We start from the raw sequence: 57,671 nt of genomic DNA on the forward strand, positions 1-57,671 counted from the left end.
CCGCTCTGTGATTCTCGTTCCCTCTCGTAGTGACCTAGAGATCGCTTCCCATCCTCTTCGCCCTGATCTTTCGCCCGATCTTTTTTTTCCCCCCCCCCCCCCCCCTCCTCTTTCTCCCTGTCTTCCCCCGCGCTGGTAGCATGGTGGGGCCGTATGAACGGCCGCGGATCCAGAGCGCCCCGGTGAACGAGTCCCGGAGCACCGCGCAACGACACCGAAGGAGAGCCATGCCGCTCGACGCTGCCACCAAGCAGTCCATCATCACCGAGTACGCCACTCACGAGGGCGACACCGGCTCGCCCGAGGTGCAGATCGCGCTGCTGACCCAGCGCATCAACGACCTGAACGAGCACCTCAAGGAGCACAAGCACGACCACCACTCGCGTCGTGGCCTGCTCCTCCTCGTCGGCCAGCGCCGCCGCCTGCAGGGCTACCTGCAGAAGGTCGACATCGAGCGCTACCGCGCGCTGATCCAGCGCCTCGGCCTGCGCCGCTGACTCCGCCTGCCAGCCCGGTCACCTCTCGCAGGGGCCGGGCTGGTCTGGTGTGATGTCCCTGTCGGTGCGACCGTGACGGTCGCGCCGGCACACCCAGACCGCACGATGGCGGGCGACGCCCGCCACGCCACCACCGCGCCGCCGGATTCTCGTCCGGTCCTCGGTAGTGGCCCCCCGAACCGTCCGGCCCCGGCCGGGCCCGGCTCCGTGGGCCTCGATCGAAGACCGCCGAGCCGTGGCGGCGCCCTCGAGATCAAGGAGGGCACCCGTGGAGGGTCCCGAGATCCAGTTCGCCGAGGCCGTCATCGACAACGGCCGCTTCGGCACCCGCACCGTCCGCTTCGAGACGGGCCGCCTCGCCCGCCAGGCCGCCGGCTCCGTCGCCGCGTACCTGGACGGCGAGACGATGCTGCTGTCGGCCACGACGGCCGGCAAGCACCCCAAGGACCAGTTCGACTTCTTCCCCCTGACGGTGGACGTCGAGGAGCGGCAGTACGCCGCCGGCAAGATCCCCGGCTCGTTCTTCCGCCGCGAGGGTCGTCCCTCGACCGAGGCGATCCTGGCCTGCCGCCTCATCGACCGCCCGCTGCGCCCCCTGTTCGTCAAGGGTCTGCGCAACGAGGTCCAGGTCGTCATCGACGTCCTGGCCATCCACCCCGACGACGCCTACGACGTGCTGGCGATCAACGCCGCGTCGGCGTCCACGCAGATCTCCGGCCTGCCGTTCTCCGGCCCGGTCGCGGGTGTCCGCGTCGCGCTGATCGACGGCCAGTGGGTCGCGTTCCCGAAGTACTCGGACCTCGAGCGCGCCGTGTTCAACATGGTCGTGGCCGGCCGCATCGTGGGCGACGACGTCGCCATCGCGATGATCGAGGCCGAGGCGACCGACGACGCCTGGAAGCTCATCAAGAACGAGGGCGTCGCCGCGCCGACCGAGGAGGTCGTCGCCCAGGGCATCGAGGCGTCGAAGCCGTTCCTCAAGGCCCTCTGCGAGGCGCAGGCCTCGCTCGCCGCCCAGGCGGCCAAGGAGGTCAAGGACTTCCCGGTCTTCCTCGACTACCAGGACGACGCGTTCGCCGCCGTCGAGGCCGAGGTCGGCTCCGCGCTGGGCGACGCGCTCGCCATCGCGGACAAGCAGGACCGCGAGAACCGCCTCGACGAGATCAAGGCCGGCATGGTCAGCGCCCTGACCGCCGAGGCCTTCGAGGGTCGCGAGAAGGAGCTGTCGGCCGCGTACCGCGCGCTGCAGAAGAAGCTCATCCGCCAGCGCGTCCTCACCGACGGCGTCCGCATCGACGGCCGTGGGCTCGCGGACATCCGCACCCTGTCCGCCGAGGTCGAGGTCATCCCGCGCGTGCACGGCTCCGCCCTGTTCGAGCGCGGCGAGACCCAGATCCTGGGCGTCACCACGCTGAACATGCTGCGCATGGAGCAGCAGATCGACTCGCTCGGGCCGGTCACGCGCAAGCGCTACATGCACAACTACAACTTCCCGCCGTTCTCCACGGGCGAGACGGGCCGCGTCGGCAGCCCGAAGCGCCGCGAGATCGGCCACGGCGCGCTGGCCGAGCGGGCCCTCGTGCCCGTGCTGCCGAGCCGCGAGGAGTTCCCCTACGCGATCCGCCAGGTCTCCGAGGCGCTGGGCTCGAACGGCTCCACGTCGATGGGCTCCGTCTGCGCCTCGACGCTGTCTCTGCTCAACGCGGGCGTCCCGCTGAAGGCCCCGGTCGCGGGCATCGCGATGGGCCTCATCTCCGACACCGTCGACGGTGAGACCCGCTACGCGGCGCTGACCGACATCCTGGGCGCCGAGGACGCGTTCGGCGACATGGACTTCAAGGTCGCCGGCACCAGCGAGTTCGTCACGGCCATCCAGCTCGACACCAAGCTCGACGGCATCCCCGCGTCGGTCCTGGCCGGCGCGCTGACCCAGGCCCGCGACGCGCGCCTGACCATCCTCGAGGTGCTCGCCGAGGCGATCGACGTGCCCGACGAGATGTCCCCGAACGCGCCGCGCGTCATCACTGTGAAGGTGCCGGTCGACAAGATCGGCGAGGTCATCGGGCCCAAGGGCAAGATGATCAACCAGATCCAGGAGGAGACGGGCGCGGACATCTCCATCGAGGACGACGGCACCGTCTACATCGGCGCCACCGACGGCCCCTCGGCCGAGGCCGCCCGCGCGGCGATCAATGCGATCGCCAACCCGCACGTCCCCGAGGTGGGGGAGCGCTTCGTCGGCACCGTCGTCAAGACGACGTCGTTCGGCGCGTTCATCTCGCTCTCGCCGGGCAAGGACGGCCTGCTGCACATCAGCCAGATCCGCAAGCTCGTGGGTGGCAAGCGCGTCGAGAACGTCGACGACGTGCTGTCCGTGGGCCAGAAGGTCCAGGTCGAGATCGGCGAGATCGACCCGCGCGGCAAGCTGTCGCTGGTCGCGGTGACCGAGGACGAGAAGGCCGACGAGCCCGCCGCCGAGACCCCCGCGGAGGCCTGACGCTCCGATGACCTGGCACCTTCCGCTCGTCCCCGCGGGCGAGCCCGGTGCCGACCTGACCGCCGGGCAGGACGGTGCGACGATCCGTCGCACCGTCCTGCCCGGCGGTGTTCGTGTGCTCACCGAGACGATGCCGGGCCTGCGCTCGGCGACGGTGGGCGCCTGGGTCGGCGTGGGCTCGCGCGACGAGACCGACGGTCACTTCGGCTCGACCCACTTCCTCGAGCACCTGCTGTTCAAGGGCACGCCCCGCCGCTCGGCGATGGACATCGCCGAGGCGTTCGACGCCGTGGGCGGCGAGGCCAACGCCGCCACCGGCAAGGAGCACACCTGCTACTACGCGCGGGTGCTCGACGCCGACCTGCCGATGGCGGTCGACGTCATCGCCGACATGGTCACCTCGGCCCGCCTCGACGAGGGCGAGCTCGAGACCGAGCGCGGCGTGATCCTCGAAGAGCTCGCGATGAACGACGACGACCCGGGCGACGTCGTGCACGAGGAGTTCTCCGCCGCCGTGCTCGGCACGCACCCGCTGGGCCGCCCGATCGGCGGCACCCCGGACACCATCCGCGCCGTGCCACGCGACGCCGTCTGGGAGCACTACCGCTGGCACTACCGGCCCGAGACCCTCGTGGTCTCTGCCGCGGGCGGGGTGGACCACGACGCGCTCGTCGCGCAGGTCACGGGCGCGCTGGACGCCGGCGGCTGGGACCTCGCTGCCGGTGCCGCGCCGCGCGACCGCCGGGCGACCGCCGCGGACCGCGCGGGCGTCCCGGACGAGGGCGTCGAGCTGACCGTGCGGCGCCAGGTGGAGCAGGCGAACGTCATCGTGGGGTCCACGGGCCTGGCCGCCACCGACGACCGCCGCTTCACCCTGTCGGTGCTCAACGCCGTCCTGGGCGGCGGCATGTCGTCCCGCCTGTTCCAGGAGGTGCGCGAGCGCCGCGGACTCGCCTACACGACGTACTCCTTCGCCTCCGGGCACGGCGGCCTCGGCACGTTCGGCCTGTACGCGGGCTGCTCGCCCGCCAAGGTCGACCAGGTCACCGAGCTGCTGGTCGAAGAGCTCGAGCGCATGGCGTCCGAGCCCATCACCGACGCCGAGCTGCAGCGCAGCATCGGCCAGCTCTCCGGCGGGCTCGTGCTGGGACTCGAGGACTCGGGGTCGCGGATGAGCCGCCTGGGCAAGGCCGAGCTGGTGTACGGCGAGCTGCTCAGCCTCGAGGAGTCGCTCGATCGCGTGCGCGCGGTGACCGCCGAGGACGTGCGCGCCCTCGCGGCCGACCTGGCGTCGCGGCCCCGCTCGGTGGTCCGCGTGGGCCCCTTCGGCGACTGAACACCGTCCGCCGACCGACCTGACGAACGAGATCGGAGACCTGATCGCATGAGCAAGACCCTCGTGGTGGCCGTGCTCGGCGCGGCGGGGCGCATGGGCGCCACCGTCTGCCGTGCCGTCGAGGCGGCGCCGGGCCTGGAGCTCGGCGCCCGGCTCGGCTCCGGGGACGCCGTGGACGTGGCCACCCTGGCAGGGGCGGACGTCGTCGTGGACTTCAGCGTCCCGGCGGCGACCGAGGCCAACGTGCACGCCGTGCTGGACGCGGGCTCGCACGCCGTCGTCGGCACGACGGGCTGGGACGACGCGTCCCGGGGCCGCGTGTCCGACCACCTGGAGAGCGTGAACGCCGAGCGCGCCGAGGCCGGCGAGGCCGGGCTGGGCGTGCTCATCGCGCCGAACTTCGGGCTGTCGGCCGTGCTGGCGATGACCTTCGCGGCGAAGGCCGCGCGGTACTTCGAGTCGGCCGAGGTGGTCGAGCTGCACCACCCCGACAAGGTGGACGCCCCGTCGGGCACGGCGCGGCACACCGCGGCCGCGATCGCGCGTGCCCGGGCCGAGGCCGGCCTGGCTGCGATGCCCGACGCCACCGAGACGGGCGTCGAGGCGCGCGGCGCCGACGTCGACGGGGTGCGCGTGCACGCCGTGCGGCTGCGGGGACTCGTCGCGCACGAGGAGATCCTCTTCGGCAACGAGGGCGAGCAGCTGGTGATCCGGCAGGACTCGTTCGACCGGGCGTCGTTCATGCCCGGGGTGCTGCTCGCGGTGCGCGAGGTCGGGAACCGTCCGGGGCTGACCGTGGGGCTCGAGAACGTGCTGGACCTGTCGTGAGCGACGTGCCGCGCCGGCGGGCGCCGCGGGGGCTCGTGGGGGCGCTCGTCGTCACCGCTCTGCTCGCGCTGTACGTCTGGGCGATCGCCTGGCGCGGCGTGGCGATGATCGGGTCGGGCGAGCCGGTGCTCGTCGCGATCGGCGTCGCGGTGCTCGTCATCCCGCTGCTCGTCATCCTGCTCATCGCGAAGGAGTACCGGCTCGCGACGCGCGTGCAGCGGATGGCGGACGTCCTCGCCGCCGCCGGTGAGCTGCCGGTGGACGACCTCCCGCGCTCGCCCGGCGGCCGGATCGACCGCGCCGCCGCCGACGCGGCCTTCGACGAGCGACGCGCCGCCGTCGAGCAGGACCCGGAGAGTTGGAAGGCCTGGTACCACCTGGCGTTCGCCTATGACGCGGCGGGCGACCGGCGCCGGGCGCGCGCCACCCTGCGCACGGCGTCCTCCCTGTTCACGCCCGGCGAGGGGGCCTGACCGGGGCCGTCGGTTCCACCACGAGCCCGCCAAGGCCACCGACCCCACCGATCCCACCGACCCCACCGACCCCACCGACCCCACCGATCCCACCGACCCCACCGACCCCACCGACCCCACCGACCCCACCGACCCCACCGACCCCACCGAGCCCACCGTCGAGCGCATCGTCCAGGCCGTCGGCGGGGGCGTCGGGCGGCGCCAGCCGCGTCCAGCAGTAGAGGGCGTGGCGCACCCGGGCCGCGCGGTCGGCGAGCTCGCCGAGGGCCACGAGGGCGGTGGCCAGCCGGTCGGGTGGCACGGGGCCCGGGAGCGTGGCGGCCGAGCGGGCGAGGGCGGCGAGCCGGTCCGGCGTCGCGCCGGCGAGAGCTCGAGCGAGCTCGTCCGAGACGGTCACCACCCACGGGCCCTCGTCCGCGCCGTCGACGACGGCGCCGTGGCGCGGGTGCGCCGTGACCTCGGCGTAGGGCTGGCCGCACAGGGCCGCGGAGATCCGCCCGAGCATGACGAACGGCTCCACCGCCGGGAGCCGCACCGTGTCGAAGAGGGGGAGCCCCGACCCGCGCGCCACGACCGACGGGCCCACCTCCTGGTGCACGACGGTCGCGGCGACCGCGTCGGTGGGCGCCGCGAAGTAGTCCGTGACGATCGGTGCCCGGGCGCCCCGGGCCGCGGCGTGGTCCATGCGAGCACGGTCGCACCGCGGTGCTACGGGCGCGTCACGGTGCCGTGACGGTCGGGCTACGGGTCGCGCGACGCACCGGCGACCAGGTCGGTCAGGCCTGCCGAGGGAAGGACTGCCGGGCCACGAGCACGGCGACGAGCGCGACCGCGACGATGCCCGCGCCGGTGAGCGCGAGGGTCCCGGGCCCGGGCCCGGCGACGATCACGGCGCCCACGGCGGCGCCGAGGCCGATCCCGAAGTTGGAGGTCGCGTTGACGAAGGCGCCCGCGACGTCGGGAGTCGCCCCCTGGGTGCGCAGCGCCGCCGCCTGGAAGGTGGCGGGGATGGCACCGAAGGCGGCGAGCCACACGCCCGCCGCGACGAGCACCCCCACGGCGCCGGGCAGGGCCAGCGCGACCGCGACGAGTGCGACGGCGATCGTCGCCATCGCGACGATCGTCAGGGCGCGGGGGCTGCGGTCGAGGTAGCGGGCCGCGCCCCACAGCCCGACGAGGCCGAGCGCCCCGAACACCAGGAGCACCGGGCCGACGGCCGCCTCCGACAGCCCTGCGGCCAGGAGGATCACGGAGATGTAGGTGTAGACGGTGTACTGCCCGCCGAAGAGCACCGTGTTGGTGCCGACGACGAGCCCCAGCCGGGCGCGCCCGCGGCGGGCGGCGTCGGCGTCGCGCGGCGCGGCGGGCTCGACCGCGACGGACGGCAGGAGGCGCGCGACGAGCAGCGCCGTCACGGCGCAGACGGCGGCGAGGACGCCGAACGACCAGCGCCAGCCCACCGCGGCGCCGAGCGACGTGGACAGCGGCACGCCCAGCACGAAGCCGAGGGTGCCGCCGGCGGTGACGAGCGTGAGCGCCCGGCCCGTGTACAGGGGGCTGACGAGGCGGGCCGCGTACGCGATCGACACGGAGAAGAAGATCGCGTGCCCGAGCCCGCCGAGGACACGCGCCCCCGCCACCACCGCGTACGACGGCGCCACGGCGACCAGCAGGTTGCTCGCCGCGTAGGTGGCGAGCGTGCCCAGCAGCAGAGGCTTGCGGGCCAGCGACCGGGTGGCGACGGTCAGCGGCACGGCGCACGCGGCGACCACGAACGCGTAGACGGTGACCAGCAGCCCCGCCGTCGACTCGCTCACCCCGACGCCCCGCGCGACCTGCGGCAGCAGGCCCACGGGCAGCACCTCGGTGGTGATCGCGACGAAGTTGGCCACGCCGAGCACGGCGATCCCGGCGGCGGCGTCACGCACGGTGCGGTGGGTCACCGGGCCGGGCTCGGCGGGCTCGTGGGCAGGGTCGGGCGCAGGACCGGAGGGGTGGGGCACCGCCTCATCCTGCCACCGGCGCGGCGCACCCATGACGTCGCCCGTGTCAGACCTCGAGGCCGTGGCCGAACCGGAACAACGGGTCGGCGGTGTCGAACGGCACGTCCTCGCGGGAGGCCTCGACGGCGGCCATGGAGCGCGGCAGGTCGAACGGCAGGCGGCCCTCGGGCGGCACGACGCCGGTGAGGGCGTCGAGCAGCGCGGGCGTGGAGGCGCCGAAGTCCGCCACCAGGGTGCCGTGGTCGCCGAGCGCCTCGAGCACGGGCGCGAGGACGGCGGGCCGGTCGAGGTAGACGTCGACGACGGTCGGCACCTGCGCGGCGACCTCCGCCACGCGGGCGACGACCTCGGCGGGGAAGTCCAGCGAGCCGGCGTGGAAGAAGCCCTCGAAGCCGGGGCCGCGGTCCTCGTACGGAGCCTTGAGGCGCAGCAGCGCCACGTCGGCCTCCGCCGGCGTCGCGACGACGGTCATGCCCTCGAGGTCGGCCGAGTCGCCGAGGTCGGCCGCGCCCTCCGCGTACACGCGCAGCCCCTGCGCGAGCGGGAGGTGGGCGGCGCCGCTCGCGGCGGACGCGAGCACGGTCACGGACCGCGACTGCGCGCGGCGCCCGGCGGCGACGAGGTCGGCGTGCCCGACGAGGGACGCCGCGGCGTCGGCGTCCACGAACCGGGCGCCGTCGAACAGGCCCAGCTCGAACTTCTCGCGCAGCAGGCGCGCGACGGACACGTCGAGGCGGTCCTCGGTGACGCGGCCGGCGCGGACGAGCTCCACCACGAGCTCCGGGCAGGCCTCGCCGCCGAGCTGGTCGGCACCGGCGGCGAGGATCCGCTCGACGCGGTCGAGCGGCGTCAGGTGCTCGACCCCCCAGGCGCGGGCCGGGAAGGGTCGCCCCATGATCTCGGCGTCCGAGACCAGGCCCCAGTCGGTGCAGACGATCCCGTCGAAGCCGAGGTCCTCGCGTAGCAGCCGCGTGAGGACCTGCCGGTTGAAGCCGAAGCCCACCTGCTCGACGTCCTCGGGGCCGTCGCCGAGGTCGGCCTCGAGGCCCACGGGCATGCCGTAGTAGGGCATCATCTGGCGGGTCCCGGCGGCGAGGAGCTCACGGAACGGAGCCAGGTGCTCGGCGAACCGGCCCCCGGGGTACACCTGCTCGCGCCCGTAGGCGAAGTGCGGGTCCTCGCCGTCGGCCTGCGGGCCGCCGCCCGGGAAGTGCTTCGTCATCGTCGAGACCGACGCCGCGCCGAAGGTCCCGGGCAGGCCGGCCTCGCGGGCGACGTCGCCGGTGGCCTGGAAGCCGCGCACGTACGCGGCGCCCATCCGGCCGGTGAGCTCCGCGTCCTCGCCGAAGGTGCCGTTCGCGCGGGCCCAGCGGGGCTCGGTCGCGAGGTCCACCTGGGGGTGCAGCGCGGTGCGGATGCCGACCGCGAGGTACTCGCGGCGGGCCGCGTCGGCGTGCTCCTCGACGAGGCGCTCGTCGCGGGTGGCGGCGAGGCCGAGCGTCTCGGGCCACTGGGAGAACGGTCCGGACAGCATCGCCGTGCCGGGGTTGTCCGTGAAGGCGTGCCGCGGGTCGGTGGAGACGGTCACCGGGATGCCGAGCCGGGTGGACGCGGCGAGCTCCTGGAGCCGGTTGTGCCAGAGGGCGAACTCGCGGGCCGTGGGCGGGGCCATGAGGACGTTGAAGTGCGTCATGCCGCGCTCCACCACCATGTCGGTGGTGGCGGGCACGCCCATGGCGGACGGGCCCTCGGACAGCGTGCCGCCGGTGCCCACCTCGATCATGGTCTGGAAGAGCTGTCCAGCCTTCTCCTCGAGGGTCATGCGGCCCAGGAGGTCGGCGACGCGCTCGGCGACGGGGCGCGACGCGTCCCGGTACGGGGCGTCGGCGGGGACGGGGGACAGGGTCTCGACGGTCGTCGCGTCGGTCATCAGCGGGCTCCTCGGATGAACATGGTGGCCACGGCGCCGACGGCGACGATGACCGCGGAGATGGCGAACAGGGCGGTGTAGTTGCCGCCCCCGCCGATGGCGAGGAAGGCCGGGGCGAGGGCCGGCGCCACCGACTGGGGCAGCGCGTTGGCGATGTTGAAGACGCCCATGTTCTTGGCGGCCTCGGTCTCGGCGTTGGGCAGCACGTCGGTGACGAGCGCGAGGTCGACGGCGAAGTAGGCGCCGAGGCCCGCGCCGAACAGGGACGCGCCGACGTAGAGCATCGCCGGGTCGTGCGCGACGGCGAACACGGCCAGGCCGGCGCCGGCCAGGAGCGTGGCGACCACGACGAAGACCTTGCGGCGGCCGGTGCGGTCGGAGAGGGCGCCGCCCACCGTGGACGCGATGACGAGCACCACGGCCTGGACGATCATGAGGCGCAGCTGCCAGCTCAGGGCCGTCGCGCTGTCGAAGCCGAACCGGTCGGACAGGAAGTACAGCTGGTAGGTGTTGTAGAGCGCGAAGCCGAACAGCATGAGGAAGCGGCCGAGGAACGCCCACGCGAAGTCGGGGTAGCGGCGCGGCGACACCCAGAAGCCCTGGAGGAAGGCGCCCAGGCGGAAGGCCTCGAGGTCGCCCTTCGGCAGGTGCCGGTCCTGGAGGACGAGGACGAGGGCGAGGACGCCGACGAGCGCGAGAGCGGTCGGGACCACGAAGATCCAGATCTGGTCCGCGCCCGCGGCGGTGAACCCGAAGGCGAGGCCGATGCCGACCAGGGGCGCGAGCTGCTGCACCATGCCGAGCAGGCCCGAGACGCGGGCGCGCTGCCGCTCCGCGACCTGGTCGGGCAGGATCGCCTGGAGCGCGGCCTGGGTGCCGTTGAACGCCAGCTGGGCGACGGCCCACCCGAGCACCACCACGCCGATCGTGGGGGCGAACGCGATGAGCAGCAGGCCGATGCTGCCGAGCAGCACGCCCCACAGCAGCCAGGGACGGCGCATGCCGAGGCGCGACGTGGTGCGGTCGGACAGGGCGCCCGCGAGCGGGTTGGCGACGAAGGCGAAGAACGCGCCGACGCCGGTGACGAGCGCGAGGTTCCCGGCGCGGTTCTCCGGGGTGGACAGGGCGTCCACCTTGAGCGCGAGGGTGCTGATGACCGGCGTGAGCAGCGCGATGTAGAGCGTGAAGTAGGCGAGGACGTACGCCACCACGACCCCCGTGCTCGCGACGCGTCCCTCGCGGTGCGGCGTGCCGGCGCCCGGGGGCGGCGGCACGGTCGGGGACGCGGGGGACTGGCCGGCCGGTGCGGCCTGAACATCTGCCATGGACGGACTCCTGGGTGTCTGGCCGGTCCGTCGTCGGGCCGGCGCCTTCGACCAATGCCTACCGTATGGTCGGTGAAGGAAGGCTACCGCATGGTAGGTATTGATTCGACACCCCGGCGTGACCGGGGCGTGGAGGAACCGTCGGGACGAGTCGGTCGAGACGGGACGGCGGGGGACAATGGCGCACGTGAGCGATACGACGACGGAACCGGCCGGCCGCGGGCGCGGCTACGCCAAGGGGCGTGCGAAGCGCGAGGAGATCCTGCAGGCGGCGATCGTCGCGTTCGGCGAGGTGGGCTACCACGGGGCGTCCCTGCGCGAGATCGCGGCGCGCGTCGGCATCTCGCACCCGGGGCTGCTGCATCACTTCCCGACGAAGGTCGCGCTGCTCGAGGCGGTGCTGGAGCACCGCGACGCCGTCGACTTCGCGGACTTCGACACCGACGTCGAGCAGGGCCGCTCGATGTTCGAGGCGCTCGTGCGCCTGGTGCAGCGCAACGCCCTGCGGCGGCCGGTGGTCGAGGTCTTCACCGGGCTCGCCGCCGAGGCGACATCCGTCGACCACCCCGCGCACGACTACTTCGCGCGGCGCTACGCGGACACCGTCGAGCGCGTCCGGGTGGAGCTGCAGCGGCTGGCCGCCGACGACCGGCTGCGCGACGGCGTCGACCCGGCCGTCGCCGCGCGGGCGATCGTCGCGCTCATGGACGGGCTGCAGGTGCAGTGGCTGTACTCGCTCGAGCGCCCGCGCGCCGAGCGCGTCGACATGGCCGGCGACCTGCGGTCCTACCTCGACCTGATCCTCGTCGACCCGGCGGCCTGACCGGGGGCCCGCCGGCCAAATCGCCTTCGAGCAAGCGATCCGTCGCGCCATCGGCGCGGATGGCGCGACGGATCGCTTGCTCGAGGCGGGCCGGGGTGTCAGGCGTTCGCGGCCTCGACGAGGTGGGCCAGCGCGGCGCGGTCGAACCCGGCGAGCCCGAAGTCCGCGATGACGGCCAGGGGCATGTCCGTGGCCATGGCGAGCATCGTCGGGTCGAGCGGCGTCGCCTCGAGCGCGGGCCGGATCGCGGCCGCGGCGACGGGGTGCGCCAGCGCCTCGCCGAGGGTGGACAGCTCGTGCAGCGGGAGCGTCACGTCCTCGCCGACGACGTCCACGACGAGCTCGGCGCGCAGGTCGCGCGACGACGCGCCGACCCCGATCCGGAACTCGCCGCCCTCGAGCACCCAGCGGCGCAGCACGGGGTGCCAGTACGACAGGTCGCGGGCGTCGAGGTCGAGCGTCACCACCTGGGACGCGCCGGGCTCGAGGAACACCTTGGCGAACGCCTTGAGCTCGCGCTCGGGGCGCTGCACCTGGGCCTGCGGGTCGCCCACGTACACCTGGACGACCTCGGCGCCCGCAGCGGCGCCGGTGTTCGTCACGCGCACCGCCACGCGCACGCGGGCGTCCGCCCCGGCGCCGGTGACCTCGGCGGTGGCGTCGTCGTAGGCGAACGTCGTGTAGGTCAGGCCGTGCCCGAACGGGTAGGCGACGCCGACCTTGCGGGCGTCGTACCAGCGGTAGCCCACCAGCACGCCCTCGCCGTAGCGGACGTGGCCGAGCTCGCCCGGGAAGTTCCCGAACGCCGGGGTGTCCTCGAGGCGCAGCGGCAGCGTCTCGGTGAGGCGGCCGGACGGCGCGACGGCGCCGGTGAGGACGTCGACGACGGCGGAGCCGCCGGCCTGCCCGCCGAGCCAGCCGGTGAGCAGCGCGGGCACGGCGTCCTGCCAGCCGGCGACGGAGATCGCGGAACCGCCCGCGAGGGCGACGACGACCCGCGGGTTGACCGCCGCGACGGCCTCCAGCAGCGCCACCTGGTCGGCGGGGAGGTCGAGGTGGTCGCGGTCGTAGCCCTCGGACTCGTAGGCGGCGGGCAGGCCGAGGAACACCAGGACCGTGCCCGCGCCGCGCGCGGTCTCGACGGCCTCGGCGACCAGGGCCTCGGCCGGCCGGTCGTCGTCGGGGCCCTCGGCGAGGGGGTAGCCGGGGGCGAACGGGACGTCGGCCCCCGCCGCCTCGCGGAGCGCGGTGAGGGCGTCGTCGAGCCGGGTCGGGTTGACCTGCGAGGAGCCGGCGCCCTGGTAGCGCGGGGTGCGCGCGAGCTCGCCGACGACGGCGACGCCGGCGAGCGCCTCGGGCGCCAGGGGCAGCAACGGCGCCGTGCCGGTCGGGCTGTCGACGGCGTCGTTCTTGAGCAGCACCGTGCCCGCGGCGGCGGCCTCGCGGGCCAGCGCGTGGTGGGCGTCGACGTCGAACGTCCCGGGGGCCTCGGCTGCCGGGAGCGACCGGGCGACGAGCCGCAGCACGCGGCGGGCGGCGGCGTTCACGAGGGCCTCGTCGAGCGCGCCGGAACGGACGGCGGCGACGACCTCGGCGTCGGTGCGGCCGCCCGAGGACGGCATCTCCAGGTCGAGGCCGGCGGCGACCCCGGCGACCCGGTCGCGCACGGCGCCCCAGTCGGAGACGACGAGGCCGTCGAAGCCCCACTCGTCGCGGAGCACGGTGGTCAGCAGCCAGTCGTGCTGCGAGGCGTAGACGCCGTTGACCTTGTTGTAGGCGCACATGACGGTCCACGGCCGCGACCGCCTGACGACCCGCTCGAAGGCCGGCAGGTAGATCTCGCGCAGCGTGCGCTCGTCCACGTCGGCGGACACGCGCATCCGGTCCGCCTCCTGGTTGTTGGCGGCGAAGTGCTTCAGCGAGGTCCCGACGCCCTGGGACTGGATGCCGTCGACGAGCGCGGCGGCGAGGTCGCCGGCCACCACCGGGTCCTCGGAGAAGTACTCGAAGTTGCGCCCGCACAGCGGCGACCGCTTGATGTTCACGCCCGGGCCCAGCAGGACGGCGACGTCGTTCGCGCGGGTCTCGCGGCCGAGCGCCTCGCCGACGCGGCGCAGCAGGTCGGCGTCCCAGCTGGACCCGAGCGCGGCGGCCGTGGGGAAGCAGGTGGCGGGCACGCTGGCGCCCAGGCCCAGGTGGTCGGCGGACTCGTCCTGCTTGCGCAGGCCGTGGGGGCCGTCGGTGACCATGACCGACGGGACGAGGGTCTCCCCGTCGCGCTCGACGGGCTGGGTGTGCCAGAAGTCGAGGCCGGACAGCAGGGACGCCTTCTCCTCGAGCGTGAGGGACGCGAGCACGCGCTCGACGTCGAACGGCGCGCCCGGGGTGGCGGGGGAGGTGGTGGCGGGCGTGCTGGCTGGCGCGGTCTGGTCGAGGGTCACGGTGGGCGCTCCAAGGGTCGGCGACGGTACGACGGAGCCAGCGTAACAAGAACCCTACCGTTCGGTAGGAAACGTGATCGCCGCCGTCTCCGACGCGCGTGCGCTCGGCGCGCCCCGGTCAGATCGCGGCGGACCAGCGACGCTCGACGACGTCCCGCACGCCCGTCGCCAGGGTGCGGGTCATGCCGTCGGGCCCCAGGCCCGCCGACGAGAGGAACTGCTCGCGGGCGGAGTCGTCGTCGAGCACCCAGGTGACGAGCTCCTCGGCGCCGTCGGCGCGCAGCCGGTCCACCGCCGCCGACAGCAGGCGCGACCCGTGGCCGCCGCGCTGGTGGCGGGGCTCCACCTCGAGCCCCACGAGCTGGCCGGGACCGACGGCCGCGAACCCCACGACCTCGGCGCCGTCGAGCGCGACGAACACCGCGAAGCCGGGCCCGGGCGGCGCGGTGATCGCCTGCGACCAGCGCTCGCGCATCGTCGCGACGTCGAGCGCGTCGACGACGCCGTCGCCGAGCGCCGTCTCGTGCGCCCGCCGCCACGCGGACACCTGGACGCGGGTCACCGCGTCCTCGTCGCCGGGGACGGCCGGGCGGACCGAGACGTCGGCCGTCTCGCGGAAGAGTGCCATCGGGCCACCCTAGTGAGTTCGGGGCGGGGTCCGGCGCAGGGTCCGGGGCGGCTCCCGGGCGGTCCGAGACCGGGAACAGCGCCTCAGCCCCAGCCGAGGGCGCGCAGGCCCGCCGCGGTGGCGGCCGCGAGCACGACGACGAGGATGAAGGGCGCGCGCAGCGCGAGGGCGATCGCCGCGACGGCGAGCGCGGGCACCCGGGCGTCCACGGCGAGGGCCTGCCCGTCCGCGAACGTCTGGACGACGACGAGGGAGACCAGCAGCGCCACGGTGACGAGCGTCGAGGTGCGCTGCACCCGCTCGGTGGCGAGCCAGTGCTCGGGCACGAGGTGGCCGGCGAGCTTGAGCGCGAAGCTGAGCAGGGACGCGACGAGCACGGTCACCCACAGCACGGTGGTGGTCATGCGGCCTCCTTCCGGCCGTCGGCGGGGCGCGGTCCGGCGACGGCCCCGACGACGATCGCGGCGGCGGCCGCGGCAAGCACGGGCAGCCCTGCGGGCACCAGGGGGATCAGCGCGGCGGTCACGGCGACGGCGATCGCGGCGACGACCTGCGCCTGCCGCGCCGCGAGCCGCGGCCACACGAGGGCGAGGAACGCGGCGCCGGCCGCGGCGTCCAGCCCCCAGGCGCGCGGGTCGCCGAGCGCGTCGCCGGCGAGCGCGCCCAGCAGGGTGAACGCGTTCCACAGGACGAAGACGCCGACGCCCGTGACCCAGAACCCGGCGCGCGTCGCGGCCCGCTCCCGCTGCCCGACGGCGACCGCGGTCGACTCGTCGATCGTGAGCTGCGCGGCGGCCAGCCGCCGCCAGCCGCGCACCTCGAGCAGCGGGGCGACGACGGCGCCGTACAGGGTGTTGCGCACGCCGAGCAGGGTGGACGTGGCGATCGCGGCGACGGGGGAGCCGCCGGCGGCGACCACGCCGATGAGCGCGAACTGTGACCCCCCGGAGAAGAGCAGGAGGCTGAGGGCCATCGTCTGCGGCACGCTCACGCCCGCCACGACCGACAGGGCACCGAACGAGATCCCGTACAGGCCGGTGGCCAGCGCGACCGACGCCCCCTGGCGGACGGCGGAGCGCACCGCCGGGTCTCGCCCCTGTCCACGTGTCACGCCGGTAGGAAATCACGGCGCGGCGGCGCCGCGGAAACAGAGCGGTCGCGGCGAGGTGTCGGATCAGAGCGCGACATACACGGTCTCGAGGTACTCCTCGAGGCCCGCCTCGCCGCCCTCGCGCCCGAGGCCGGACTGCTTCATGCCGCCGAACGGCGCGCTCGCGTCCGAGACCATGCCGCGGTTGATCCCGATCATCCCGGCGTCGATCTCGGACCCCACGCGCAGGGCGCGGTCGATGGACGTGGTGTACGCATAGGCGGCGAGCCCGTACTCCGTGTCGTTGGCGAGGGCGATCGCCTCGTCGTCGTCCCCGAACGCGACGACGGGCGCCACCGGGCCGAAGATCTCCTCGCGCACCACCCGCGCGTCCGCGTCGACACCCGCCAGCACGGTGGGCTCGAAGAACGTGCCTGGCCCGTCGGGGCGGCCTCCGCCGGTGAGCACCTGGGCGCCGCGGCCGGTGGCGTCGTCGACGAGCTCGGCGACCTTGGTGACGGCCTTCGCGTCGATGAGGGGCCCGACGTCGACGCGGTCGGAGTCGCCCCGCCCCACCCGCAGACGTGCGAACCGGTCGGCGAGCCGCCGCGCGAACTCGCGGGCGACGGAGTCGTGCACCAGGAAGCGGTTGGCCGCGACGCACGACTGCCCGGCGTTGCGGAGCTTGGCCACGGTGGCGCCGTCGACCGCCGCGTCGAGGTCCGCGTCCGCGAAGACGACGAACGGCGCGTTGCCGCCGAGCTCCATCGAGGTGCGCAGCACCTGGCCCGCCGCCTGGCCCAGCAGGGTGCGCCCGACGGCCGTGGAGCCCGTGAAGGAGAGCTTGCGCAGCCGGTCGTCGCCCAGCAGCGGGGCGACCAGGTCGCCGGAGGTCGCCGTCGGCACGACGTTCACGACGCCGCGGGGCAGGCCGCGCTCGGCGAGCTCGGAGCGGATCACCTCGGCCACGAGCATCGTCGTGAGCGGGGTCTGGTGGGCGGGCTTGACCACGATGGTGCAGCCGGCGGCGAGCGCCGGCCCGATCTTGCGGGTCGCCATCGCGATGGGGAAGTTCCACGGGGTGATCAGGAGCGCCGGGCCGACGGGGCGGCGGTGCACGAGCTGCCGGTTCGCGCCGGCGGGAGCGGTGCACACCAGCCCGTCGGCGCGGACGGCCTGCTCGGCGTACCAGCGCAGGAAGTCCGCGCCGTACGCCACCTCGGCCCGCGCCTCGGCGAGCGGCTTGCCGCACTCGGCGGTGATGAGGGAGGCGAAGGCGTCGGCGCGCGCCACGATCCGCTCGTAGACCGCGCGCAGGAGCTCCGAGCGCTCGCGGGGCGCCACCGCGCGCCACGCGGCCGCGGCGTCGGCGGCGGAGGCGAGCGCCCGCCGCCCGTCCTCGGGCGAGGCGTCCGCGACGTCGAACAGCACCTCGCCGGTGGCCGGGTCGGTGACCTCGAACGTCCGCCCGCCCGAGGCCGCGGTCCACTGCCCGCCTGCGAGCATGCCGGTCGGCAGGTGGGCCACGAGCGCGGGGGAGAGCGAGCTCATGCCCCCGAGTATGCACAGGGCTCGGTCCGCTCGACACGGGGAGCGGACGACCTTCGCCCGCTGCAGGGTCCGCGCAGGTGTCCCTACGATCGACGGGTGGGCGACGGGCGGAGCGAGGGCGCGGTGACGCTGCTGCTGCTCAACGGGCTGCCCGGCGTCGGGAAGTCGAGCGTCGCGACGGCGCTCGCGGCGGGCCGGCCTGGCACGCTCGTGCTCGACGTGGACGTGGTGCGCACCCTGATCTCGGGCGACCCCGCGGGCACCGCGGAGCCGGCCCGGCGGCTCGCCCTCGACATGGCGCGCTCGCACCTGGGCACCGGCGGCGACGTGGTGGTGCCGCAGCTCGTGGCGCGCCCGGACCAGGTGGAGCGGTTCGCGCGGGCCGCCGACGACGGCGGGGCGCGGTTCGCGCACGCGGTCCTGGAGGCCGACCCCGCGACCCTCGCGCGCCGGGTGGCCGACGACGACGCGGCGCACCGGCGGGGCCTGGACGCGGACGCGGTGGCCGCCTACGCCGCGGGCCTGCGCGCGGTCGCGACGCTGCCCGGCGTGGTCCGCGTCGACGCCGGGACGAGCGACGTGGACGCCGTCGCGGGCCGGGTGCGGGCCCTGCTCGACGGGTGATCCCGTCCGCCCTGGGCGGCCGCGCCCGGTACGGTTGCCCTATGACGCTCGCCGCCTCCGCCGCGCGCCCCTTCGGCGCTGTCCTCACCGCGATGGTGACCCCCATGACGCCCTCGGGCGACCTGGACCTGGACGCGGCGGTCAAGGTGGCCAAGCGCCTGGTGGACGACGGCAACGACGGGCTCGTGCTGTCGGGGACCACCGGCGAGTCGCCGACCACCCACGCCCCTGAGAAGGCCGACCTCGTGCGCGCCGTCGTGGACGCGGTCGGCGATCGGGCGTACGTCCTTGCGGGCGCCGGCTCCAACGACACCGTGCACGCCGTGCGCATGGCGGAGCAGGCGGCGGAGGCCGGCGCGCACGGGCTGCTCGTCGTCTCGCCCTACTACTCGCGTCCGTCGCAGGACGGCCTGTACCGGCACTTCGCGACGGTCGCCGACGCCACCGAGCTCCCCGTGATGCTCTACGACGTCCCGGGGCGCACCTGCGTCCGGATCGCGGCGTCGACCTACGAGCGCATCGCGCGGCACCCGCAGGTCGTCGCGACGAAGGACGCCACCGGAGACGTGTCGTCCGTCGCGCCCCTGGCGGCCGCGACGGGCCTCGCCTGGTACTCGGGCGACGACAGCCTGCTGCTGCCGTTCCTGTCCATGGGCGGCGCCGGCGTCGTGTCCGTCTCCGCGCACGTCGTGGGCGGGGCGTTCGCCGAGGTCGTCCGCCGCTGGGACGCCGGGGACACCGCCGGCGCCCTGCAGGCCTACCTGCCCACCGTGCCCGTGATCGACGCGCTCAACGGCGCCGGTGCGCAGGCCGTGATGGCCAAGGCCGCGCTCGAGGCGCTCGGCGTGCTCGACAACCGCGAGCTGCGCCTGCCCAACGTGGCCGCCTCCGAGGACGACGTCGCGCGGCTGCGTGACGCCCTCGTGACGGCGGGCTACCTGAACGACGGCGTCCGTGCGGGCGCCACCACACTTCCGTAAGACCGACCGGCCTGGAGGCCCCGTGAGCCACCCTCACCCCGAACTTCCCCTGCCCCCCGCCCTCCCGTCGAAGGGGCTGCGCATCGTGGCCCTCGGCGGCCTGGGCGAGGTGGGCCGCAACATGGCCGTCCTCGAGTACGAGGGGCGGCTGCTCGTCATCGACTGCGGCGTCCTCTTCCCCGAGGACCACCAGCCCGGCGTGGACCTGATCCTGCCGGACTTCGACTACATCAAGGACCGTCTCGACGACATCGAGGCGATCGTCCTCACCCACGGGCACGAGGACCACATCGGCGCCGTGCCCTACCTGCTGCGGCTGCGCCGGGACATCCCGCTCGTCGGCTCGCGGCTCACGCTCGCGTTCGTCGAGGCGAAGCTCAAGGAGCACCGCATCAAGCCGGTGCTCCGCGTCGTGGCCGAGGACCAGACCGAGCGGTTCGGCCCCTTCGACTGCGAGTTCGTCGCCGTCAACCACTCCATCCCGGACGCGCTCGCCGTCGCCGTCACGACCGGCGCCGGCACCGTGCTGCACACCGGCGACTTCAAGATGGACCAGCTGCCGCTCGACGGGCGCATCACCGACCTGCGCGCCTTCGCGCGCCTGGGGGAGAAGGGCGTCGACCTGTTCATGGTCGACTCCACCAACGCCGAGGTCCCCGGGTTCGTCACCAACGAGGTGGAGATCGGGCCGGCGCTGGACGCCGCCTTCGCGCAGGCGGAGAAGCGGATCGTCGTCGCCTCGTTCTCCTCGCACGTGCACCGCGTGCAGCAGGTGCTCAACGCCGCGCACGCGCACGGCCGCAAGGTCGCGCTCGTGGGCCGCTCGATGGTGCGCAACATGGGCATCGCCGCCGAGCTCGGCTACCTCGACGTCCCGCCGGGCGTCCTCATCGAGCTGAAGCAGGCCGCGAGCCTGCCCGACGACCGCATCGTCTACATGTCGACCGGCTCCCAGGGCGAGCCGATGGCCGCCCTGAGCCGCATGGCCAACGGCGACCACAAGGTGCAGGTGGGCCACGGCGACACCGTGATCCTCGCGTCGTCCCTCATCCCGGGCAACGAGAACTCCGTGTTCCGGGTCATCAACGGCCTCACGCGCCTCGGCGCCCGCGTCGTGCACTCCGGCAACGCCAAGGTGCACGTCTCCGGGCACGCGAGCGCCGGCGAGCTCCTGTACTGCTACAACGTGCTCAAGCCGAAGAACGTCATGCCGGTGCACGGCGAGGTCCGCCACCTGGTGGCCAACGGGGCGCTCGCGGTCCGCACCGGCGTGCCCGCGGACCGCGTCGTCCTCGCCGAGGACGGCGTCGTCGTTGACCTCGTGGACGGCAAGGCCTCGGTGGTCGGCGCCGTGCCCTGCGGCTACGTCTTCGTCGACGGCTCGACCGTCGGCGCCGTCACCGAGAACGAGCTCAAGGACCGCCGCACGCTGTCCGAGGAGGGCTTCGTCTCGGTCTTCGCGGTGGTCGACACCGCCACGGGCAAGGTGCTCGCCGGCCCGCAGATCCTCGCGCGCGGCATGGCCGAGGACGCGGCGGTCTTCGAGGAGGTCCAGCCCGACGTGGTCGCGGCGCTCGAGAAGGCGATCGCCGGCGGCGCCACCGACACCTACCAGCTGCAGCAGGTGATGCGGCGCGTCATCGGCCAGTGGGTGAACCGGCGCCTGCGCCGTCGCCCGATGATCGTCCCGGTGGTCGTCGAGGCCTGAGCGGACGCCGGAGGGCACCGCTCACGCCGCCCGTCGGGCGGTAGCCCAGGTCACGGGGCCGCGCCACTATGCTGGCGCGGCCCTGCCGCCTTTCCTGGAGGACTTCGATGACGCAGCCCGACCCGTTCGCCCCGCCGTCCGGCGCGGTCCCGCCCGCGACGCCGCCCGCCGTGCCCGCAGAGTCCTCGGCGCCGCAGCCCCGCTACGGCGCCTACGCGCCGCCGGGGACGCCGCTCCCGCCGCCACCCGGCCCGGCGGCGCCCGGGCCGTACGGACCGGGTCCGGCCGGCTGGGTCCCGGCGCCCGCCGCACCGACCGGTCTCGCGACCGCGGCCGTCACCATGGCCGTCGCCTGGACGGCGATGCAGGTGCTCCTCCTGGCCACGTCGTTCGCCGCGGTCGAGCCGTACGAGCGGGCCCTCGCTGAGGGGACGGACGCCCTGTCGGTCTGGACGGCGTACGACGGGCTGGGCTCGGTCGCCATCCCTGTCCAGGTGGCCACGTTCGTGGTCGCGTGCCTCTGGCTGCAGCAGGCCCGCGCCGCCGCCACGGCGCTGGCGCCCGGCGCGCGGCAGGTCCGCCGTCCGGTGTGGGTCTGGCTCGGCTGGGTGGTCCCCGTGGTGTCCCTGTGGTTCCCGTTCCAGGTCGTGCGGGACGTGCGCGCCGCCGTGGTCGGGCGTCCGCCGTCCGCCGCGTTCGGCTGGTGGTGGGCGTGCTGGCTCGTCGGGCTGTGGGCCTCGAACCAGGCCGCCTTCGCGGGGACGGGTCTCGGCACCCGGGACCCCGAGACCATCCCGGTGTTCGAGGGGATCGCCGCGGTCGCGACCGTGGCCGGTGCGATCCTCTGGGTCGGGCTGGTGCGCGAGATCACCCGCGGCCTGCGGTCCAAGGCCGCACCGGTGGCCTGACCCGGTGGGCCTGACCCGGCGACCTCGGCAGGCGACGTCAGCGGGCGAGCAGCGCCGGCCCGACGGCGCCGGCGGCGGTGTCGTACCGCGCGGCGCGCGCACCCTCGTCCCCGGGCAGCAGCCCGGACAGCTCCAGCGACACGAGCCCGTGGACCAGGCCCCAGAGGCCGACGGCCACGGGCTCGACGTCGTCCGGGGCGGCGGCGAGGACGCGCGCCACGGCGTCGCGGAGCACCAGGAAGGTGGGCTGCTCGGTGGCGGGCGGGGCGGCGGCCCCGGGCCGGACGGCGCGGTCGAACATCGCCCGGTAGAAGTGCGGGTCGGCCAGCGCGCTGCGACGGTAGGCCACCCCGAGGGCGCGCAGGTCGGCGGCGGGGTCGTCGGTGCGCGGCACGGTGGCGAGGTGGGTGGCGAAACGGCGGAAGCCCTCGCAGCTGACGGCGGCGAGGAGGTCCTCGCGGGAGCCGAAGAGGGCGTAGACGGCCGACGCGCTGGTGCCCGCCGCCGCGGCGACCGCGCGCACCGTCACGGCCGCCTCGCCTCCGGTGGACAGCGCCTCGGACGTGACCTCGAGCAGGCGGGTGCGCAGGGCGTCGTCGTGGAGCCGGGGGCGGGGCATGCCGCGAGCCTAGACCTCTTGACGCGGGTTTGCGAACGTTGTTTTATAACAGTGTTCGCAAACATCGCGCCGCTCTCCGGAGGTCATCGTGCTCGAGCTCACCGACGCCGCCCGCATCACCGCGGGCGTCGTCCTGCTGACCGTCGTCGGGATCGAGTCCGGCGGGTACTTCCTCGTCAAGGTCGTCACCGGGCGGGTGGCGGCGACGCCGTTCCAGACGTCGTTCTTCCGGGCGGGCCACGCCCACGCCGGTGTCCTCGTCATCCTCGGGCTGCTCTGCGTGGTCCTCGCGGAGGCCACCGACCTCACCGGGGCATGGCGCTGGCTCGCGGCGACCGGCGTGCTCGTGGCCGCGATCCTCATGCCGGCCGGGTTCTTCCTCGCCGCCGTCGGCCGCGGTCGGACGGCCCCCAGCCGCGCGGTCCTGCTGCTCCCCGCCGGGGCCGCGGTGCTGGCCGCCGGCGTCGTCACGCTGGCCGTGGGGCTCCTGTCAGCGGGCTGAGCCGGCAACACGCGCCCGGGACCTGCGGCGTCGTGACCCGGGGCCCGGGTACCGTGGGAGCATCATGGCGACCCGGACACCCGCCCGCAGGATCACCGGGACTCCGCGGGGCACGGCGAGGACGGGGCGGACCGCATCCGTGGCCGCCCCCACCCGGCGCGCGCCCGCCCGCACCTCGTCGTCCGGCCGGTCCGGCACGGGGTCGGGCAGGAGCTCCGGCAAGGGCTCCGGCCGGGGGAGCGCGCGCCGCGCGCCGGCCCGTCGGCCGGCGCGGTCCGGGCCGTCCTGGCCTGTCCGGGCCGTGCGCGGCCTGTACCTGGGCGTCGCGCACGGGGTCGGCAGCCTGACCCGCAGCATCACCAAGGGAGCAAGAGACCTGGAACCCGAGCACCGCCGAGACGGCGTCGCCTTCTTCCTCATCGCCCTCGCGCTGGTCGTCGCCGCGCGCGAGTGGTGGGGGATCTCCGGCACGTTCGGCACCGTCGTCCACGCCGTCGTCGCCGGCACCGTCGGCCTGGCCGGCGTGGCCGTGCCCGTGCTGCTGCTGTGGCTCGGCTTCCGCGTCATGCGCCACCCCGAACGCGCCCAGGCGAACTCGCGCGTCGCCATCGGCCTCACGTTCATCGTCGTGTCGGTGTGCGCGCTCGTCGCGATCGCCGAGGGCACCCCGGCGCCGGCGGACGGTTTCGCCGCGCTGCAGGACGGCGGCGGCATCATCGGCTACCTCGCCGCCACCCCCGTGGTGACCGGGCTGACGGAGTGGGTGGCCGTGCCGCTCTTCCTGCTGCTCGGGTTCTTCGGGCTCCTGGTGGTCACGGCCACGCCGGTGCACCGCATCCCGGAGCGGCTGCGCGGCCTGTACGACCGGCTCACGGGGAACCACCGTGGCGCCGAGGACGTCGACGAGGACGGGCTCCCGCTCGCCGAGGGCGTCTCCCGGCACGACGGCTCCGACCCGGCGCCGCGCAAGAAGCGCACCCGCAAGACCAAGGCGCAGCGCGCCGCCGAGGCGGCCGAGGCCGACGGGCTGGACGAGTACGCGGGGGACGAGGCGTTCGAGAAGGCGGCCATGCTGGATCGGGCCAACCAGGAGAAGGAGGAGGCCGCCGCCCGCGGGGCGAAGGGGGCCCGGGGCAAGGCCACGCAGCGTGTCGGCGCCGCCGCGACGGCCCCGGTCGAGTCGGTCTCCGCCGCCGTGCCGCCGGCCGAGGCAGGCGCCGGGCAGGCTCCCGCGGGCGACCTGCCGCCGATGGGGCGCGCGGAGCAGCCGATGCTCGACGGCGACACCGTCTACCTGCTGCCGAACGAGGACTCCCTGGTCCAGGGCGCGCCGCACAAGACCCGGTCCGCGGCGAACGACCGCGTCGTCGAGTCGCTGACGAAGGTCTTCGAGGACTTCGGGGTGGACGCGCAGGTCACGGGCTTCACCCGCGGTCCCACGGTGACCCGCTACGAGGTCGAGGTGGGCGCCAAGACCAAGGTGGAGCGCATCACGTCGCTCTCCAACAACATCGCGTACGCCGTCGCCAGCGCGGACGTGCGGATCCTGTCGCCGATCCCCGGCAAGTCCGCGATCGGCATCGAGATCCCGAACTCCGACCGCGAGACGGTCGTCCTGGGCGACGTGCTGCGGTCCTCGGCCGCGCGCCGCACCGAGCACCCGATGGTCATGGGCGTGGGCAAGGACGTCGAGGGCGGCTACGTCGTCGCGAACCTGGCGAAGATGCCGCACATCCTCGTCGCCGGCGCCACCGGCGCGGGCAAGTCGAGCTTCATCAACTCGATGATCTGCTCGATCCTCATGCGCGCCACGCCCGAGCAGGTGCGGCTCATCCTCGTCGACCCGAAGCGCGTCGAGCTGACGATCTACGAGGGCATCCCGCACCTCATCACGCCCATCATCACCAGCCCCAAGAAGGCCGCGGAGGCGCTGGACTGGGTGGTGCGCGAGATGGACGCCCGGTACGACGACCTGGCGACGTTCGGGTACAAGCACGTCGACGACTTCAACGCGGCCGTGCGGGCCGGCAAGGTGAAGCCGCTGCCCGGCTCGGAGCGCAAGATCGCGCCGTACCCGTACCTGCTGGTCGTGGTCGACGAGCTCGCCGACCTCATGATGGTGGCTCCCCGTGACGTCGAGGCCTCGATCCAGCGCATCACGCAGCTGGCGCGCGCGGCGGGCATCCACCTCGTCCTCGCCACGCAGCGGCCGTCCGTGGACGTCGTCACCGGCCTCATCAAGGCGAACGTGCCGTCCCGCCTCGCGTTCGCGACGTCGTCGCTCGCCGACTCCCGCGTCGTGCTCGACCAGCCCGGCGCCGAGAAGCTCATCGGGCAGGGCGACGCGCTCTTCCTGCCGATGGGCGCGGCGAAGCCGATGCGCGTGCAGGGCGCCTGGGTCACCGAGTCCGAGGTGCACAGCGTCGTCGAGCACGTGAAGGCCCAGCTCAAGCCGATCTACCGCGAGGACGTCACCGCGCCGGCGGCGGCCAAGAAGCAGGTGGACGAGGACATCGGCGACGACCTGGACCTGCTGCTGCAGGCCGCGGAGCTCGTCGTGACCACGCAGTTCGGCTCCACGTCGATGCTGCAGCGCAAGCTGCGGGTCGGCTTCGCGAAGGCGGGCCGGCTCATGGACCTGCTCGAGTCGCGGGAGATCGTCGGCCCGTCCGAGGGCTCCAAGGCGCGCGAGGTTCTCGTGACGCCGGACGACCTGCCCTCGGCCCTCGCGCTGATCCGCGGCGAGACGCCGCAGGCCTACGACCAGGACGCCGACGCGGACTCCCCGGCCGACCCGTACGCCGACGGCACGGACGGGCACGCCCCGCCCGTGGCGACCGACTACCACGACGACGCCGACACCGACCCGGAGCACGGCTGGCGCTGAGCCAGCGCAGCGGCACCGTCGTCGGCCCGTCGTCGTGGGTCGCGGCGGCGAGGGCTCGGTCTCAGCCGTCCCGGTGCACGACCTCGGGCGGCGGCCCGCTGGTCGCCGGTGGCTGGCGACGCTGACGCGCGACGTCGCCCACGGCCTCGCGGACCCGGTCCTGCCGGGCTCGGAGCTCGGCGGCGGAGAGGGTGGTGCTCCCGGGGTCGTCGAGGACGTCGGGCAGCGCGTGCACGCGGTGCCCGGCCGCGATGTCCACCGTGGTCCCCGTCCATCGCACGTCCGTGACGCGCGTCGCCGCATCGGGCGCCCGCTGCGTGAACGTGGCGGTCAGCAGGACGCCGTTGTTGGTCCGGGCGTCGCAGCAGTCGGCGCTCTGGTTCGACAGCAGGTTGCCCAGCCCGTAGGCCACCCACATGCCGTGACCCCCGGGGCCCTTGCCGACGCGGTCGATGCGCTGCGGCACGTGCGCGTGGTGCCCGATGACGAGGTCGACCTCGCGGGACCTGGCCAGCCGCCGCACGACCTCCTCCTGCTGCTCGGTGAGCACCTCCGTGTACTCGACCCCGGCGTGCAGGCTCACGACGACGACGTCGGCCCCGGCCTCGCGGGCCTCCTTCGCCTGGGCGATCAGGCGGTCGGCGTCGATGAGGTCCACCGCCCAGGGCGCGTCGGACGGCATCGCCAGGCCGTTGAGGCCGTACGCGGCGGCCAGGTGGGCGACGGTGACGTCGCGGTCCGCACGCCGGAGGACGTAGAGCTGGGGAGCGTCCTGCTCGGCGGCGCTGCGCGCCGTCCCGACATGCCCCATGCCTGCGGCGTCCAGGCGCCGCAGCGTGGCCTGCACCCCGGCGTAGCCGCGGTCGACCGAGTGGTTCGAGGCGGTCGAGCAGCCGTCCCAGCCCTGCTCGCGCAGGTCGCGGACCAGTCCGGGAGGAGCGCCGAACAGCGGGTAGCCGCTCGGCGGCGTGCCCTTCGGCGCGACGGGCACCTCCAGGTGGCACAGGGCGAGGTCGGCGCCCTGGACCCAGGGGTCGATGCCCGCGAGGAGGGGAGAGAAGTCGGGGTCGGCGTCCCCACCGGCCGAGTCGACGACCGGGCCGTGCGGCAGCACGTCCCCCGCGGCGAGGAGCGTGAAGGTGGCCGGCAGCGGCGTGGGGGACGGCGACGGCGCTGACGACGACGCCGCCGGGCCTCCGTCCGGGACGGTGGGGTCCACGCCGGGCCGCCCGCCCGGCAGGACGTCGCCGAGGGCCAGGGCGGCGGTCACGCCGACGGTGGTGCCGACGATCGCGGCCAGGGTTGCGCGGCGTCGTCGCCGTGGTCCGTCCTCGGACGCGTGGTGGGGCACGGCAGGAGGGTACTGCCGCGGGCCGGGCAGCTGCCCGCGCTGCACGGTGGGCGGGCGGCGGCGCGACCGGGGCCCCCTGGCGCCGCTAGGGTGTTCCGGTGGTCAATGAAGCGCCCTCGCCCTGGAACGTCGCCAACGCGGTGACCCTCGTGCGCATCGCGCTCGTTCCCGTCTTCGCCTGGGCCCTCCTGACGGAGGGCGGCGACTCCGTCACCTGGCGCCTCGTCGCCACCGGCGTGTTCGTGCTCGCGGCGGTGAGCGACCGGGTCGACGGCTATCTCGCCCGGTCGCGCAACCTCGTCACCGACCTCGGCAAGCTGCTGGACCCGATCGCCGACAAGGCCCTCATCGGCACGGCCCTGATCCTGCTCTGCTGGCCGCTGGGCGAGCTGCCCTGGTGGGTGCCGACCGTCATCCTCGTGCGGGAGCTCGGCGTCACGGTGCTGCGCATGGTCGTGCTGCGGTACGCCGTGATGCCGGCCTCGCGCGGCGGCAAGCTGAAGACCGTCCTGCAGTCCGTGGCGATCACCCTCTTCCTGCTGCCGCTGGCGTCCCTGCCGGACGCCGTGCTGGTCGTGGCCTGGGTCGTGCTGGGCCTGGCGATCGCGGTCACCGTCGTGACGGGGGTCGACTACTTCGTGCAGGGCGGGCGGCTGCTCGCGGACGGGCGCCGGCAGGCCGGCCCGCGCCCGGCGGCATGATCGCGACGCCCCCGATGGATGTTCTCGCGCGCGACGTGCTCGACGGCGCACGGGCCCGTGGCTGGACGCTCGGCGCCGCGGAGTCGCTCACCGGAGGCCTCGTGGTCGCGACGCTCGTGGACGTCCCCGGCGCGTCCGCCGTGGTGCGCGGAGGCGTCGTCGCCTACGCCACGGACGTCAAGGGCTCGGTGCTGGGCGTCGACCGGGCGCTGCTGGCGCGCCGCGGCGCGGTGGACCCGGACGTGGCCGCGCAGATGGCGGCGGGCGTGCGTCGGGTGCTGGCCGCCGACGTCGGGCTCGCCACGACGGGGGTGGCGGGGCCGGACCCGCAGGACGGGCACGCCCCGGGGGAGGTCCACGTCGCGGTGAGCACACCCGCGGGGGACCGGGTCCGCCGGCTCGACCTGCCGGGCGACCGGCCGGCCGTGCGGGCGGCGGCGGTCCGGGCCGTGCTCGAGCTGGCGCTCGAGGCCTGGGGCGGGGTGCCGGCCGTACCTGTGAAGGACGCGTGACGAGGGTGTCGGGGCTCGGGAGGGCGGGAACAAGCCCCCGGGTGCGGGCGTTGTGCTGGCGTGATGACTGACAGGGCACGAACCCGTCTCGATCCGCGCCACACCAGGCCGGGCGGACCGCGCGCGCGGTACGGTAGTGCCACCCCTGCTGCCAGGGGAACGACAGGACGGACGAGGAACCCGGTCACGACCGGTCCGAACCCGGGACGATCGGCCACGGAGAGGGGGCGCGAGATGGTCGTACTGCGACGTGAGATCGGCGACGTGCTGCGCGATGCGCGGCAGCGCCAGGGGCGCACCCTGCGTGAGGTGTCTTCTGCCGCCAGGGTCTCGCTCGGCTACCTGAGCGAGGTGGAGCGCGGGCAGAAGGAGGCGTCGTCGGAGCTGCTGGCGTCGATCTGCGAGGCGCTCGACGTACCGATGTCCCTCGTGCTGCGCGAGGTGAGCGACCGGATCGCGGTGGCCGAGGGGCTGCACATCCCCGACACCATCCCGGCCGACGTGTTCGCCGGCATGCTCAGCCGCGGCGAGTCGCGCGACGCCGACCAGGCGCTGCGAGGAGACCTCGCACCGGTCGGCTGACGCCCGGCCGCACGGCACTGCACGGAGCCGGTCCCGCGAGCACGACCCGCGGGACCGGCTCCTGCCGTGTCCGGGCCTGTCACGGCGGCGCCTGACAGGTGGGGCACCAGTAGATCGCCCGCTCCCCGCCGTCCGGGCGCAGGCCGGGGCCGGCCGTGCTGCCCAGCGCCACGGGGGTGCGGCAGCGGCGGCAGGGCGCGCGGTGGCGCCCGTGCACGGCCAGCTCGACCGCGCCGAGGCCCGCGCGGCGCCCCACGTCCACGCTGCGGGACATGAGGCGCCGGGCGGTGGCGAGCAGCTCGCGACGGGCCGCGTCGTCCAGGTGGCCCACGGGGGTCCAGGGCCAGCGGCGGGTGGCGAACAGCGACTCCGCCGTCCAGATCGTGCCGATGCCGGCGACGGTGCGCTGGTCCAGCAGGGCGACGCACACCGGGCGGCGAGGGTCGGAGCCCAGCCGCCTGGCGCCCTCCTCGAGGCGGTCCGGGAAGTCGTCGCCGAGCACGTCGGGCCCGAGGTGGCCGAGCAGGCGGGGCTCGTCGCGCGTACGAAGCACGTCCAGCATGCCGAGCTGCAGGCCCAGGCACGTCCAGGCGCTGGTGGCGAGCACGGCACGGACCGCGGGGTTGCGCCCCGCGGCCGCCGGGGTGCCGGTCCGGGCTACGCGCCACGACCCGTCCATGCGCAGGTGCGTGTGCAGGGTGCGGCCGTCGTCCGTGCGCAGCAGCAGGTGCTTGCCGTACGCGACGGACTCGCGCACCGTGGCGCCCACGAGGTCGACGCCCGCCGCCGACGGCCAGCGCAGGTCGGCGCGCACCAGCGGCGAGCCGACGAGGGCGGCCCCGAGCCGCTCGGCCGTGAGCCGCAGCACGTCTCCCTCGGGCACGGTCGCCGCCTAGGCCGGCCGGAGCCCGCGGGGCGTGACGCCGAAGCCGGAGTCCAGCAGGGCGGCCGCGGCTGGGGTGCGGTCGCGCGCGGCGGCGAGCGCGGGGACGCCGTCCACCCGCTGCACCGTCACGCGCCCGAGCCGGCCCGCCCGGGTCTCGGCCGCCAGGAGCCGCGCCGCCGCGGCGAGCCGGGCGCCGTCCCCCGCGTCGCCGCGCCCGAAGGAGAGCACGGTGCGCCCACCCCGCTCGACGAACAGCACGAGCTCGCCGTCCACGAGCACCACGACGGCGCCCGCCTTGCGGCCCGGGCGGTGCGTGCCGGCACCGTCCTCGCCGGCTGGGCTCGCCGTGGCCGAGCCGCTGGAGCGGCCCGTGGCGCCTGCCGCACCGGCCCCGCCCGCGCGCGGCCACGCGACGGCGGCGCCGTACGGGTTGGCCGGGTCGGTGGCGGCCAGCAGCACGGCCCCGGGCACGATCCCCGCGGCGCCTGTGCCCTCCACGAGCGCGTCGAGCGCGCGGTCCCGGTCGGCCGCGTCGGTGCGCAGCTGGTCGACGGCGCCCGGCAGCGCGAACTGGGAGCCGCCGAGTCCCTCGACGAAGTAGCCGCGGCGCGCGGCGCCGCGTTCCTCGAGCCCGGTGAGCACCCGGTACACGTCCCGGAAGCGGGAGGTCACGCCCTCCGCGGGCGCCGCCGCCCGGGTCAGGACGCCGTGGCGCTCCAGCAGCACCTGCGTGAGCGCGTGGGCGCGGACCGTCGGGTCCTGCTCGACGGCGGGCAGCGCCGCCCAGCGCCCGCCGCCGGTGCGGGGCACGGCCGCGGCCGACGTGGGCCGGGCCAGACCGAAGCGCGACGCCCGCACCGGCCGGGCGCGGGCGGGTGCTGCGGGGGCCCGGTGGGCGCCGCCGCCGCGTCGCGACGAGCCGCCGAGCGACTCCCGTAGCGGGCCGAGGCGGTCGTTCGTCACCCAGCCCGCCCACACCAGGTCCCACAGCGCGTCGAGGGTGGCGCCCTGCCCGGCGTCCGCGAGCTCCGCGAGGCGCGGCAGGAAGTAGCCGCCCGACCCGGTGAGGAGGTCGAGGACCGCGCGGTGCAGGTCCGTGTCGAGGGGCCCGCTCTCCTCGACGGGGTCGGGGACGCGCAGGGTGAGGGGGGCGCCGTCGGCCAGGTGCAGGCTCACCATGCCGTCGCCGCCGCCCGAGCCGGGCAGGCGCCCGTGCCCGCACCACAGGACCTCGCCCGCCGTCGTGAGCTCGTCGAGGACCGCGGGGGAGTAGTCGGCCACCCGCGCGGGCAGCACGAGCGTCTCGAGCGCGGACGCCGGCACGGCGGCCCCGGAGAGCTGCTCCACGGCGCGCAGCACGCCGTCGGCCCCGCGCAGGGAACCCCCGGCGGACCCGGCGCCGCCCACGCGCACGCCGATGCCGTGCCAGCGGGGCAGGAAGACGCCGAGCGCCTCGGGCTCCACCGGTTCCACCTCGGCGCGGAGCGCGGCCAGGGAGCGGCGCCGCAGCGTGCGCAGCACCTCCGGGTCGCACCACTCGTCGCCTGTCCCACCCAGCGACGACGGGAGCAGCGCCCCGCGCACGACCGCGCCGAGCGCCTCGAGACGTGCCAGGACCTGGCCGACGACGGCGATCCCGAGGCCGTAGCGCCGCGCGACGTCCGCCGCGGGGAACGGCCCGTGCGTGCGCGCGTGCCGGCGCACGAGGTCGCCCAGCGGGTCGGCGACGGGCTCCGTGAACGTCTCCGGCACCCCGACGGGCAGGGCCACGCCGAGGGCGTCCCGCAGCCGGCCGGCGTCCTCGACGACCGCCCACTGCTCGGCGTCGGCGCCCGCGCCGCCCCCGCCGAGCCGCACCCGGATCACGCGCCGCGAGCGCTCCAGGTCCGCGAGCCAGCCGGCGACGTCGTCCCGGGACTCCTCGCGCGTGCGGGCCGCGAGCCCCGCGAGGGGATGCGGCCCGGTGCGGCGCAGCACGTCCCACAGCCCCTCCGCGTCCCGGGCCTGCCGGTCGGGCGCCAGCGCCTGCAGTTGCGCCTCGGTGCGCTCCACCGCGCCGGGGTCCAGCAGGTCCGCGAGCGGCGTCGCGCCCTGCTCGCCGAGGAGCTCGGTGAGCAGGTCCGGGTCCAGCGAGAGCGCGGCCGCGCGCCGCTCGGCCAGCGGGGCGTCGCCGTCGTACAGGAACTGCGCCGTGTAGCCGAACAGCAGCGCCTGCGCGAAGGGCGACGGCGTGGAGGTGGTGACCTCCACGAGGCGCACGCGGCCCGCCTGCAGGTCGCCCATGAGCTCCGCGAGGGCGGCCACGTCGAAGTCGTCGCGCAGGCACTCGCGGGCGGCCTCGAGCATGATCGGGAAGTCCGGGAACTGCGACGCCACCTGCAGCAGCTGCGACGCCCGCTGCCGCTGCTGCCACAGCGGCTGGCGCCGGTCGGGCCGGCGGCGCGGCAGCAGCAGCGCCCGCGCGGCGGCCTCCCGGAACCGGGCGGCGAACATCACGGAGCCGCCCAGCTCGTCGCGGACCGCGGCGAGCACCTCGTCCGGGTCCACCAGCAGGTCCTCCGCGGTGACCGCGGGCCCGTCCCCGCCGCCGTGCCCTGCCCCGCCGTCGTCCGGGCCGGGCGCGGCGTCCCAGCCCGGACCGCCGAGGTCCCAGCCGGAGTCGCCCGCGTCGGGGAGGCGCAGCACGATCCCGTCGTCGGCGTGCATCGCGGCGACGTCGGTGCCGTAGCGCGCCCGCAGCCGCGCGGCCACGACCAGCGCCCACGGCGCGTGCACCGGGGCGCCGAACGGCGAGTGGATGACCACCCGCCAGTCGCCCAGCTCGTCGCGGAACCGCTCGACGACGACCGTGCGGTCGTCCGGGAGCCGGCCCGTGGCGCGGCGCTGCTCGCCCAGGTAGGACGCGAGGTTGTCGGCCGCCCACGTGTCCAGCCCGGCGTCCCGCAGGCCGGCGCGGCCGCGCGCCTCGTCGTCGGCGAGCAGCGCGTCCGTCTCGCGCACGAAGGCGCCCACGGCCCGCCCCAGCTCGGCGGGGCGGCCGGGGGAGTCGCCCTTCCAGAACGGCAGGCGCCCGGGCAGCCCCGGGGCGGGGGTGACGAGGACGCGGTCGGGGGTGATCTCCTCGATGCGCCACGTCGACGAGCCGAGCGTGAAGGTGTCGCCGACGCGCGACTCGTAGACCATCTCCTCGTCCAGCTCGCCCACGCGCTTGCCGCCGCGGGGCCGGTCGACCGTGCCGCCGCCGTCCGCCGGCGCGCCCGACGCCGGCGCCTCCGTGGCGAGGTAGACGCCGTACAGGCCCCGGTCGGGGATGGTGCCGCCGCTCGTGGCCGCGAGCCGTAGCGCGCCGGGCCGGCCGGAGAGCAGGCCGGTGGCCCTGTCCCACACGATCCGGGCGCGCAGCTCCGCGAAGTCCTCGCTGGGGTAGCGGCCGGCGAGCATGTCCAGCACGGCCCGCCAGGTCGCGTCGCCGAGGGCGTGGAACGGGTGCGCACGACGGAACGCGGCGAGCAGGTCGTCGGCCTGCCAGTCGTCGGTCGCGAGCGCGGCCACCACCTGCTGGGCGAGCACGTCCAGCGGGTTGGCCGGCACGTGCAGGTGCTCGATCTCGCCCGCGCGCATCCGCTGCGCGACCACGGTGGCCGGCACGAGGTCGCCCCGGAACGTCGGGAACACGACGCCGTGCGAGACGGCGCCCACCTGGTGCCCGGCGCGGCCGATGCGCTGGAGCCCGCTCGCGACGGACGGCGGGGCCCCGACCTGCACCACGAGGTCGACCGCGCCCATGTCGATGCCGAGCTCGAGCGACGAGGTGGCGACCACGGCGGGCAGGCGCCCGGCCTTGAGGTCCGACTCGGTGCGGGTGCGCTCGGCCCGGCTCATCGACCCGTGGTGCGCCCGCGCGAGCACGTCGGCCCCGCCGTCCGCCGCGGGCGCCAGGCCCACGGAGGCGCCGGACTGGCCCTGGGCCTGCGCCGGCCACTGGGAGCCCGCGGCGGGGAGCTCGACGCCGGAGCGCTCGGCCCAGATCTCGTTCACGCGGGCGGTGAGGCGCTCGGCCCCGCGGCGGGAGTTGGTGAACACCAGCGTGGAGGTGTGCGCGGCGACGAGGTCCACCACCCGCTCCTCGACGTGCGGCCAGACCGACGCCCGGCGCAGCGGGGACGCGGCGTCGCCGCTCAGGTCGACCTCCTCGTCCGCGAGCCCGGCGGGCGGGCCTGTCCGCGGGGCCGTGGACGCCGCGCCGGGCGCGGTCGGGTCGGGCACGGTCGACGCGGCGTCCAGGTCCGCCAGGTCGGGCACCGGGACGACGACCTCGATGTCCCACTTCTTGGTGGCCCGTGGCTGCACGACCACCACCTCGCGGCCGCCGTCGTCGGGCGTGCGGTGCCCGGCGAGGAACCCCGCGACCGTCTCGACGGGACGGACCGTGGCCGACAGCCCGATGCGCTGCGCGGGCCTGTCGAGCAGCTCGTCGAGGCGCTCGAGGCTGAGCGCGAGGTGCGCCCCTCGCTTGGTGCCGGCGACGGCGTGGATCTCGTCCAGCACGACTGTCTGCACCCCCGCCAGCCCGGCCCGAGCCTGGGACGTGAGCACCAGGAAGAGGGACTCGGGGGTGGTGACCAGCACGTCCGGCGGCCGGGTGGCGAAAGCGCGCCGCTCGGACGGCGGGGTGTCGCCCGTCCGGGCGCCGACGGTCACCTCCTCGACCGTCAGCCCCTCGCGGGCGGCGGCCTGCCGGATCCCGGCGAGCGGGGAGCGCAGGTTGCGCTGCACGTCGGCGGCCAGCGCCTTCAAGGGGGAGACGTACAGCACGCGGCAGCGGCGGGCCCGCTCCGGCGGCGGCTCGGTCGTGAGGCGGTCGATCGCCCAGAGGAACGCGGCGAGCGTCTTGCCGGACCCGGTCGGCGCGACGACCAGCGCGTGCCGGTCGGAGCTGATCGCGTCCCATGCCCCGGCCTGCGCCGCGGTCGGCGCCTCGAACGCGCCGGCGAACCACGAGCGCGTCGCGGGTCCGAACCGGGCGAGCACGTCGTCGGGGCTGCCGGGGACGGCGGACGGGGGGACGGCCACCTCGCCATCCTGGCAGGGGGGACCGACAGCCCGCAGGACGGGCGAGCCCGGGGGACCGGGCACCCCCGGACCCGTGCGAGGCTGGTGACGTGCGTTATCGCGAGTTCGCCGAGCTGGTCGACGAGGTCTTCGGGCCCGCCTACGGGCGCGCCCTCGTGCGCGAGCAGGTGCTGCCGCGGCTCGACGGGCGCACCCCGGCGGAGGCGCTGGAGGCCGGCCTCGATCCCCGCGACGTCTGGCACGCGCTCTGCGACGCGCTCGACGTGCCCGAGCCCGAGCGCTGGGGCCGCGACGACCGCAGGCAGGCGCCGCCCGCGCGGTGACCGCGCGCCGACCGATGACCGGGGGTGCACCGGCCGACACTGGCCGGGCCCGGCCGCGCCGACGTCGGACGCGCGCCGAGCGGGCCTTGACCACGCGCTGACCGCGCCGACCGTGCCCCGGCCGCGCCGACCGTGCCCCGGCCGCGCCGAGCGGGCACCGGCCGCGCCGACCGTGCCCCGGCCGCGCCGAGCGGGCACCGGCCGCGCCGACGCCGGGCGCGCGCGGCATCATGGCGCCATGCCCCGCGCCCGTCCCCCGCACGTCACGGTGGCGGACGTCCGCGCCGCGCTCTGGTCGTTGGTGTCGACCGCGGCCGGCCTCGGCGTCGCGATCGCGCTGGTCGACGGCGTGCACGCCTCGACCCCCTGGTCGGTGCTGCTGGCGGCGCTCGTGGTCGGGGTGGGCGACGCGCTGCTGCGCGTGCCGTTGCGCCGGGTCGCCCGGGCAGGCGGTGCCGTCGGGGCCCTGGCCCTCGGGCTGGGCGCCCAGGTCCTGGTGGTCTGGGCGGCGCTGACCTTCCTGCCCGGGATCACCAGCACCTCCTGGACGGCGGTGCTCGCCGTGCTGGTCGTGGCGGGGGTCGTGATGGCGTGCGGGCACTGGGTGGTCGGCGCGCGCGACAACGCCTACGTCGTGGGGGACCTGCTGCGCCGCGCCCGGCGGGCCGCCGGGCTGCCGCGTGCCGCCGTGCGCGCCGCCGCGGGGCGTGACGGCGCGGCCGAGGACGGCCCGGACGCGGAGGTGGACGAGCGGCCCGCGGGCGTCCTCGTCGTCATGCTCGACGGCGTCGCCCGGCCGACGCTCGAGCACGCGCTGCAGGCGGGCCTGGCGCCGACGCTCGACCGCTGGCTCGGGTCGGGCTCCCACCGCCTCGAGTCCTGGTGGGCGCGGGTGCCGTGCACCACCCCGGCCAGCACGCTCGGCCTGCTGCACGGCACGACGGACCCGGTGCCCGCGTTCCGGTGGTGGTCGCGGCGGCTCGGGCGGATGGTCGTGACCAACCGCCCCGCGGACGCGGCCGCGGTGGAGCGCGGGGCGTCCGACGGCCGAGGCCTGCTCGCGGACGGCGGCGTGGCCGTGTCGACGATGTTCTCCGGCGACGCGCCGACCAGCCTGCTCGTGATGAGCCGCGCGGCCGAGGGCCTGGGGCCGGGGCAGCTGTTCGTCCGCTTCTTCGCCAGCCCGTTCGTGCTGGTGCGGGCCGTGGCGGGCACGGTCGGAGAGACGCTCAAGGAGCTCTACCAGGGGTGGCAGCAGGTGGTGCGCGGCGTGCGCCCGCGCGTCTCGCGGCGCGGCTGGTACCCGGTGCTGCGCGCCGTGACGAACGTGCTGCTGCGCGACCTCAACACGGCGCTCGTGGCGGAGCAGCTCGTGCGCGGGGCGCCCGTGGTGTGCGTGGACCTGGTCGACTACGACGAGATCGCTCACCACGCCGGGCCGCTGCGGCCGGAGGCGCTGCGCGCGCTGGAGGGCCTCGACCGGGTGCTCGGGCTGTGGGAGGAGATCGCCCGCGGCGCGCCGAGGCGCTACCGGGTGGTGGTGCTCTCCGACCACGGGCAGTCGCTCGGCGACACCTTCGAGCAGGTCGTCGGGCGCTCGTTCGGCGACGAGGTCCGCCGCCTGCTGCGCGAGCGGCCCCCGGCGCGGGACGCCGTCTCGCGCCGGTCGCCGGCGCTCCGCGAACGGGCCGACGGCGAGGCGTGGGGGCCCGCGAACACCGCCCTGCACGCGCTGCGGCCGGGCCGCGCGGCCGACGGCCGGGTCCTCGTGGGGCCGGACCGCGACGCGCCGGCGACGGCCCCGGAGGACGGGTCGCCCGAGGCCCCGCCCGAGGTGGCAGTCATCGGCTCCGGGAACCTCGGGATGGTCTGGTTCTGCCGCGAGCCGCGCCGCCTCGGCGCCGCCGAGATCGCCCTGCGGTGGCCCGCCCTGGTGCCGGGGCTCCTCGCGAGCCCGGCGGTGGGTCTCGTCGTCGTGCACGACGACGAAGGCCCGGTCGCGCACGGGCCGGCCGGGACGCACCACCTGGTGTCGGGCCTGGTGTCGGGCCGCGACCCGCTCGCGGCGTACGGCTCGCGCGCCCGGGCGGACCTCGAGCGCGTCGCCCGGCTGGAGGACGCGGGCGACCTGGTGGTGGTCTCGGCCGTCGGACCGCTGGGCCGCGTGCACGCGCTCGAGGAGCTGGTGGGCTCCCACGGCGGGCTCGGCGGTGCGCAGAGCGAGGCGCTCCTGCTGTACCCCGACGACCTCGAGGTGCCGGACGACGAGCGGGACGACGTCGACGGCACGCGCATGCTCGTGGGCGCCGAGGCGGTGCACCGCCGGCTCGTCGGCTGGCTGGCGCAGCTCGGGCTGCGGGAGGACGCATGAGCGCCGCCGACCCCGCCCCGCCGCTGCGCGTCACATGGCTCGGCCACTCGACCGTCGTGCTGGACCTGACCGGCCCGGACGGGCGCACGACGCGGCTCGTGACGGACCCGCTGCTGCGCCGGCACGCCGGGGTGCTGCGCCGCCGCGGCGCCCGGCCCGCGGCCGACGCCTGGCGCGGCGCGGACGCGGCGCTCCTGTCGCACCTGCACCACGACCACGCGGAGCTGGGCTCGCTGCGCCTGCTCGGCGACGTGCCGGTCCTCACGGCCCCCGCGAACGCCCGGTGGCTGCGTGGCAAGGGCCTGCGGGGCGTGGGGCTCGAGCCGCCCGCGGGCTCGCTCGGCCGCACCGGGCCGGGCGCCCGACCCGCGCAGGAGGGTGTGGCGCACGGCGGCGCCTGGCACGACGTGGGCGGCGCACGGGTGCGCCTGGTCACCGCGGTGCACGGGGACCGGCCCATGCCGCACCGTCCCAACGCGGCGACGGGGCACCTGGTGCGCGCCGGCGGGGACGACGGCGGCCCCACGGTCTGGGCCGTCGGCGACACGGAGCACTTCCCCGGCATCGGTCGCGTGCGGGAGCTGGCCGGAGGGCGCGTCGACGTGGCGCTGGTGCCGGTCTCCGGGTGGGGGCCGCGCCTGTCGGGCGGCCACCTGGGGCCGGGCGGCGCGGCGGAGGTCTGCGCCCAGGTGCGGCCTCGGGTCGCGATCCCGGTGCACTGGGGCACCCTGCACGTGCCCGGCGGGGAGCACCTGCCGCGGGGGTGGATGGACCACGCCGGCGAGGCCTTCGCGGCGGCGGTCCGGCGGGTCGCGCCCGAGGTGCGCGCGGTGGTGCTGCGGCCGGGGGAGTCCTGGCGCGACACGCCGGGCGGCGAGGACGTCGTCGAACACGTGTTCGGGTAGAGTCTGCCCCCAGGAGGACCTCGAACGTCGTTGTCCACACCCGCGACGGACCGTCCCGACCGTGTCGGTGGCGCCGCGTACGGTCGAGGCAACATGAGCACGCAGCCACGAACGCCGGCGCGCAGCCGCCGCGCCCAGAACGCAAAGGTGACCGACATGCCCGCAACGGCAGACCGCGAGAAGGCACTCGAGGCCGCGCTCGCCCAGATCGACCGCAGCTTCGGCAAGGGCTCGGTCATGCGCCTCGGCGACGAGGGTCGTGCACCCGTCGAGGTCATCCCCACCGGCTCGATCGCGCTCGACGTCGCGCTCGGCATCGGCGGCCTCCCGCGCGGCCGCGTCGTGGAGATCTACGGCCCCGAGTCCTCCGGCAAGACGACCGTCGCCCTGCACGCCGTCGCCAGCGCCCAGCGGGCCGGCGGCATCGCGGCGTTCGTCGACGCCGAGCACGCGCTGGACCCGGAGTACGCCAAGAAGCTCGGCGTCGACACCGACGCGCTGCTGGTCTCGCAGCCGGACACCGGCGAGCAGGCGCTGGAGATCACGGACATGCTGATCCGTTCCGGTGCGCTGGACATCATCGTCATCGACTCCGTCGCGGCGCTCGTGCCCAAGGCCGAGATCGAGGGCGAGATGGGCGACAGCCACGTGGGCCTGCAGGCCCGCCTGATGTCGCAGGCGCTGCGCAAGATCACCGGCGCGCTGAGCGCGTCGGGCACCACCGCGATCTTCATCAACCAGCTCCGGGAGAAGATCGGCGTGTTCTTCGGCTCCCCGGAGACCACCACGGGTGGCAAGGCGCTGAAGTTCTACGCCTCGGTGCGCATGGACATCCGCCGCATCGAGACCCTCAAGGAGGGCACGGAGCCCGTCGGCAACCGCACCCGCGTCAAGGTCGTCAAGAACAAGATGGCGCCGCCGTTCAAGCAGGCCGAGTTCGACATCCTGTACGGCGTGGGCATCTCCCGCGAGGGCGGCCTGATCGACATGGGCGTGGAGCACGGGTTCGTGCGCAAGTCCGGCTCGTGGTTCACCTACGAGGGCGACCAGCTCGGCCAGGGCAAGGAGAACGCCCGGGCCTTCCTGCGGGACAACCCGGACCTGGCGAACGAGATCGAGAAGCGGATCAAGGAGAAGCTGGGCGTCGGCGCCAAGCTGGACGCCCCCGCCGAGGACACGGCCGCGCCGGCCGCCGGTGCCGCGGCCTCCGCGACCGGGCTGTCGGTCGACCCGGCTCCGGCCAAGGCTGGCGCCAAGGGCAAGAAGGCGCCGTTCTGATCCGCGCGGTCACCGGCGTGTGCGGCGCCGCTCGCAGGCGGAGCCGCGCACGCCGGCGTGTCGTGCCGAGGAGGGTCGCGTGACCACGGACGCCCTGGGCGGTCGCGGCGTGGGGAAGCGCCGCGGCCGCCCGCAGGGCGCACGGTCGCAGGGCTGGGTCGACGCGCGCGAGAGCCGCGCCGTCCCCGACGACGACGGTGCCGCCTCGGATGACGCGGGACTCGCCGTCGCCGGAGTGGCGGAGGACGAGGCCGGCGACGGGCCCGGCGGCCGGCGCCGGTCGGGCTCCCGCCAGCCGCGGCGCACCGTGGCGGAGCGGCTGGAGTCGGGCGACCTGAGCGTCGAGGACGCCGCGGAGAAGGCCCGCGAGACGCTGCTGCGGATCCTCACCGCCGCGCCCAAGAGCCGGGCCGAGCTCGAGCAGTCGCTGGCGCGCAAGGGGTACCCGGAGGCGGTCGTCGCCCCCGTGCTCGACCGGTTCGACGAGGTCGGCCTGGTCGACGACGCGGCCTACGCGGACATGCTCGTGCGCACCCGGCACGCGGAGCGCGGGCTGTCGCGCCGCGCCCTCGCGATGGAGCTCCGGAGGCGGGGCATCGACGAGGAGACCGCCGCGGACGCCCTCGAGCAGGTGGACGGCGACGACGAGCACGAGGCCGCCCTCGCCCTCGCCCGCAAGCACGTCGCGCGCACCCGCGGGCTCGAGCGCGACGTGCGCGTGCGGCGGGCTGTCGGCGCCCTAGGGCGCAAGGGGTACGCGCCCGGGGTCTCGTTCGCCGTCGTGAAGGACGCGCTCGCGGAGGACGGCGCCGACGACCTCGACGACGACTATCCCGGCGCGGAGGACTGACCTGAGCGCTGCCCCGGTCTCCGCAGCCTCGGTGGCGTCGCCGCCACGTCCACGTCGGTCATGACGCCTCGGGATCGGAGCCCCGCACGGAACGACGGCTGCCCCGGGCGCGAGAAGGGTCCGGGGCAGCCGTCCTCGTGGGGGCGCGTGCCGGGCGTCAGGTCGCGCTCGGGTCCCCGGTGGCGGCGATGGCGTTGCCGGGCCCGGTCGTCCCGCCGGCGACGGCGGTCGGGTTGCCGATGCCGGGACCGGTCCCCGTCGCGCCGGACGTGCGCCCGCTGAGGTAGCGGGACAGCCAGCGGGCCACCGCGGTGAGCGCCCAGTTGATGACGATGAACACGAGCGCGGCCACCGTCAGCGTCTGCAGGTTGTTGCTGTTGAGGTTCCCGAAGATCTGCGCGGCGCGGAGCAGCTCCGGGTAGCTGATGATCTGCCCCAGTGCGGAGTCCTTCAGCACGACCACGAGCTGCGAGACCAGGGCGGGCAGCATGGCGATGAGCGCCTGCGGGAGCTGGATGGACCTCAGGGTCTGGCCTCCGGTGAGCCCGATCGCGAGGCCCGCCTCCGACTGCCCCTTGGGCAGGTTGCCCACGCCGGAGCGCACGAGCTCGGCGATGACGGAGCCGTTGTAGAGGATGAGCGCGATCACGACCGCGAGGAACTCGGGCGTCTCCACGTGGTTGAAGCCGAGCAGCAGCCAGAAGAAGATCATCATCAGCAGCACGGGGACAGCGCGGAAGAACTCCACGACCACGCCGCTGACCCAGCGGACGGTCCGGGACCGGGCGAGGCGGCCCGACCCGAGGATGAGGCCGAAGATGACGGCCCCGACGATGGCCCAGCCGGCGGCGCGCAAGGTGTTCCGCAGGCCGGGGATGAAGTAGTTCTCCCACGCGCTCGACGTGAAGATCGGGCTCCACAGCGCGGCGGCGAACTGCCCCTTGTTCGCGAGGGCGACCACGACGGCCGCGGCGACGCCGAGCACGACGAGCGCCCCCACGATGTTGCCGAGGAGGATGCGGCGGCGCGCGCGGGGACCGGGCGCGTCGAAGAGGACGGTCTGCTGCGTGCTCATCGGCGCACCGCCAGTCGGTTGGAGAGATACGTGGTGAGCAGGCCGATGGGGATCACGAGGATCACGAAGCCGATCGCGAACAGGGCGAAGATCGCGTAGATGTAGTTCGCGTTGCTGTCGATCATCTCCCGCATGAGGGTCGAGGTCTCCGTCGAGACGCTCACCGCGGCGGCCACCGTGGAGTTCTTCAGGAGGGCGATGAGGGTGTTGCCCAGGGGCGCGATGGCCCCGCGGAACGCCTGCGGCAGGATGATGAGCCGCGCGGAGGGAAGGAACGGCAGCCCGATCGCGCGGGCAGCCTCGGCCTGGCCGAGGGGCACGGTGTTGACGCCCGAGCGGATCGCCTCGCACACGAACGCCGCGTGGTACACGGTGAGGCCGATCACGCCGAAGAGGAAGAAGTTCGTGGCGAAGTTGTCCGACAGGGTGATCTGGAGCTGGGTCCAGACGGCCAGGAACAGGAACGTCATGATGACGGTCAGCGGCGTGTTGCGCAGGATGTTGACATAGGCGGCTCCGGCCCACCGCAGGCTCGCGATGGGGGAGATGCGCATGAGCGCGAGCAGGGTGCCGAGGACGAGCGACCCGATGGCGGCCCAGAACGTCAGCTGGATGTTGACCCAGAACGCGCTCGCGACGGGGTACTCGCCGAGCAGCGCCCCGAACTGGGACAGGTAGTCACCCACGGTGTGTCAGCCTCCCGGGGGGTGGTGCGGCGGGGCCGCGGTGGACGGGCTGGTGGTCGACGAGCGGTGGTCGACGAGCGGTGGTCGACGAACGGTGGCCGACGAACGAGGGGAGCGGCGCGGCACACCGCTCCCCTCGGCCGATCGGTCAGGTCGTCGACGTCAGGCGCAAGGCTCGGGCGTCGGCGGGTTGAGGTCCGCGTTCGGCGTGTACCCGGTGCCCTCGGTGTTCGAGTCGATCGCCTTCTGCCACGAGCCGTCGTCGATCATCGACGTGATGGCGTCGTTGATCTTGGAGCAGGTGTCGTTGTCCTGCGGCAGGCCCACGCCGTACTTCTCCTCGGAGAACGGGTTGCCCACGACCTTGACCTTGCCCTTGTTGGCGGGCTGGGCCGCGAGGCCGGCGAGGATGATGTCGTCGGTCGTGACGGCGTCGACCTGGCCAGCGGTGAGCGCGGTGACGCACTCGACGTAGCTGGGCCGCTCGACGAGCTGGACGCCCGTGGCGTACTCGTCCTTGATCCGCTGCGCGGAGGTCGAGCCGGTCACCGAGCAGAGGTTCTTGCCCTCGAGCGACTCCGGGCCGGTGATGTCCGTGTTGTCCTGTGCGACGAGGAGGTCCTGGCCGGCGACGAAGTACGGGCCCGCGAACGCGACCTGCTCCTTGCGCTCGTCGGTGATGGAGTACGTCGCGAAGATCATGTCGACCTGGCCGGTCTGCAGCATGGTCTCGCGGTTGGCCGACGGCGCCTCGACCCACTGGATCTGGTCCTCGGAATAGCCGAGCTTGTCCGCGACGTAGCGGGCGACGTCGGTGTCGAAGCCCGTGTAGTCGCTGCCCTCCTGCAGGCCGAGGCCCGGCTGGTCGAACTTGATGCCGATCTTGATGGTGTCGCCGCCGCCGGAGCCGCCGGTCTCCTCACCGCCGCCGCCGACGTCGCCGCCACCACAGGCGGCGAGCGTGAGTGCGGTCAGTGCGGCGAGCGTGGCGGCACCCATGTGTCGTGTGCGCATCGTTCTTACCCTTCGTCGTTGAGAGGCCGGTCCCGTTGTTCCGGTCCCTGCCGGGGTCAGTGGGAGAGGATCTTGGACAGGAAGTCCTTCGCCCGGTCGCTCTTGGGCGCGGTGAAGAACTCCTCGGGCGTGGCCTCCTCGACGATCTGGCCGTCGGCCATGAAGACGACGCGGTGGGCCGCCTTGCGCGCGAAGCCCATCTCGTGGGTGACGACGATCATCGTCATGCCCTCCTTGGCGAGGGCCACCATGACGTCGAGGACCTCGTTGATCATCTCCGGGTCGAGCGCCGAGGTGGGCTCGTCGAAGAGCATCACCTTGGGCTTCATGGCCAGCGCCCGGGCGATCGCGACGCGCTGCTGCTGGCCGCCCGAGAGCTGGGCGGGCATCTTCTGGGCCTGGTTCTTCACCCCGACCCGGTCGAGCAGCTCCAGCGCACGCTGCTTCGCGGCCGACGTCTTCTCCCGGCGGACCTTGACGGGCCCGAGCGTGACGTTCTCGAGGATCGTCTTGTGCGCGAAGAGGTTGAAGGACTGGAACACCATCCCGACGTCGGAGCGCAGCTTGGCCAGCGCCCTGCCCTCCTCGGGCAGCGGCTGCCCGTCGATGCGGATCTCGCCCGAGTCGATCGTCTCGAGCCGGTTGATCGCGCGGCAGAGCGTCGACTTGCCGGAGCCTGACGGCCCGATGACGACCAGGACCTCGCCGCGACGGACGGTGAGGTCGATGTCCTTCAGCACGTGCAGGTCGCCGAAGTGCTTGTTCACGTCCTTGAGCTCCACGAGGGGGGCTCCGAGGGAGGACGACGACCCCGCGGGGTCGGTCGTCGTGGTCGCGCCGTCGTGATCCATCTGTCGAACCTATCCACTCGGTGTTTCCGCGACCAGCACCGGTGGGTGCGGTTCCGCAACGGTTGCGTAACAGTGCCGGCACGGACGTGCGTGCGGGCCCGAGCCTCTGGCGTCGTCGACCACGTCGCGCAGGAGAAGGTGGGTCGCCTCGTCGGGGCCCGGCCGTCCGGCACCGTACCCTAGAGGCGATGTCCAGTACCACGCAGAGCCCCGCCGCGCCGGTCCGTCCCACGGACGAGGCGCCCGGCCGTCGCACCTACATGGTGCGCACCCTGGGCTGCCAGATGAACGTCCACGACTCCGAGCACATGGCGGGCATGCTCGAGCAGGCCGGGTACGCGCGCGCCACCGCCGAGGACGAGGCCGCGAGCCGCGCCGACGTGGTCGTGATCAACACGTGCGCCGTGCGCGAGAACGCCGCGACCCGCCTCTACGGGAACCTCGGGCAGCTCGCCGGGATCAAGGCGGACCGGCCGGGCATGCAGATCGCCGTCGGCGGCTGCCTCGCCCAGAAGGACCGCGGCGAGATCGTCTCGAAGGCGCCGTGGGTCGACGTCGTCTTCGGCACCCACAACCTCGACGCGCTGCCCGTGCTGCTCGAGCGCGCGCGACACAACGCCGAGGCCCAGGTGGAGATCGCGGAGTCGCTGCAGGTCTTCCCCTCGACGCTGCCCACCCGGCGCGAGTCGGTCTACGCGGGCTGGGTCTCGATCTCCGTCGGCTGCAACAACACGTGCACGTTCTGCATCGTGCCGCACCTGCGCGGCAAGGAGCGCGACCGGCGGCCGGGCGAGGTCCTGGCCGAGGTGGAGGCGCTCGTGGCCGCCGGCGCGGTCGAGGTGACCCTGCTGGGCCAGAACGTCAACAGCTACGGCGTCGAGTTCGGCGACCGGGGAGCGTTCGCGAAGCTGCTGCGCGCCTGCGGCGCGATCGAGGGCCTGGAGCGGGTGCGGTTCACGTCCCCGCACCCGGCGGCGTTCACGGACGACGTCATCGAGGCGATGGCCGAGACCCCCAACGTCATGCCGAGCCTGCACATGCCGCTCCAGTCCGGGTCGGACCGCGTGCTGCGCGCGATGCGGCGGTCGTACCGGTCGGCGAAGTTCCTGGGCATCCTGGACCGGGTCCGGGACGCCATGCCTGACGCCGCCATCACCACCGACATCATCGTCGGCTTCCCGGGCGAGACCGAGGAGGACTTCCGCGACACGCTGCGCGTCGTGGAGGCCTCGCGCTTCAGCTCGGCGTTCATGTTCCAGTACTCGCCGCGCCCGGGGACCCCCGCCGCGACCATGGAGGAGCAGCTGCCGAAGGAGGTCGTGCAGGAGCGCTTCGAGCGCCTTCTGGAGCTCCAGGAGCGCATCGCCGGCGAGGAGGCCGACCGCCAGGTGGGCCGCACCGTGGAGGTCCTCGTCGCCGAAGGTGCCGGCAAGAAGGACGGCGCGGCGCACCGCCTGTCCGGGCGGGCGCCCGACAACCGGCTCGTCCACGTCGCGCTGCCGGTCGACGTCCTGGCCGGCGACGACCGCGCCACCGGCGCGCCCGCGTCGCTCGACGACCCGCGGCTGGCCGACCGCGACGCGCTCGACCCGCGCCTTCCGCGGCCGGGCGACGTCGTGACCGTGGACGTCACGCGCGCCGCCCCGCACCACCTCATCGCGGACTCCGCGCTGGACGGCGGCACGTACGCCGTGCGGCGCACCCGCTCGGGGGACGCGTGGGCGCAGCGCGAGACCGCGCGCCTCGGCGGCGGTGAGGACGAGCACGGCCACGGCGGTGCCGCTGCCTCCGGCGGCCCGGTGTCGCTGGGGATGCCCTCACTGCGCGCCTGAGGGCGCGCACGGCGAGGGGCTGCGCGGCGACGGGCGCAGGGCCCGTCAGTCCAGGTCGTCCGGGTCCGGGCCGGGCGCCAGCGCGCCCACGGTGCTGAAGAACTGGGACGACGTCACGAGTCCGCACGACACGGTCGCGGCGAGCTGCTCGTCGGTGGCGCCGTGCTCGAAGTCCGCCGAGACCTCGGCGTAGAGGGCGAGCCCGTCGCCCTCCGGGCGGGTGTAGACCTTGGGCCACACCCGTTCGCGGTTCCAGTCGTTGACCGCCTGCAGCACCGCCATGCGCGAGCCCTCGGGGACGGTGCCGGCCCAGCGGCCGCGGACCTGGAGGATCTCCTCGTGGTCGCCGAGCAGCAGGAACCAGAACCGGTTGCCGTCCCAGGTGCCCGTGACGTCGCCGTCGTCGTCCGTGCGGAACCGGTAGCCACGGCGCGAGAGGTCGTCCGCGACGCGCGCGCTCGAGAGGGGGCGCGGACCGGCGGCGGGACGGCCGGTCCGGGCGGGAGCCGTCTCGCTGCGCGCGGCGACCCGGGCCCCGGCGTCCTGGACGGCCCGGCCCACGGCGCCGGCGGCCCGCCGGGCGCCGCGCAGCACGCGACGGCCCACGCCGTCCGCCCGGTCGGTGCCGGTCACGACGCGTCCCGCAGGGGGTCACGGAACGTGCCGTCGAGGTGCTCGAAGAACATCGAGCCGGTGCTGAGCCCGCACTGCAGGAACTGGTCGAGCTGCGCCTCGCCGACCGCGCTGCCCACGTCCACCGTGACCTCCGCGCAGACGACCACCGAGCCGTCGTCGCGCACCCGCACGTAGGCCTTGGGCCAGATCCGCTCGGCGTTCCACTCGTTGCAGATCTCGAGGATCTCGCCCAGGCGGTCGATGCTCAGGTCGCGGTGCCACTGCCCGCGCACCTGGAGCACCTCGGCGCGCTCGCCCAGGACCAGGAAGTAGAAGAGCCAGCCGTGCCACAGGCCGCCCACGTCGCCGTCCGAGTCGACGAAGTAGGAGAAGCCGGACCGTTCCATCCAGTCGGTGACGCGGTCGCGCGAGAGCGGGGACAGCACGTCGTCCGGGCTGCCGACCTCGTCGGCGAGCAGGCCCTCGATGCGGTCGTGGAGCTCGTCGTCGCGCAGGTCGTCCGCGAACTCGTCGTCCCGGCCGACGGAGGTCGGCCGGACCTTGCTTGCCCGGCGTGGACCGAAGAACCTCACCCGTCCACGCTACACGTCGTGGGCCGGACGACGAGGCGGGCGACCGGGTGATGGTGCGGGCGCGGCGCCCACCTGGCGTGACGCGGCGACCCGCCGCGCCGCGGCGGTAGGTTGGCCGGGTGCCAGCCCGTGCCGTGGTCCTGCCCGCAACGCCCCTGCTCGTGCCCGGTGCCGGCGGGGACGTCGACCGGCTGGGCGACGTCCGGCGGGCGGTCGACGAGGCGCTGGACCGTCTCGTGTCCGGGCCGGCGGCGACCACGGCGGGTGACGGAACTCTCGTCGTGCTGGCGCCCGTCCCGCGCGCCGGGCACGGCCGGGTCGGCCGGCTGCGCCCGTCGCTCGCGGGCGCGGGGGTGGCGGACCGCTGGGTGCCCGCGGTCGCCGGCTGGCCGGACGCGGGCGCCACGACCGCGCACGTGCCGGCGTCGGTCGCGCTCGTCGCCCTGCGGGCGGCGCTCGTCCGGGCGGGGCGTGAGGCGGACGTGGCCGACGTCGTGGTGGTGGAGGTGGGCGCGGACGGACCCGGCGCCGACGCCCGCGCCGCGCTCGGCCGGGCGCGCGGGATCGTCGTGGCCGGAGGGGCCGTCCCCGGGACGTCCGGCGCGGCCGCAGACCCGACCCCGGACACGGCTGCGGACCTGGCTCCGGACCTGGGCTCCGACCTTGCAGCGGACCTGGCCGCCGAACGGGGAGCATCGGCTGCGCTGGCGCTTGCCCCGGCCGTCCGCGTCGCCCTCGACGCGACGGCCGCGCCGGGAGCCTGGGCCTGGCAGGTCGGCGCTGTACCGGGCGGGCACGAGCACCTCCCGGCGTCCTACCCGGTGGCCGAGGGCGAGATCGTCGGCGCCGACCGGCCCGCACGGGCGTAGCGCCCGCGCGGGACCGGCCTCCGGCCTCGTGGGGGCCGACGGGTTCAGCAGACCGACGGCGTCAGCAGACCGATGGCGTCAGCAGACCCGACGACGTCAGGAGACCAGGGAAGCGGCGACGGCATCGGCCTCCTCGTCGCGCCCGAGGGCTCGCAGCGTGCCCACGAGCTCGTCGGCGACGGCGGTGCGCGCGTCGCGGTCGCCGACCGCGGTCAGGCCCTCCAGGGCCGCTCGCAGCGGGTCCGCGGCCGAGGCGGCGTCTCCGGCCGCGCGTCGGGCGCTGCCGGTCAGCCAGAACGCGTGGGCGGCGTCACGGAGAAGGCCGGCGCGGCCGAGCTCCTCGGCGACGCGCTCCGCCTCGGCCGCCGCCTCCGCGTGCCGGCCGGCGGTCGCGACGAGCCGGGCGCGGACGTCGCGCAGCTGGAGTGCCTCGGCCGTCACCTGTGCGCCGCGCCGCTCGGCCAGCTGCTGCGCGAGGTCGGGTGTGGGCGCCTCGGGGAGCCCGTCCGTCGCGTGCTCGAGGTCGTCGAGGGTTCGCTCGACGGCGGCCACCGCGGCCTCCAGGTCACCGGTGCGCGCCTGTACGGTCGCGGCGGCGCGCACCACCGGGCCCGCGAACACGGGGTCGGTGCCGGCCGCGCGGAGCAGCGCGACCGCGCGAACGAAGGCGGGGGCCGCGCCCTCGTCGTCGCCGAGGACGGCGGCGATCTGCGCCGCCTCGGCGAGCGCGAAGCCGGCGTCCTCGAGCCGGCCCAGCTCTTCAGCGAGGCGTGACGCCTCGAGGTAGGCGCCCGACGCCGCGACGGGGTCCGGGGTCTCCTCCGCGCGGGCCAGGGCCGCGGAGACCGGGTCGGCGTCGACGACCAGGCCGACGTCGATGCCCGCGGGGGACTGCGCGTCGACGCCCGCGGGGAAGTCGGGCACCTCGGTGCCGGCCGCTGGAGCCACCTCGGGGGCCGCCTGGGCGGCGGCGCGGGCCGCCGCGGCGAGCACACCGATCTCGACGGGAAGGAGCCGCGACCGCCGCTCCCACGCGGCCTCCAGGAGCCGTGCGTGCCGGTCGGTGCCGTTGCGTGCGTCGAAGGAGGCTGCGATGGGGGCGACCTGGGCGCGGGCCCAGTCGTCGAGCTCGGCGACCGTGGTCGCGGGGACGCCAGGCAGGCGGACCGCCGTGTCGCCCCGCGTCTCGCGCAGCACCCCGGTGGCGACCGCCACGTGGGTGAGCACCGCGAGCCGCTCGCCCGGTGAGTCGGAGACCGTGAGGTGCTCGGGGTAGGCGTGCAGCAGGCGCAGGGCCCGCTCCGGGTGGCCGGCGCGGGCGAGGAACTCCACGTGCCGGGCGACGGAGATCTCCTTCGACACGGCGGCGTCGAGGTGGCTCATGGCGCTGCGGTGCGCGGCGGCGGCGCCGTCGGCGTCGCCGAGGTCCAGCAGGAGCAGCTCCAGCAGTGCCTCCATGCCCGCCGGCTCGTCCCCGCAGCTCGCTCCCGAGCGTGCGGCGGCGACGACGAGGTCCGCCGCCTCGCGCACCCGGCCCGTCTCGGCCAGGTACTCGGCCTGCTGGCTCGGGGTGCAGGCGGCGCAGTCGGAGAAGCTGTCGCGCGGCGTCGTGATCCAGGTGCGGTAGGCGGCTTCGGTGCCGGGGTCGCCCTGCGAGCGGAGCCAGGCGAACCGCTCGCCCGCCACCGCGCTGGTCCCGTTGCCCGCGAGGGCGTAGCGGCGCTCCATGTCGTCGAGCGTCGCGTCGATCTGAGCGGTCGGGACGGAGGGGAAGCGGGCGAGCAGCCCGACCATCCACTTGAACGACCAGAAGAGCGAGTGCTGGTCGCTGCCGTCGAAGAGCTCCGGGTGCTCGTCCCACCAACGCACCAGCTGCGTGAAGGGCAGGAACGCCTTCTCCGCCTCCGGGGTCGACGTGTACGAGTCGACCAGTGCGAACAGGGCGTACGCCCGCGCCTCGTCCGGCCCCTCCGCGGTGATGCGCGCGGCCTCCTGCTCCGCGGCGGCGCTGCGGGCGACGCCGTACGGCATGCTCATGATCGTCGAGACGGCACTGTTCGCCTCGTCCAGGGTGCGGGTCATCGTGCGTCGTCCTCGGTCTCGTGGCTGGACTGGGTGCCCGGGTGGTGGGGCGGGGCGGGCAGCGCGCGCTCGAGGAGCGTGCGCAGGGCGTCGTCGAGCAGCCCGGCCTCCGGGCCCGCGAGCGGGCGGCCGGAGGCGAGGAGCGCCGTGACGTAGAGCGAGCGGGCCCCGGCCGCGCGGACCGGGGCGTCCCCGGCGGCGAGCAGGGCGCGGACCGTCGGGTTGGCGTCGTTCAGCACCAGCCGTCGTGCCCGGGCCGGCCCGGTGAGGCCGGCGAGGACCGCGCCCCACACGTCCGTGGTGCCGTCGACCGGCGTGGCCGCCTCCCGGGCCTGGCGCGTGTGCTCGCCGTCCCGGTCGGACAGGAGCAGCGCGGGCACCTCGGCGGGCTCGAAGACGCGCAGCTCGACGTCGCAGTCCTGGTCGGCCAGGTCGTCGCGCAGCGCGGACAGGGCGTCCGTCACCTCGAGCTCGCGCACCGGCGCCACCGCCGCGAGGACGGCCTCCAGGTCGCCCGGCGCGACGGGGGCGAGGCGCCAGGCCGGGTGCCGACGGGCGACGCGGGCCAGCAGGTCGGCGTCGTACACGTAGCCCGCGTTGAGCACGGGCAGCCCCTGCGCGGCCGCGACGGCGGCGACCCGGCGGTACTCCTCGACGCTCGTGGTCCACAGCACGCGCGCCGGCGCATCGCCGTCGGCGGGCTGGGCCAGGTCGGCGAGCGTGCGGGTGCCGACGGTGGTCTCGAACGGCAGCACGCGGGCGGCGAGGTCGAGCATCGCGTCGTCCTGCACGGCCAGGGCGCGGACGGCGAGGTGGTGGGTGGACAGGAAGGCGCGGCCCAGCGGCGACGGCTCGGCGAGCGTCTCGATCGTCCAGGCGCGCACGCGCTCGCCGAGCGCCTCGCGCGCGGCGAGCAGGATCTCGTCCTCGAACAGGCCCTCGCGCGACGCCGTCGGGCGCAGCGCCGAGGCGTCCACGACGCAGCGCACGAAGAACGCCCAGTCGGGCAGCAGCCCCTCGACGCCCGTGCCGAGCAGCATCCGCTTGAGCGACACCCGGTGGTGCGCCGAGGTGGACGGGGCGACGGCGGCGGGCAGCACGAAGGCGACGCCCGTGAGGCCCGCGACCGGCAGGTCGAGGTCGACGTGCGCGAGCGGCGTGAAGCCGAGCGTGCGCTCGCAGTACGCGGCCAGCGCGCGGCGGCGCTCGGCGTCGTCCGCGTACGCCCGCCGCCACGGCAGCTCGTCCCCGCTGAGCCGGCGACGGGCGGTGCCGCCGTCGTCCAGGCGCGTCTCGATCGACACGTCCACCGGCAGCAGGCCGCCGAAGTCGGCCGCGAGGGCGGCCACCGTGCCGGGCTCGAGCCAGTGCTCCGCGTCCCGAAGTGGGCGCAGCCGCACGACGCTGCCGGGCTCCGCGGGCGCCTCGGGGTCGGCGGGGTCGAGCTCGGTCAGCTCGTACCGGCCGTCGGCGTAGCCGCGCCAGCGCACGGGCGGCGCCCCGGGGGAGCGGGCCGAGCGCGAGACCAGGTCGATCTCGTCCGCGACCATGAACGCCGACAGCAGCCCGATGCCGAACTGGCCGAGGAACTCCTCGCGCCCGCCCCCGAACCCGCCGCCGAGCGCCCCTTCGAGGGGGTCGGTGGCGGGGTCCAGCGGGTCGTCCCGCTTCGAGCTGCGGCCGATGGTGGCCAGCAGGTCGCGCGCCTCGTCGGCCGTGAGCCCGACGCCCGTGTCGTGCACCTCGAGGCCGCCGTCGTCCAGGGGCCGCAGGAGCACCCGCGCGGGTGCGTCGGGGTCGAGGGCGCGGCGCGCGGTGATCGCGTCCACGCCGTTCTGGAGCAGCTCGCGCAGGTAGACCCGCGGGCTGGAGTACAGGTGCCGGCTGAGCAGCTCGACGAGCCCGCGCAGGTCGACCTGGAACGCGTCGGTGCCGCTGCTCACCGCACGTCGCCGGCGGTCTCGGGCGCGGGGTACCGCTCGTCGAGCGCCTCGAAGAACGACAGGCCTGTGGCGAGGCCGCAGTCGACGATGCGCTCGAGCTGCTCGTCGTTCGCGCCGCTGCGCAGGTCGGTGGCCACCTCGGCGTACACGACGACTCCCGAGCCGTCGTCCTCCGGGCGGGCGAAGACCTTGGGCCAGATCCGCTCCACGTTCCAGGCGTTGAGCATCCCCGTGAGCGCGTCCAGCTCGGCCAGGGGCAGCGTGCGGCTCCAGCGGCCGCGGATCTGCAGGATGCCGCGGGGCTCGCCCACCAGGAGGAAGTAGAACGTGTTGTCGTCCCAGACGCCGCCGAGGTCGCCGTCGTCGTCGATGCCGAAGTACCAGTCCCGGCGCGTCATGAGCGCCTCGAGCCGGTCGCGCGTCAGCGCGGCGGGGGCGGCGGGGGCCGCGTCGGTCGGCTTGGTGAAGTAACCCATGGGTCCTCGGTTCCGTGCGATGGCCAGCGGCGCGCGGGAGATCGTCGCGCCGGGCAGCGGTGGGGGTGGTGAAGGACACCCTATGCAGCCCGTCCGACAAGCGGCCCGGAGCGGGTCGTGGCCCCCGGGCTAGGGTCGTCGCGTGAGCGTTCTGCCCCCCGCACCGAGCCCTGCCCAGAGCCCGGCCCCGAGCCCGCCGGGCGCCCCCGTGGTCGTGGCCGTCGTCGGCCCCACCGCCACCGGGAAGTCCGACCTCGCGCTCGACCTGGCCCAGGCCCTGTCCCCCGAGGGTGAGGCCGACCTGCGGGGCGCGGCCGACGCCGAGGTGGTCAACGCCGACGCCTTCCAGCTCTACCGCGGCATGGACGTCGGCACCGCGAAGGTGCCGAAGGCCGAGCGGCGAGGGATCGCCCACCACCAGCTCGACGTCCTGGACCCCCGCGACGACGCGTCCGTCGCGCGCTACCAGGCCGAGGCCCGCGCCGACCTCGACGCCATCGCGGGGCGCGGCGCCCGTGCCGTCGTCGTGGGCGGGTCCGGCCTCTACGTGCGGGCCCTGCTCGACCACATGGACTTCCCCGGCACCGACCCGGACGTGCGGGCCCGCCTCGAGGAACGCGCCGAGCGCGAGGGGCGGCGCGCGCTGCACGACGAGCTCGCCCGGCTCGACCCCGGCGCCGCCGCGTCGATCGGCCCGCACAACACGCGCCGGATCGTGCGGGCGCTCGAGGTCATCGAGCTCACCGGTCGCCCGTACACCGCCAACCTGCCGCGCCAGGAGCACGTCCGCCCGGCCGTGCAGATCGGGCTGGACTGCGACCGCGCCGTGCTCGACGCCCGGGTGGCCGGCCGGGTGGACCGGATGTGGGACGAGGGCCTGGTCGAGGAGGTGCGGTCGCTCGCGTCGCCCGCGCAGGGCGGGACGGGCGCGGGCATGGGCACGACGGCGGCCCGTGCCGTCGGCTACGCGGAGCTCCTCGCGTGCTGGCGCGGGGAGCTCACCCCGGACGCCGCCCGCGAGGCGATCGTCGCGAACACGCGCCGGCTGGCCCGCAAGCAGATGGGCTGGTTCGGCCGAGACCCGCGCGTGTGCTGGCTCGACGCCGGGTCGCCCGACCTGCTCGAGCAGGCGCTCGCGGTGGTCCGCGCCGCCGACGCCGGCAGGCTGCCTGCGCCCGGCGCGCAGGCCGTGCGCCGTAGTCTGGGCTCATGACGCTGCGCTTCACCAAGGGCCACGGCACCCAGAACGACTTCGTGCTGGTCGCCGACACCCGGGGGGACCTCGAGCTGACCCCCGAGCACGTGCGGCGCCTCACCGACCGCCGCGGCGGGATCGGCGGCGACGGCGTCATCCGCCTGACCCCCACGGCCGCGATCGCGCGCGCCGGGGAGAAGGTCGCCGACGCGGTGCTCGCCGAGGAGCCCACGGCGATCTGGTTCATGGACTACCGCAACGCCGACGGCTCCGTCGCGCAGATGTGCGGCAACGGCGTGCGCGTCTTCACCGCGTTCGCCGAGCAGCTCGGCCTCGCCGACCTCGCCGACGGCCAGGAGCTCGCCCTCGGCACCCGGGCCGGGGTGCGACGGGTCCGCAAGGAGCCCGGCGGCTGGTACGCGGTCGACATGGGGGCCTGGTCCCTGCCGGGCGGGGACGAGGCCGCGCGGCGCGGCGCGGACGCCGCCGTGCTGGTGCGCGACTGGGCGGCGCCGCGGCCCGCCCTGAGCGTCGACATGGGCAACCCGCACACGGTCGTCGCCCTGGCGCGGGAGGAGGAGCTCGCGGACGCCGACCTGACCCGCGCCCCGGAGGTCGACCCGCTGCCCCCCGAGGGCACCAACGTGGAGCTCGTCGTGCCCCTGCCGGAGGCCACGGACGCCGACGGGCGCGCGGTCGGTCGCCTGCGCATGCGGGTGCACGAGCGGGGCGTCGGCGAGACCCGCTCCTGCGGGACGGGCGCGTGCGCCGCGGCGCTCGCGGTGCGCACGTGGGCGCTGGCCGGCGCGGCGGGCCCCGTGCCGGACGTGTGGGAGGTCGAGGTGCCGGGTGGGCTCGTGCGGGTCCGCCTGCTCGACGGCGGGCACGTGGAGCTCGCGGGTCCGGCGGAGCTCGTGTTCAGCGGCGAGACCGAGCTCTGAGACGCCGGTCGGTCAACCGACCCGCAGGACGCGGAAGCCCTTCGACGAGGCGGTGCGCTCGACGTCGCGGCCCAGCTCGTCGACGATCCACCGGGCGAGCGAGTCCGAGCCGAGGTTCTTCTGCACCACCAGCCACGCGGCCGCACCGGGCGCGAGGCGGGGGAGCCACGCGCGCATCAGGTCGTGCAGCACCGCCTTGCCCACGCGGATCGGCGGGTTCGACCAGATCGCGGCGAACCGCACGTCGTCCGGCACCTCCTCGGCGCGCACGGCGCGGACGTTCCCCAGGCCCAGCCGGTCCGCCGTCGAGCGCAGCAGGTCAAGCGCGCGCTCGTTGACGTCCACCGCCCAGACGGTGGCGTCGGGCGAGGTCAGCGCCATCGTGAGGGCGATCGGCCCCCAGCCGCAGCCCAGGTCGAGGAGGTCGCCCGTGGCGGGCGAGGCCGGCACCTCGCGAAGCAGCACCTGGGTGCCCTTGTCCACGCCGCCGGGGGAGAAGACCCCGCCCGCGACGTCCACCTCCACATCCTGGCCCGCGAGCCGGACGACGGCGCGACGGCGCTCGGCGTCCGAGGCCGGGCGCGCGGTGAAGTAGTGGTCGGGCTGCTCGGTCACCCGCCGATCCTAGGTCGCGCGCGGACCCGGGCCGGGTCCCGGACCACGACGCGGCTCGCGAAATTCTCTCCGCCGGGACGATCTGGCGTGGGACCCTTGTTGCAGCAGAAGGACGGCCAGGCCGTCGATCCCGACCCGAGAGGCACACCTTGACCCACACCCCGACCGACCCCGACACCCCGCAGGCCGACGAGAATCCCGGCGCGGAGACCTCCGCGGCCGACCGGCGCGCCGCGGAGCGCGACGCGCAGGCCATCGCGCAGGACGTCGTGGCTCGGGTGCTCGCTCGGGCCGGGACGGCGCGCTCCGAGGGTGCCACGGTGCACACGGCGCACGACGGCGACCAGCTCGACCTGGAGGAGCGCATCTCGCTGCGCCGCGTCGCCGGGCTCTCGACGGAGCTCGAGGACGTCACCGAGGTCGAGTACCGGCAGCTGCGCCTGGAGCGCGTCGTTCTCGTCGGCCTGTACTCCGGCGGCGAGGCGGCGGCCCGTGAGGCGGAGGTCTCGCTCCGCGAGCTCGCGGCCCTCGCCGAGACGGCCGGCTCGCAGGTCCTCGACGGCATGCTGCAGCGCCGTCAGAAGCCCGACCCGGGCACGTACCTCGGCTCCGGCAAGGCGGCCGAGCTGGCCGACGTCGTCGCGACCCTGGGCGCCGACACCGTGGTCGCCGACACCGAGCTGGCCCCCTCCCAGCGGCGTGCGCTGGAGGACATCGTCAAGGTCAAGGTCGTCGACCGGACCGCGCTGATCCTCGACATCTTCGCCCAGCACGCCAAGTCGCGGGAGGGCAAGGCGCAGGTCGAGCTCGCCCAGCTCGAGTACCTGCTGCCGCGCCTGCGCGGCTGGGGCGACTCGATGTCCCGCCAGGCCGGTGGCCAGGTGGGCGGCCAGGGCGCCGGCATGGGCTCCCGCGGCCCCGGTGAGACGAAGATCGAGCTGGACCGTCGGCGGATCCGCAACCGCATGGCCAAGCTGCGTCGCGAGATCGCCGCGATGGCGCCGGGGCGCGAGACGAAGCGGCTCGACCGCAGGCGGCACGGCGTGCCGAACGTCGCGATCGCGGGCTACACCAACGCGGGCAAGTCCTCGCTGCTCAACGCGATGACCGACGCGGGCGTCCTCGTGGAGAACGCCCTGTTCGCCACGCTGGATCCCACCGTCCGCAAGGCGCGCACCGAGGACGGGCGCCCGTACACGCTCACCGACACCGTCGGGTTCGTGCGGCACCTGCCGCACCAGCTCGTCGAGGCGTTCCGTTCCACGCTCGAGGAGGTGGGCGACGCCGCGCTGCTCCTGCACGTGGTCGACGTCTCCCACCCGGACCCCGAGGGGCAGATCGCCGCGGTGCGCGAGGTGCTGGCGGAGATCCCCGGGATCGCCGACGTGCGCGAGGTCGTGGTGCTGAACAAGGCCGACGTCGCCGACCCGGCCGTGGTCGGCCGCGTGCAGCGCCGCGAGCGGCACAGCGTCGTCGTGTCCGCCCACTCGGGCGAGGGCATGGCCGAGCTGCGCGAGCTGGTGGCCGCCGAGCTGCCCCAGCCCCAGGTCGAGATCGATCTCGTGGTGCCGTACTCCCGCGGCGACCTCGTGCACCGCGCGCACGAGACCGGCGGCTCCGTCGCGGAGGAGCACCTCGCCGAGGGCACGCGCCTGCGCGGCCGCGTCGACGAGAGCCTGGCGGCGGAGCTGCGGCACGTCGCCGTCGCGGGCTGAACGTCCGGCCGCGGGCGGCCCCTTCGGGCGCGTCCGCGGCCGTCCACCGTCGTCGGCGCACGGCGTCGGTCGGTCGGTGGCCCGCCCTAGGATCGTCGGGTGACCTCCGCCGACACCCCCGACGCCCAGCAGCTCCTCGACCTGGCGGTGGGGGCGCTCGGCGGCGGCCGGCGCGACGGGCAGCACCAGATGGCGGCGGCCGTCGCGGAGTCCGTCGAGCAAGGCCGGCACCTGCTCGTCCAGGCCGGGACCGGCACCGGCAAGTCGCTCGCCTACCTGGTGCCCGCCGTGCGCCACGCCGTCGTCGACGGCAAGCGCGTCATCGTCTCGACGGCCACCCTGGCGCTCCAGCGCCAGGTCGTGACGCGCGACCTGCCCCTCGTCGCCGAGGCGGTCGGCCCGAAGCTGCCCCGCGCGCCCAAGGTGGCGCTGCTCAAGGGTTGGCACAACTACCTGTGCAAGCACAAGGTCACCGGCGGGTACCCGGTCGAGGGCGCCACCCTGTTCGACCTGCCCGCCGATCCCGGCCCCGGCGAGGGTGCCGGCGCGGAGCAGCACCCTGCGCCCACAGGCGCGCGCGGCCGGGGCGGTCGCGACGACGCCGCCAGCCTCGCCGACCACGTGCGCCGCCTGCACGCCTGGGCGGACGAGACCGACACCGGCGACCGCGACGATCTCGTCCCCGGC

General features: G+C 75.4%; 49 protein-coding genes (1 of these 49 running past the window's edge). 26 read left to right on the forward strand and 23 right to left on the reverse strand.

Translation table 11 applies throughout. The features are described from left to right. Positions 1-227 precede the first annotated feature (227 nt). The 5 genes from rpsO to ACWF41_RS09540 all read left to right on the forward strand — a co-directional run bounded on the left by rpsO (position 228) and on the right by ACWF41_RS09540 (position 5,631). Positions 228-497 carry a 30S ribosomal protein S15 gene (gene rpsO / locus ACWF41_RS09520; RefSeq protein WP_380243829.1) on the forward strand — a complete coding sequence of 90 codons (270 nt, stop codon included), beginning with the start codon at positions 228-230 and terminating at the stop codon, positions 495-497. Between the two features lie 268 nt (positions 498-765). Then, positions 766-2,994 carry a polyribonucleotide nucleotidyltransferase gene (locus ACWF41_RS09525; protein ID WP_380327024.1) on the forward strand — a complete coding sequence of 743 codons (2,229 nt, stop codon included), beginning with the start codon at positions 766-768 and terminating at the stop codon, positions 2,992-2,994. Between the two features lie 7 nt (positions 2,995-3,001). Further along, positions 3,002-4,330, forward strand: coding sequence for a M16 family metallopeptidase (locus tag ACWF41_RS09530; RefSeq protein WP_380347131.1), 1,329 nt, complete (start codon positions 3,002-3,004; stop codon positions 4,328-4,330). A gap of 48 nt (positions 4,331-4,378) precedes the next feature. Next, positions 4,379-5,158, forward strand: a complete 780-nt coding sequence (gene dapB, locus ACWF41_RS09535) for a 4-hydroxy-tetrahydrodipicolinate reductase (protein WP_380325492.1) — start codon at positions 4,379-4,381, stop codon at positions 5,156-5,158. Then, positions 5,155-5,631 (forward strand): tetratricopeptide repeat protein, encoded by a 477-nt coding sequence (locus ACWF41_RS09540; protein WP_380325495.1) that lies wholly within the window; start codon positions 5,155-5,157, stop codon positions 5,629-5,631. The genes dapB and ACWF41_RS09540 overlap by 4 nt, the downstream gene beginning before the upstream one ends. Here the strand turns inward: ACWF41_RS09540 and ACWF41_RS09545 are convergent. From ACWF41_RS09545 to ACWF41_RS09560, 4 genes are all read right to left on the reverse strand, one after another. Further along, on the reverse strand, positions 5,609-6,316 hold the full coding sequence (locus ACWF41_RS09545; RefSeq protein WP_380325498.1) for a hypothetical protein: 708 nt from the start codon (positions 6,314-6,316) through the stop codon (positions 5,609-5,611). The genes ACWF41_RS09540 and ACWF41_RS09545 overlap by 23 nt on opposite strands. 91 nt (positions 6,317-6,407) lie before the next feature. After that, positions 6,408-7,634 (reverse strand): MFS transporter, encoded by a 1,227-nt coding sequence (locus ACWF41_RS09550; RefSeq protein WP_380325501.1) that lies wholly within the window; start codon positions 7,632-7,634, stop codon positions 6,408-6,410. Between the two features lie 46 nt (positions 7,635-7,680). Next, a complete protein-coding gene (locus ACWF41_RS09555) occupies positions 7,681-9,564 on the reverse strand; it encodes a glycoside hydrolase family 3 protein (protein WP_380325504.1) in 1,884 nt (627 codons plus the stop codon). Then, entirely contained in the window at positions 9,564-10,889 is a 1,326-nt protein-coding gene (locus tag ACWF41_RS09560; protein ID WP_380325507.1) for an MFS transporter, read from the reverse strand. Before ACWF41_RS09560 ends, ACWF41_RS09555 begins: the two co-directional genes overlap by 1 nt. Positions 10,890-11,076: 187 nt before the next feature. Between ACWF41_RS09560 and ACWF41_RS09565 the strand changes: the two genes are divergently transcribed. Beyond that, on the forward strand, positions 11,077-11,712 hold the full coding sequence (locus ACWF41_RS09565; protein ID WP_380325511.1) for a TetR/AcrR family transcriptional regulator: 636 nt from the start codon (positions 11,077-11,079) through the stop codon (positions 11,710-11,712). A 98-nt stretch (positions 11,713-11,810) separates the two neighbouring features. Here ACWF41_RS09565 and ACWF41_RS09570 read toward each other — a convergent pair whose 3' ends face one another. From ACWF41_RS09570 to ACWF41_RS09590, 5 genes are all read right to left on the reverse strand, one after another. Continuing rightward, positions 11,811-14,153 carry an aryl-beta-d-glycosidase gene (locus ACWF41_RS09570; RefSeq protein ID WP_380315873.1) on the reverse strand — a complete coding sequence of 781 codons (2,343 nt, stop codon included), beginning with the start codon at positions 14,151-14,153 and terminating at the stop codon, positions 11,811-11,813. 118 nt (positions 14,154-14,271) lie between these two features. After that, positions 14,272-14,781: a GNAT family N-acetyltransferase gene (locus tag ACWF41_RS09575; RefSeq protein ID WP_380315870.1), complete on the reverse strand. Its 510-nt coding sequence runs from the start codon at positions 14,779-14,781 to the stop codon at positions 14,272-14,274. Positions 14,782-14,864: 83 nt separating this feature from the next. After that, positions 14,865-15,185, reverse strand: a complete 321-nt coding sequence (locus ACWF41_RS09580; RefSeq protein ID WP_380315867.1) for an AzlD domain-containing protein — start codon at positions 15,183-15,185, stop codon at positions 14,865-14,867. Next, a complete protein-coding gene (locus ACWF41_RS09585; protein WP_380315864.1) occupies positions 15,182-15,892 on the reverse strand; it encodes an AzlC family ABC transporter permease in 711 nt (236 codons plus the stop codon). The genes ACWF41_RS09580 and ACWF41_RS09585 overlap by 4 nt, the downstream gene beginning before the upstream one ends. Before the next feature lie 63 nt (positions 15,893-15,955). Beyond that, positions 15,956-17,422, reverse strand: coding sequence for an NAD-dependent succinate-semialdehyde dehydrogenase (locus ACWF41_RS09590; RefSeq protein ID WP_380315861.1), 1,467 nt, complete (start codon positions 17,420-17,422; stop codon positions 15,956-15,958). 96 nt (positions 17,423-17,518) lie between these two features. On the opposite strand from ACWF41_RS09590, the gene ACWF41_RS09595 reads away from it, so the two are divergent. The 4 genes from ACWF41_RS09595 (at position 17,519) to ACWF41_RS09610 (ending at position 21,642) form a co-directional block, all read left to right on the forward strand. Next, positions 17,519-18,046: an AAA family ATPase gene (locus ACWF41_RS09595; protein WP_380315858.1), complete on the forward strand. Its 528-nt coding sequence runs from the start codon at positions 17,519-17,521 to the stop codon at positions 18,044-18,046. A gap of 41 nt (positions 18,047-18,087) precedes the next feature. Continuing rightward, positions 18,088-19,026, forward strand: coding sequence for a 4-hydroxy-tetrahydrodipicolinate synthase (gene dapA / locus ACWF41_RS09600; protein ID WP_380315855.1), 939 nt, complete (start codon positions 18,088-18,090; stop codon positions 19,024-19,026). Positions 19,027-19,048: 22 nt separating this feature from the next. Continuing rightward, entirely contained in the window at positions 19,049-20,734 is a 1,686-nt protein-coding gene (locus tag ACWF41_RS09605; RefSeq protein WP_380315852.1) for a ribonuclease J, read from the forward strand. Between the two features lie 107 nt (positions 20,735-20,841). After that, a complete protein-coding gene (locus tag ACWF41_RS09610) occupies positions 20,842-21,642 on the forward strand; it encodes a DUF4328 domain-containing protein (RefSeq protein WP_380315849.1) in 801 nt (266 codons plus the stop codon). A 37-nt stretch (positions 21,643-21,679) separates the two neighbouring features. Here ACWF41_RS09610 and ACWF41_RS09615 read toward each other — a convergent pair whose 3' ends face one another. Beyond that, positions 21,680-22,261, reverse strand: a complete 582-nt coding sequence (locus ACWF41_RS09615; protein ID WP_380315845.1) for a TetR-like C-terminal domain-containing protein — start codon at positions 22,259-22,261, stop codon at positions 21,680-21,682. 88 nt (positions 22,262-22,349) lie between these two features. On the opposite strand from ACWF41_RS09615, the gene ACWF41_RS09620 reads away from it, so the two are divergent. Further along, positions 22,350-22,763: a hypothetical protein gene (locus ACWF41_RS09620; protein ID WP_380315842.1), complete on the forward strand. Its 414-nt coding sequence runs from the start codon at positions 22,350-22,352 to the stop codon at positions 22,761-22,763. Positions 22,764-22,902: 139 nt separating this feature from the next. Next, a complete protein-coding gene (locus tag ACWF41_RS09625) occupies positions 22,903-25,650 on the forward strand; it encodes a DNA translocase FtsK 4TM domain-containing protein (RefSeq protein ID WP_452182428.1) in 2,748 nt (915 codons plus the stop codon). Positions 25,651-25,711: 61 nt separating this feature from the next. On the opposite strand, the gene ACWF41_RS09630 is transcribed toward ACWF41_RS09625, so the two are convergent. Beyond that, a complete protein-coding gene (locus ACWF41_RS09630) occupies positions 25,712-27,001 on the reverse strand; it encodes a CapA family protein (RefSeq protein ID WP_380315836.1) in 1,290 nt (429 codons plus the stop codon). A gap of 98 nt (positions 27,002-27,099) precedes the next feature. On the opposite strand from ACWF41_RS09630, the gene pgsA reads away from it, so the two are divergent. The 3 genes from pgsA to ACWF41_RS09645 all read left to right on the forward strand — a co-directional run bounded on the left by pgsA (position 27,100) and on the right by ACWF41_RS09645 (position 28,796). After that, complete coding sequence (pgsA, locus tag ACWF41_RS09635) at positions 27,100-27,702, forward strand: CDP-diacylglycerol--glycerol-3-phosphate 3-phosphatidyltransferase (protein WP_380315833.1); 603 nt, start codon at positions 27,100-27,102, stop codon at positions 27,700-27,702. A gap of 14 nt (positions 27,703-27,716) precedes the next feature. Beyond that, positions 27,717-28,214 carry a CinA family protein gene (locus ACWF41_RS09640; protein WP_380315830.1) on the forward strand — a complete coding sequence of 166 codons (498 nt, stop codon included), beginning with the start codon at positions 27,717-27,719 and terminating at the stop codon, positions 28,212-28,214. Between the two features lie 234 nt (positions 28,215-28,448). Then, positions 28,449-28,796, forward strand: coding sequence for a helix-turn-helix domain-containing protein (locus tag ACWF41_RS09645; RefSeq protein ID WP_380315827.1), 348 nt, complete (start codon positions 28,449-28,451; stop codon positions 28,794-28,796). 79 nt (positions 28,797-28,875) lie between these two features. Here ACWF41_RS09645 and ACWF41_RS09650 read toward each other — a convergent pair whose 3' ends face one another. Further along, positions 28,876-29,679, reverse strand: a complete 804-nt coding sequence (locus tag ACWF41_RS09650; protein WP_380315824.1) for a DNA-formamidopyrimidine glycosylase family protein — start codon at positions 29,677-29,679, stop codon at positions 28,876-28,878. Between the two features lie 9 nt (positions 29,680-29,688). Continuing rightward, on the reverse strand, positions 29,689-34,755 hold the full coding sequence (locus tag ACWF41_RS09655) for an Lhr family helicase (protein ID WP_380315821.1): 5,067 nt from the start codon (positions 34,753-34,755) through the stop codon (positions 29,689-29,691). An 89-nt stretch (positions 34,756-34,844) separates the two neighbouring features. Between ACWF41_RS09655 and ACWF41_RS09660 the strand changes: the two genes are divergently transcribed. The 5 genes from ACWF41_RS09660 (at position 34,845) to ACWF41_RS09680 (ending at position 40,482) form a co-directional block, all read left to right on the forward strand. Beyond that, positions 34,845-35,078, forward strand: a complete 234-nt coding sequence (locus ACWF41_RS09660) for a DUF3046 domain-containing protein (RefSeq protein ID WP_380315817.1) — start codon at positions 34,845-34,847, stop codon at positions 35,076-35,078. Between the two features lie 238 nt (positions 35,079-35,316). Continuing rightward, positions 35,317-37,449 carry an alkaline phosphatase family protein gene (locus tag ACWF41_RS09665; RefSeq protein ID WP_380315814.1) on the forward strand — a complete coding sequence of 711 codons (2,133 nt, stop codon included), beginning with the start codon at positions 35,317-35,319 and terminating at the stop codon, positions 37,447-37,449. Then, a complete protein-coding gene (locus ACWF41_RS09670) occupies positions 37,446-38,354 on the forward strand; it encodes an MBL fold metallo-hydrolase (RefSeq protein ID WP_380315811.1) in 909 nt (302 codons plus the stop codon). Before ACWF41_RS09665 ends, ACWF41_RS09670 begins: the two co-directional genes overlap by 4 nt. 156 nt (positions 38,355-38,510) lie before the next feature. Beyond that, positions 38,511-39,632: a recombinase RecA gene (gene recA, locus ACWF41_RS09675; protein ID WP_380315808.1), complete on the forward strand. Its 1,122-nt coding sequence runs from the start codon at positions 38,511-38,513 to the stop codon at positions 39,630-39,632. A gap of 79 nt (positions 39,633-39,711) precedes the next feature. Further along, positions 39,712-40,482 carry a regulatory protein RecX gene (locus ACWF41_RS09680; protein WP_380315805.1) on the forward strand — a complete coding sequence of 257 codons (771 nt, stop codon included), beginning with the start codon at positions 39,712-39,714 and terminating at the stop codon, positions 40,480-40,482. Between the two features lie 157 nt (positions 40,483-40,639). Here the strand turns inward: ACWF41_RS09680 and ACWF41_RS09685 are convergent, their stop codons facing one another. The 4 genes from ACWF41_RS09685 to ACWF41_RS09700 form a co-directional block, all read right to left on the reverse strand. Next, complete coding sequence (locus tag ACWF41_RS09685; RefSeq protein WP_380315802.1) at positions 40,640-41,557, reverse strand: amino acid ABC transporter permease; 918 nt, start codon at positions 41,555-41,557, stop codon at positions 40,640-40,642. Beyond that, a complete protein-coding gene (locus ACWF41_RS09690; RefSeq protein ID WP_380315799.1) occupies positions 41,554-42,243 on the reverse strand; it encodes an amino acid ABC transporter permease in 690 nt (229 codons plus the stop codon). The genes ACWF41_RS09685 and ACWF41_RS09690 overlap by 4 nt, the downstream gene beginning before the upstream one ends. 162 nt (positions 42,244-42,405) lie before the next feature. After that, complete coding sequence (locus tag ACWF41_RS09695) at positions 42,406-43,257, reverse strand: glutamate ABC transporter substrate-binding protein (protein WP_380315796.1); 852 nt, start codon at positions 43,255-43,257, stop codon at positions 42,406-42,408. 56 nt (positions 43,258-43,313) lie between these two features. Further along, complete coding sequence (locus tag ACWF41_RS09700) at positions 43,314-44,108, reverse strand: amino acid ABC transporter ATP-binding protein (RefSeq protein ID WP_380315793.1); 795 nt, start codon at positions 44,106-44,108, stop codon at positions 43,314-43,316. Between the two features lie 188 nt (positions 44,109-44,296). On the opposite strand from ACWF41_RS09700, the gene miaB reads away from it, so the two are divergent. Beyond that, positions 44,297-45,940 (forward strand): tRNA (N6-isopentenyl adenosine(37)-C2)-methylthiotransferase MiaB, encoded by a 1,644-nt coding sequence (gene miaB, locus ACWF41_RS09705; RefSeq protein ID WP_380315790.1) that lies wholly within the window; start codon positions 44,297-44,299, stop codon positions 45,938-45,940. Between the two features lie 45 nt (positions 45,941-45,985). Here the strand turns inward: miaB and ACWF41_RS09710 are convergent, their stop codons facing one another. Both ACWF41_RS09710 and ACWF41_RS09715 read right to left on the reverse strand, forming a co-directional pair. After that, the gene (locus tag ACWF41_RS09710) at positions 45,986-46,573 is read right to left on the reverse strand and encodes a type III secretion system chaperone family protein (RefSeq protein WP_380315787.1); all 588 of its coding nucleotides are present in this window, start codon (positions 46,571-46,573) and stop codon (positions 45,986-45,988) included. Continuing rightward, entirely contained in the window at positions 46,570-47,148 is a 579-nt protein-coding gene (locus tag ACWF41_RS09715) for a YbjN domain-containing protein (protein WP_380315784.1), read from the reverse strand. The genes ACWF41_RS09710 and ACWF41_RS09715 overlap by 4 nt, the downstream gene beginning before the upstream one ends. A gap of 119 nt (positions 47,149-47,267) precedes the next feature. Between ACWF41_RS09715 and ACWF41_RS09720 the strand changes: the two genes are divergently transcribed. Further along, the gene (locus ACWF41_RS09720; RefSeq protein ID WP_380315782.1) at positions 47,268-48,017 is read left to right on the forward strand and encodes a hypothetical protein; all 750 of its coding nucleotides are present in this window, start codon (positions 47,268-47,270) and stop codon (positions 48,015-48,017) included. Between the two features lie 96 nt (positions 48,018-48,113). Here ACWF41_RS09720 and ACWF41_RS09725 read toward each other — a convergent pair whose 3' ends face one another. The 3 genes from ACWF41_RS09725 to ACWF41_RS09735 are packed head-to-tail and all read right to left on the reverse strand — an operon-like array spanning position 48,114 to position 52,518. Then, on the reverse strand, positions 48,114-50,099 hold the full coding sequence (locus tag ACWF41_RS09725; RefSeq protein WP_380315780.1) for a hypothetical protein: 1,986 nt from the start codon (positions 50,097-50,099) through the stop codon (positions 48,114-48,116). Continuing rightward, complete coding sequence (locus tag ACWF41_RS09730; RefSeq protein WP_380315778.1) at positions 50,096-52,042, reverse strand: HSP90 family protein; 1,947 nt, start codon at positions 52,040-52,042, stop codon at positions 50,096-50,098. The genes ACWF41_RS09725 and ACWF41_RS09730 overlap by 4 nt, the downstream gene beginning before the upstream one ends. Beyond that, the gene (locus ACWF41_RS09735; protein ID WP_380315776.1) at positions 52,039-52,518 is read right to left on the reverse strand and encodes a type III secretion system chaperone family protein; all 480 of its coding nucleotides are present in this window, start codon (positions 52,516-52,518) and stop codon (positions 52,039-52,041) included. Before ACWF41_RS09735 ends, ACWF41_RS09730 begins: the two co-directional genes overlap by 4 nt. Before the next feature lie 151 nt (positions 52,519-52,669). Between ACWF41_RS09735 and miaA the strand changes: the two genes are divergently transcribed. Both miaA and dapF read left to right on the forward strand, forming a co-directional pair. Continuing rightward, positions 52,670-53,731 carry a tRNA (adenosine(37)-N6)-dimethylallyltransferase MiaA gene (gene miaA, locus ACWF41_RS09740; protein ID WP_380315876.1) on the forward strand — a complete coding sequence of 354 codons (1,062 nt, stop codon included), beginning with the start codon at positions 52,670-52,672 and terminating at the stop codon, positions 53,729-53,731. Beyond that, on the forward strand, positions 53,728-54,654 hold the full coding sequence (gene dapF / locus ACWF41_RS09745) for a diaminopimelate epimerase (RefSeq protein ID WP_380315773.1): 927 nt from the start codon (positions 53,728-53,730) through the stop codon (positions 54,652-54,654). Before miaA ends, dapF begins: the two co-directional genes overlap by 4 nt. A gap of 12 nt (positions 54,655-54,666) precedes the next feature. Here the strand turns inward: dapF and ACWF41_RS09750 are convergent, their stop codons facing one another. Next, entirely contained in the window at positions 54,667-55,269 is a 603-nt protein-coding gene (locus tag ACWF41_RS09750) for a class I SAM-dependent methyltransferase (RefSeq protein WP_380315770.1), read from the reverse strand. 149 nt (positions 55,270-55,418) lie between these two features. On the opposite strand from ACWF41_RS09750, the gene hflX reads away from it, so the two are divergent. Continuing rightward, on the forward strand, positions 55,419-56,984 hold the full coding sequence (hflX, locus tag ACWF41_RS09755) for a GTPase HflX (protein WP_380315767.1): 1,566 nt from the start codon (positions 55,419-55,421) through the stop codon (positions 56,982-56,984). Positions 56,985-57,083: 99 nt separating this feature from the next. After that, on the forward strand, positions 57,084-57,671 hold the 5' end (the start) of the coding sequence (locus ACWF41_RS09760; RefSeq protein WP_380315764.1) for an ATP-dependent DNA helicase. Its footprint extends 1,470 nt past the window's final position; the window shows 588 of its 2,058 coding nt (coding positions 1-588); it begins with the start codon at positions 57,084-57,086; the stop codon falls past the right edge of the window.

This window comes from Isoptericola sp. NPDC055063 (assembly GCF_053608125.1).

What these genes read in the sequence shown, in the direction of transcription:
- rpsO (WP_380243829.1), top strand. Translation starts at nt 228, where the DNA reads ATGCCGCTCGACGCTGCCACCAAGCAGTCCATCATCACCGAGTACGCC.
- ACWF41_RS09530 (WP_380347131.1), top strand. Translation starts at nt 3,002, where the DNA reads ATGACCTGGCACCTTCCGCTCGTCCCCGCGGGCGAGCCCGGTGCCGAC.
- dapB (WP_380325492.1), top strand. Translation starts at nt 4,379, where the DNA reads ATGAGCAAGACCCTCGTGGTGGCCGTGCTCGGCGCGGCGGGGCGCATG.
- ACWF41_RS09545 (WP_380325498.1), bottom strand. Translation starts at nt 6,316, where the DNA reads ATGGACCACGCCGCGGCCCGGGGCGCCCGGGCACCGATCGTCACGGAC.
- ACWF41_RS09555 (WP_380325504.1), bottom strand. Translation starts at nt 9,564, where the DNA reads ATGACCGACGCGACGACCGTCGAGACCCTGTCCCCCGTCCCCGCCGAC.
- ACWF41_RS09560 (WP_380325507.1), bottom strand. Translation starts at nt 10,889, where the DNA reads ATGGCAGATGTTCAGGCCGCACCGGCCGGCCAGTCCCCCGCGTCCCCG.
- ACWF41_RS09575 (WP_380315870.1), bottom strand. Translation starts at nt 14,781, where the DNA reads ATGGCACTCTTCCGCGAGACGGCCGACGTCTCGGTCCGCCCGGCCGTC.
- ACWF41_RS09580 (WP_380315867.1), bottom strand. Translation starts at nt 15,185, where the DNA reads ATGACCACCACCGTGCTGTGGGTGACCGTGCTCGTCGCGTCCCTGCTC.
- ACWF41_RS09590 (WP_380315861.1), bottom strand. Translation starts at nt 17,422, where the DNA reads ATGAGCTCGCTCTCCCCCGCGCTCGTGGCCCACCTGCCGACCGGCATG.
- dapA (WP_380315855.1), top strand. Translation starts at nt 18,088, where the DNA reads ATGACGCTCGCCGCCTCCGCCGCGCGCCCCTTCGGCGCTGTCCTCACC.
- ACWF41_RS09610 (WP_380315849.1), top strand. Translation starts at nt 20,842, where the DNA reads ATGACGCAGCCCGACCCGTTCGCCCCGCCGTCCGGCGCGGTCCCGCCC.
- ACWF41_RS09615 (WP_380315845.1), bottom strand. Translation starts at nt 22,261, where the DNA reads ATGCCCCGCCCCCGGCTCCACGACGACGCCCTGCGCACCCGCCTGCTC.
- ACWF41_RS09640 (WP_380315830.1), top strand. Translation starts at nt 27,717, where the DNA reads ATGGATGTTCTCGCGCGCGACGTGCTCGACGGCGCACGGGCCCGTGGC.
- ACWF41_RS09645 (WP_380315827.1), top strand. Translation starts at nt 28,449, where the DNA reads ATGGTCGTACTGCGACGTGAGATCGGCGACGTGCTGCGCGATGCGCGG.
- ACWF41_RS09665 (WP_380315814.1), top strand. Translation starts at nt 35,317, where the DNA reads ATGCCCCGCGCCCGTCCCCCGCACGTCACGGTGGCGGACGTCCGCGCC.
- ACWF41_RS09670 (WP_380315811.1), top strand. Translation starts at nt 37,446, where the DNA reads ATGAGCGCCGCCGACCCCGCCCCGCCGCTGCGCGTCACATGGCTCGGC.
- recA (WP_380315808.1), top strand. Translation starts at nt 38,511, where the DNA reads ATGCCCGCAACGGCAGACCGCGAGAAGGCACTCGAGGCCGCGCTCGCC.
- ACWF41_RS09685 (WP_380315802.1), bottom strand. Translation starts at nt 41,557, where the DNA reads ATGAGCACGCAGCAGACCGTCCTCTTCGACGCGCCCGGTCCCCGCGCG.
- ACWF41_RS09695 (WP_380315796.1), bottom strand. Translation starts at nt 43,257, where the DNA reads ATGCGCACACGACACATGGGTGCCGCCACGCTCGCCGCACTGACCGCA.
- ACWF41_RS09700 (WP_380315793.1), bottom strand. Translation starts at nt 44,108, where the DNA reads ATGGATCACGACGGCGCGACCACGACGACCGACCCCGCGGGGTCGTCG.
- miaB (WP_380315790.1), top strand. Translation starts at nt 44,297, where the DNA reads ATGTCCAGTACCACGCAGAGCCCCGCCGCGCCGGTCCGTCCCACGGAC.
- ACWF41_RS09725 (WP_380315780.1), bottom strand. Translation starts at nt 50,099, where the DNA reads ATGACCCGCACCCTGGACGAGGCGAACAGTGCCGTCTCGACGATCATG.
- ACWF41_RS09735 (WP_380315776.1), bottom strand. Translation starts at nt 52,518, where the DNA reads ATGGGTTACTTCACCAAGCCGACCGACGCGGCCCCCGCCGCCCCCGCC.
- dapF (WP_380315773.1), top strand. Translation starts at nt 53,728, where the DNA reads ATGACGCTGCGCTTCACCAAGGGCCACGGCACCCAGAACGACTTCGTG.